This is a genomic window from Bradyrhizobium sp. INPA03-11B (genome assembly GCF_040446015.1).
GTDB lineage: Bacteria > Pseudomonadota > Alphaproteobacteria > Rhizobiales > Xanthobacteraceae > Bradyrhizobium > Bradyrhizobium macuxiense_A.
The window spans coordinates 1-47840 of the sequence record NZ_JASGSR010000062.1 but is presented as its reverse complement, the minus strand read 5'-3'; the positions used below and the strand labels follow the sequence as shown (position 1 = coordinate 47840).

Sequence of the window (47840 nt, the reverse complement as noted above, 5' to 3'; positions counted from 1 at the left end):
GAACTGGCTCAGCGGCGCGAACACCAACAGCAGGATCCGCAGCGATGCGCTCGCGTCCAGCCCGATCAGGAGGCCGCAAACCGGGATCAGCCCGATGCTGCCGATCCAATAAGCGAGCGAGGTCGCGACGAACCAGCGGCCATTCCTGAACAGCCGCCGCAGCGAGCCGCGGAAAATTCTGGCGTGCGGCCGGGCCAGTTCGTTGGTGTGGACCAGCAACAGGCTGGCGGCCGCCAACGCCGAGATCGCGATGCAGGCCATCGCCGCGGCAGCGCCGGTCAGCTTGAGGGCGATCATCAGCCCGGCCGAAGCGACCAGCGCCACGCAGTAGGTCAGCGAGGACGTCACCGCGCGCGGCAATCGCCCGTCGAGATAGCAGATGCGACGGAACATGCTTTGCAAACGAACGGCGGGGATCGCGAGCCCGGTTGCGATCACGAGCCCGCCTGCATCGCCACCGATCGCGACGATCACCGAACCCGCAATCACCGGCAGCAGGCCAAGCGCAGCGGAAACGGCGAGCGACGACAAATAGAGGCCGAGCCGCAGCTGCGGCCACAGCGATTTCGGAATGCGATGCGCGGTCGCCGGCAGGCCGTCGTCGAACAGGCCGCGCAGGAACACCGCCTCGATCAGGATCGAGAACGACCAGGCGATACTGAATTGGCCGAACGAATTGATATCGAGCACGTTGGCGAGCACGATCGTCAGCACGAAGGCGGAGCCGCTGAGCAGCGCTTGGTCGATCAGCCCGAGCGCGACATTGCCCCCGGCGCGGCGCAGGCGGCGGAGTGCTCCACCAACGGCGCCGACGACCCGGGTCTGGGCCGCCATTCGGTCGAGCCTTTCCGTCAACGCACTCACGCCTCACTCACACGCAATCTGGTGAACGCCCGCCGCGGCGCCACTTGCAGCCGGGCCTCCGGGCCGAAATAGCACCAGAACACCAGCACGCAGCCGAAATAATTATGCAGCAGCTGGCTCGAATCGTTGGCCGACGCGATCACGACAAACAGCAGCATCGCGAACGGCGCCAGCCAGTACATTCCTTTCCGCTCGAACGTGAAGACGATGGTGTTCCACAACGCGCGCGCCAGCAGCAGGATATAGAGCGCACCGCCGAGCAGGCCGAACTGGAGAAAGGCGTCGAGATAGGAATTCTCGAATGAGCCGAACTCGGTATTCCAGGGCGCCATGCTGGTCAGCTCGTTCGCCGGCGAGTTCGGCAGTTCGTTGAAGAACCCCGAGAAGCCGTAGCCGAGCCAGGGATGTTGCCAGAAGAAGTACGGCCAGACCGACCAGAGGAACGAGCGGCCTGTCAGGTTTCCGCTGCGGCCGACCAGCCCGTACAACTCGTCGCTCGGCACGGCGAACACGACGAGGGCAACGAAAGCGAGGCAAAGCCAGTAGATCGAAGCAGCGCCTCTGTGGCCGAGCACCACCAGCAGCAGTCCGAAGGTGACGGCGAGCGCCGTCAACATGCTGATCAGCGGTCCGGCGGCGCCGGCCGCGGCGAGCGCAAAGAGATGACATCCCATCAGCAGCAGCGACCAGCCGAACTGCTTGCGCGGCCCCGCCAGCATGCGCACGAAGCAGATCAGCACCATCAGGCCAAAGAATGCGCCGGCGAGATTCTTGTGGCCGAACACGCCGGCATAGGCCTGGGTCCCGAGCACGGTCGGCCGATGCAGCGGGTCGTAGTCCCATTGCGAGCCGATCACCGGAAACAGCAGGACGTGCACGATCAGGACCACGATCCCGATCCGGAACAAGGTGTCGACGAGGCGGTCGACCGGACAGCTGACCACGACCCATGCCGAGAACATCGTGGTGAGCAGATACATCGCGAACTTGACCGACGCGCCCGCGGGATCCGCACTCAGCGCCAGCGACACCAGCGCGAAGGCGATAAATGTCAGATAGAGATGCGATTGCAGCATCAGCAGGCCGAAGCGCTTCCGGTCGACCGCAATATGCAGCATCAGCAGGATATAGAGCAGCAGCCACGCGCCACGGAACAGCGTGGATTCGCCGGCCCGTTCCGCGAACGAGATGCCTTCGATGAAGTTGAACAGGAAATAGATGCAGCCGAGCACCATCACCAGATAGGCGTGCAGAAAGACGTCGGTTCGAAACCACCATCGGCCGATCATTGAACGGCCTCCTGCCGGGCGGGCGCCCTCGCGAGATGATCGACCGCCACCATGAAGCGCGCCGCGGCGTCAGCAAGCGCATCCCTTCGCACGCTGTGCCGGGCCTGCTGCGACATCGCCTCCCAACGCGTGGGATGCTCGAGCAGGCCGCGCGCCGCGTCGACCCACGCCTGCTCATCAAGCGTGCAAACATGGCCGTTCACATGGTCGCGCACCAACTCACCGCCCGCCCCGACATGCGGCGACACCAGGCACGGAACTCCACACTGCAAGGCTTCGTTGCACACCAATCCCCACGGTTCTAGCAACGAGGGCAGCAGCAGCAGCCGGGATTGAAGAAAGACTTCCGATATCGCCTGCCAAGGCACGTAGCTGTCGTGGCTGACATCGATGCCGGCGCCATCGAGCCGCGCCAGCATGCGCGCCTCGGCGGCGCCGGACCCGACCACGCGAACCCTCAGCCCAGGCAAGACCCGGCCGAGCGCGATGGTGATGGTCTCGAAGAAGATCGCGTTCTTGGCGTCGTCGTTGATGCGGGCGCACCAGAGCAGGTGAAATGGACGGTCGTGGAAGCCCGGGACGGTCTCCGGCGGATCCCATGCCGGCACCAGCGGCACCACGAACAGATCGTCGTCGCGAACACCCTCGCCACGGAAATACGCCCTGCCCTTGTCGCTGCAGCACACGACCGCCTCGCACTGGCGCAGCAGCCATGGCCGCGCCAGCCGATGGTAGGTCGTATTGGGCATCGTCTCGCGCCAGCCATCGATCGTCAGCGCGAGCGCCTTGCCGTTGGCGCGCGCCCACGCCGCGCCTGTTAGCATCGAGGGATAAAGCCCGTTGACGAACAGCAGGTCGGGCGCAAGCGCGTTCAAGGCGCGCCCGATCCCGATATTGAGATGGGTGTGACGCGACCGCGACAGCGGGATCGAGACACCGGGCACCGTGCGGGTCGTGTAACGCGGCGTGAACGTTCCCGCCCAGGAGCGATCGGCTTCCTGCGCGGTGCAAGACAGCACCGCGAGATCCAATCCACGATCGACCAGCTCGTTGTAGAGCCGGTTGGTGTAGGGGGTGATCATGTTGTTGAAGACGACCACGCGCGGCGCCATGGCTTATTGATCCCGTGGCGGCGCCGGCGCCTCGCTGCGCCGGCAGAGCGCCCCGCAATGATAGGTCGCAAGCCGGGTGGCGAACGCCGGGCTGACCGACAACAGCGACTTCCGCACAATGCTCTTTGCGAGCCCCTTCATCCGCGATGAATGAAATGCGTGCACCGGCAGGCTGTGGTCATAGGTGCCGAAGCCGGTGACATGGAGGCCGGCGGTCTCCAGCACCAGGCGGAATGTGTCGGGCGTGTAGAAATTGATGTGGCCGATGTCGAGCGTCGATTGCAACGCCCGGCGGTTGGTCCGCGCGTGCAGTTCGCACGGCACCTCGATGTAGATGAAAGCCCCCGCAACCCGGGCAAGCTCGCGCAGGAATGCGCGCGGTTCGGGCACGTGCTCCAGCACATGGCTGGCATAGACGAGGTCGAACGATCGGTCGGCGAACGGGATGGTTGCACCGTCATAGCTCGACCAGCGGAACGGCGCCGTTGCCGCGCCGTCGATCTCCAGGTTGGTCGCGGGATCGATGATGTCGATGCCGGTGAAGTCGCGGCCGATGCCGATCGCGGACAGCCGCGCCAGCACGGCGCCGGTGCCGCAGCCGACCTCGAGCACATTGCCGACGCTGGCGGCGGCGGCTCCGAGCAGGCCGGCGATATGATCGGCCTTGTCGACTGCGCAGACGCGGCGCCAGTCGCGCTCCTGCGCCGAATAGACGCCTTCATAATGCGCGTTGTGCTGTCCGACGCTGAATTCCATCGTCATGGTCTGGCCCTCGCCTCCGGCGGCATTCGGGCAAGCTCGTCGAGGCGGTCGTTCGATTTGCGCTCCAGATTGCGCCGTTCTGCCGGCGAGCGGCGGTCGAGGTCGTACCCGATGTCGGCCATGGTCTTGGTCAGGATGTCGACGTTCCGTTGCGGGACGGCTGCAAGGCCGGCCAGCAGCCTGTCCCGATGCATCCAGCCTGGCCCCTTCAGCAGATCGATCGCCTCGGTGTACAGTTCGGTCTTCACGAGGCGTGCGAACTCGGCGACCACCGCGTCCGACAGGTCGGGTGGCAGCGCATCGAGCATGGCGAGCGCCATGGCGCTGCGCTTGACGATGATCCAGCCCTCATTGGGTCCGAGCCGATACGACATCCGCAACAGGTCGAAATTGGCATCGCTCAAGCCCTGTCTTGTGTTGCGAAGCCAGAACAGCACGACCCAGAGATAGGGATCGGCCGGAGCGCAGCCGAGCGATTTGCGGACCGCCGCGTCGAGCTCTCCCATCCTTGCGTCCACCTGATCGCCCGATGCGAGTGCGTTCTCGGCGAGCCGCAGCAGGATCACCGCCGCGCTGCGAGCGATGGCCGGCATGCAATCCTTTTCCGCCGCAGCACGCGATAATAGCGGACCGAGGTCACCGAGCTCGGCGTCGCTGACCGGTACGTTGCGAAGGATCAGGTCGCTAGCGCCGTCCAGCCGGGTCTGGTCGACGAAGACCGGCAAGGTGACAGTGCCCCAGGCGACCGACGAGCACGCGACCGCAGCCAGGAAGCCGCGCGCAAGCCACGCGGCGGCGCGCCGCGGCATCTCGCCTCGCGTCTCACTCGGTGTAGCCATATCGTCCATAGTGCGAGTTGTAATAGTAATTCTTGCCGCCGTAGCCGCTGTAGCGGCTCATCGCGGCGATATCGGCCTTGTTGAGCACGACGCCGAGCAGGTTCTCGTTGACCGCCCGCGCACTGCGCAGCGCGCGCTCGACCACCTGCACCTGGGTCTTGCCCCACTCCACGATGAAGACGAAGGAATCGACGAAGTGCGCGGTGATGCGGACATCGACCACCGGCGTCAGCGGCGGGAAATCGACGATCACGTAATCATAATGGCCGCGGACCGCGTCGATGAAATCCTTCATCTGGTCGGAAGCCAGCACCTCGTGCGAATGCGCGATACGCGACCGGGTGGCGCCGGGCAGGAAGGCAAGGCCGGTCTCCGGATCGCGCCACAGCACGTCGTGCAAGGTCGCATTGTTCGACAGCACATCGAGGATCCCGCGCTCGGCGCTCGCGGCGACCTTGCGGCTGAGCGAGGGATTGCGCAGGTCGCAATCGACCAGCAGCACGCGCGCCCCGCTCTGGGCGACCAGTTGCGCGAACACGAAGGCCAGCGTCGACTTGCCCTCGTTGGGCAGTGCCGAGGTCAGGCCAAGGATCTTCGACGGCTTGGTGACGCTGAGGTCGGCATTGACCTTGATCGAGCGGATCGCTTCCGAGAAGCGCGAGAATGGCGCATCGATCGCCGCCCATAGCACCGGCTCGTCGCCACGCCGAATCGTGCGCGGCCCGACCGGCAGGTTGGGACGCCCGACCACCGGCGCCTTGAGCTGGCTTGGCGAGACGCGGGGAACGATCGCGACGCAATCGGCGTCGAGGATCGTCTCGACCATTTCAGCGGTGCGGAACACCCGGTCATAGAGATCGCGCAGCACGCCGAGCCCAAGCCCGGCGATCAGGCCACCGAGCGTCGAGAGCGCCAGCACGACCAGGGTCTGCGGATGGCTCTTGCTCAGCGGGCGCGAGGCACGGGTGATCACCCGCGCCTCGCTGACCGGGAACGACTGCTGCTGCACGTTTTCCATGTAGCGCTGCAGGAAATTGTCGTAGAGCGAGCGATAGGTCTGTGCCGAGCTCTCCAGCTCGCGCAGCGTGACCTGCGCCTGGTTGGTGGACTGCGATTGCGACACCGAATCGTTCACGGCGCGCTCGATCTCGTTCTGGCGCTGCACGGCGATCGCATAGTCGCTCTTGTAGCTCTCGGCGAGCCGCTTCAATTCGTCGATGATCGACGACTGGATCTCGCGCATCTGGTTGCGCAGATTGACCGCTGCCAGGTGATTGTAGCCATAGCGCGACGACCAGTCGGCCTCGCGGTTGGCCAGCTCGAGATATTGCGAGCGCAGCTTGGTGATGACCTGGTTGTTGAGGGTATCGGCGACCGTGGCATCGGGGACGCCGCCCTTCACGACAGCCTCGATGCGGTCGAGCTTGGCCTTGGCGTCGGTAACCTGCGACTTCACATGGACCAGCTGCGTATTGAGTTCGCCGAGCTGCTGCTCGTTGAGCAGCTTGCCGCTGGAGGTGACGATGTTGTTGGTCTTCTTGTAGTCGAGCACCGCGCGTTCGGCATTGGATGCTTGCGTGCGTAGCTCCTTGATGCGGTCCTGCAGCCAGGCGCTGGCGCGGCGCGTCGCCTGATACTTGGAATCGAGCTGATCGACGATATAGGCGTCGGCGACGGCGTTGGCGATCTGCGCCGCGCGCTCCGGATCGAGCGAGCGGAAGCTGACCTCGATCACATAGGTCATGCCGCGGCGGCGGACGTCGAGCTGCTTCTGGAAGGCGCGCACCGCACGCCGGGTCCGGTCGAATTCGTTGGGCGGCGCACTGCCGGCGAACAGGCCGGACACGAAATCCAGCACCGCTCCCGCCGCGCCGGCCCTGGAGCCGATGAATTCCGGATCCTCGTTGAGCTTGAGATCGCGGATCACCGCGAGCGCCACGTTCTCCGACTTCAGGATTTCGACCTGGCTCTCGACTGCGGAGGAATCCACCGGCACATCATTCGCCGGCGATTGCTGCTGGAAGGCCTGGAATTTGCGCGTGTCGATGATCATCGTGGCAAGCGCGGTATAGCTCGGCGCCGCCGTCATCAAATAGCAGATGCCGCCGAACAAACAGAGCCCGGCTGTCCCGAGGATCACCCAGTACTGCCGGAGCAGATAGGTGACGAAGGCGTCGAAGGTTTCCGCCAGCGACGGCAGTTCGGCCGGACGATTTCTCAGATCGACAGACGGCGGAATCTGGTTGCGCTGAAGCATCTCGTCCTATCGCCGCGCCGGCAGGCTGGTGCCTGCCCGCGCGCCCTCCAATGGCATCGGGTAGCGTCCCGCCGCCGACATCGAAGTGCATTGCTGCAGAGAGTTCTCCATTGGCGACGGAAGCCCGCTCAGGGAGTCACTGTTGAAATCAGCGTGGTGCCGGCGCCCGTGGTCGTCCCCGTCGTCGGGTTGCCCGAACTGCTGACCGACGAGGTGAAGCTGAATATGCCGGTGTTCACGCTGTTGCCGTCGATCGCCTCGAGCGCGCCGCCTCGGGCGCCGGTGGCGCCGATCGCGCTGGTCTGGCCGCCGGATGCGCCGGCGCTGCCCGCGCCGCCGGCACCGGTCGCGGCGGTGCCGCTATCACCTGACGCTGCGGCAAACGCCATCACGGTGTCGAGATCCTTGGTGTCGGCGATCGCCTGCTGGATGCGCGTCGCGTAGAGCTGGTTGCTGCGCACCACGATCCGCGCGGCCTGGGCGAGACCGGCGGCGATCGCCGTCTTCTGGTCCTTGCTCGCCTTGGCGAGCAACGCAATGAGCGGATCGAGCGATGTCGGATCGTTGAGGGCGAAGTCGCGCGCCCGCGAGGTCAATTCCACGCCCGCGTTCGGAAATTGGGTCAGCAACTGCTCCGGATTGGCCTTGAAATTCGTGACCGCCTGCGAGAGCTGGATCAGACCGCCCTGCGTTTCCGCCACGGCGGCGCCACCGGGCGCCGCCAGCGCCAACATGACCACCACCGCCAGGCGCGGGGCGGAAAAACCGCCGGATCGATTAAATGTGAACACTGCTATCTCCCTAACGAATACTAACAGTTCGTTAGCATAGTCGGAGTTATCGCGCCAATTAAAACCCCTGCCCGGTCGCGCGCCCGGGCTCGCCGGCGAAATCAGCGTTAACCGGCGGAGGCGATGTAACATCAGCGTCATCGCCGCCGCGGCCGGCGGCGCCGCTGGAACGGAACGATTGTGACAGGCCCGCCCCGAGCAAGGCCGCGATAACAACGGCGTAGCCGGTGATCTGGAGCGAAAAATCGATCATCGAATGCAGCGCGCCGGCCGCCGACGCGCAGAGCGCCACGAGCGGCACGATCACGTCGCGGCGGCGGGTCCGCACGCCATGCGCGAGCACGCCGAAGGCTGCGAGCAGCGCGATCATGACGGCGCCGGCCATTAACATTCCGCCGTCGGACGCCAGTTCGAGCCAGCTGTTGTGCGCCCGGTTCCAGGTCCCGCGCAACGAGATGTCGTCGGTGCGATAGGCCGGATAGACCCATTCGAAGGACCCGAAGCCGTCGCCCAGCCAGGGATGATCCCAGATCATCCGTAACGTCGCGCGATAGATCGAGAACCTCCCCTCATCCGACAAGCCGATCGCGCTGAAGCGCGCGCCGACGCCGCCGCCGAGCAGTTGCAACAGCGCCAGCGCGATCAGGCTGCCGACGCCGAGCGCCATGATCAGGCCGTAGCGGCGCGGCATCCGGTTGCGAAAGAAGATCGCGGCCGCTGCGACCGCGGCGAGCAGCGAGATCCCGACCCCGCCGCGCGATCCGGTCAGGAACATCGCGACGAGGCAAGTGAGCCAGCCGAGCGCATGGCCGGCGAGCCGGCGCCGTGCCGGCATATCGAGGCGCGCGAGCAGGGGTGGCAGGCTGGCCCGGCGCGACGGCCAATGCCGTTCGATCAGCTCGCAGCCGAACAGCAGCCAGATCAGCGCGCAGCAGCCATAGTAGACGCCCGCCGTGTTGCGGTTGACGAAGGGAGACGTCAGCCACTCCAGCTGCGCCTGCTTCTCGTGAAGCAGGTAGATCCGGGCGGGATCGATCGCAAAGGTGACGATACCGGTGACCGCGTAGACCAAGCCGGCCACCGCCACTGTATGTAGCAACCCGCGCGCCAATGTGCGGTTGGCGCCGAGCACGACGCCGATGGCAAAGCTCAGCAGGCAGACGATCCCGACACCGGCGGAATAGAACGGCAGATTGGTTGCGATCGACACTGCCGGCGGAAGGTCGGCGGGCAGCAATTTGCCGGCCTCGGCCCACAGTGCATTCGGCACCACACCGAGCCAGGGCCGCTGTGCCGATTGCTCGTGCAGCACCAGCATGGCGAGCGCCGTCAGCATCGCCGTCACCGCTAGAATTGCGAGCTGGCTACCGCGAAGGCGCATCGGCAACACGCCGAGCAGCGCGATGCCGAGCAGGACCGACCAGATCGCCGGCGCGACGCTGCCGACCGAGCCGAGCGGCAGCGGCGCCAAAGCGACGACGGTGCAGAACAGCCACGACGACCATCGCACCGGCCACGGCAATGCCGTCGCCCCGCTTGAGCCGGTGGGTAATCGTAAGCGTGTCATGAAGCCGGCCGCGCCGGCTCACGCCCCAGTATCAGGGCGCAAGCTTGATCGAATTACGAAGTAATGTTGCGTTGTAGGCGGCCACGATCGGATCGTTCACCGTTGCGGTCACGAGGCGGATCTGCTGCATGAGCTTGGCGTCCTCGACGGATGCCGCGTTCGACGCATAAAGCACGTCCTTGTTGCGCAACTGGAAGCGCGTGGCCAGGAAATAGCCGGCCGGATCGCGGAAATTGATGTTGTAGACGACCGGGATGATCGGCCCTGCATATTTGCTGACGTCGATGCCGAGCTTGGCCGCCACTTCCGGCAGCTCGCCGCGATAGACGAACACCGAGGCCGGATCGGCCGAGGAATCGTTCAGGCCACCCGCCTTCGCGACCGCTTCGGCGAGTGAGATGCGCCAGGCCTCGAAATTGAACTGGCCCTGCGCGCCCGACGCGCCGAAGGCGACGAAGGTCTGCGGCTCGCGGTAGACATAGATGGTGTCGCCCGGATGCGCGTAGATATTGCTCTTCGGCTCGTAAACCAGCTGGCCGAATGGCACGGTGGTGCGCTTGCCGTCACGCTCCAGCATCACCCAGGTATCGAAGCCTTGCCCCTTCGGCCCGCCGGCGCGCGTGATCGAGTCGAGCACGCGCTCGCCCGCGGCGTTGGCGGGGAAACGGTTCGGCGAATTGACCTCGCCGAGCACGGAGATCAGCGAGGTGCGCTGCTCGATCAGGGCGACCACGGCCTGCGGCTCGATCGCGCGGTTCTTCAGTGCATCGACGATCGAGCGTTGCACCTCGGTCGGCGTGCGGTTCTTGGCACGGATCGCGCCGGCATAGGGCACCGAGATGTTGCCGTCGGTATCGACGTTCTGGTTCGGCAGCGTGATGTAGTTGCCGGGGCGCACGCCGGCCTCGACCGGAATGAACAGACCACCGGCGGCGGCCTCGAAGATCGTGACGCTGACGACATCGCCGATGCCGAAATGGATATCCTTGGGCGGCGGGCCCTGAATGCCTCCGGCGAGCTGCGGCGCGAACGACGCCAGCACGTTCTCGACCTGCGGCGTGATCTTGACCATCGCATAGGGCAGGCTTTCCGGATCCATCTGCCCCGCGACGACATCAGAACTGGTCGGACCGTTGGTCGGCATGTAATGGCAACCGCTGACCGAAACGGCGGCCGCAAGCAATATCATTATCCGAATGAAATTCGCACGCGACATTGAAATACTCCGGCCGTGCCGTAACACGCCGACTATCACAATCACAAGGTTCCGCGATATGGTGCGATACAATTGATAAATAATGTTAGCAAGGTGAGGCAATTCGGCGACACGGGCGCACCGCCGTGCGGTAAACGGCCCGCGCGGCATCACTCCGGCTTTGATTTCGCGTGATGTTCCAGTTATCGATGAATGAGATGATTTGCGTTAAACGATTGAGGGTTCGATGGTTCGCATGAAGCCACTGGCGATCGCGTTGGGAACCGTCGCCTTGCTGTTCGGCATCGGCAATTCCGGGGTTTTTGCCGCGGAATTGAGCATTTCCCCGACCCCGCGCACCGTGCAGCGCGTCGGCGGCAACTGCCAGCGGCTGCAATATTGTCATGGCGATGTCTGCCAGTGGAGACGGGTCTGCTGGCACGGCTGCCCCGATCGCTACTCCTGCGCGCCGCTCTACGGAGCCTATGGCCCCTATGGCGGCCGCGACTACTGGGCCGCCTATAGCTACGGCGATCTGCGCCCGTTCTGAATGTTAATCGACTAACAAAGCCGCCGGCGTCTCGCATGCCTGCAAGCATGATGCCGGCGCGTTTGTGACGATCGACTTAACCCCGGCTTAGGACCCGGCCCGCTAGGATGCGGGCGCAGGGTTTGGTTATGTTATTTGTTTTCCTTGGCAATTTGATCGGCGGCGCCGTTCTCGGGAGCGCCGGCACTGTCTGGTGCTGGTGCCGGTTACGCTTGCGGAACTCACGCTGCTCGCCGTCGTCGGAGGCGCGCGCCCCGGGTGGTCCGAGACCGTGCTGTTCATGATCACCGCGATCGTATCGCTGCAAGGCGGATACCTCGCGAGCGCATTCGCGCCGCGGTTCTGGTCCCGCTCCTCGACGCCGCTGCTCGCCCTGCGCCGCCCACATTGATGCGGCACCACGCTGCCGCATCTGGCGCGCTCGATTTCCATTGACCTCGACGCGAGCGCGGGGCATCCCGCTGGCTTGCGTTCTCATCTTCCGCAGGAACCCTCCTCAGGACTTGTCCCTCTCGTGTGGAACGTCACGGCCCTCATCTGCATCCTGATCGGTGCGTCGATTCCGCTGGGTCTGTTCGACGCCTCGCTCGCCACCGGTCTCGTCGGCGCCGCAACGTCGCTTGGGCTGCTGGCAAGCCTGATGGTGATCCGTCCCGGTGAACTGTCGTTCCTGAAGTCGGTCGCCGGGCCTGCCGTTGCAGCGGCGCTGGTGCCCATGCTCTGGATCATCCTGCAGATGTTGCCACTGCCGTTCCTGGCGCATCCGGTGTGGAAATTCGCCGGCGAAACGCTGGGAACGCCGCTCAGCGGCAGCATCACGATCGACACCGGCGCAAGCCTCGGCGCGCTGCTGCTCTGGCTCTCACTCATCTCGGTCATGATATCAGCCGCGGCGATCGCGATCGATGCCCGCCGCGCCGACATGGTGGCCCGCAGCATTGCAGCGACGGCGGCCGTCACTGCCCTGATCTTGCTGCTGTACAGCGGTCCGATCAAAACCTGGCTTGGTGCTGTCGACGCAGCGCGCGATGAGACCGCAAACGGCTTCCTGGTCGTGGTTCTCGTCGGCGTTCCGCTCAGCCTGGCGCGCGCGCTCGACACCGGCGGACATGCCGATGGCCGCACGGCGGCGCAGCTGGCGCGGCTGCGCTGGCTGCTCGCCGCCGGCATGCTGCTCTGCGCCGCCAGCGCATGCTGGTACGGTCGGCGCGGCGCCGCGATCGCGATTGCTGCAGGCATCGCCCTCATCCTGATGACCTTCGCCGCGCGAAAGCTTCATCTGCACCGCTGGAGCAGCGCCGGCGCTGCCGCGACGATCGCCCTGATCGCGCTGGCGACTGCGATCGCCAACCGTCATCCCGATGTGGCGCTTGCCGCGGCCTTCGCCGACGTGCCGGCCGACCTCGTGCAATCGACCCACAATCTGCTCGCCGACCTGCCCGCGCTCGGCAGCGGCGCAGGCACCACCGCAATGCTGGCGTCGACCTACATGGACTGGCAAGGCGCAACCACGCGGCCTGTGGTGGCGACCAGTGCCGCCGCCTTGATCGCGCAGTTCGGTTCCGCCATGTTCTGGACTCTACTCGCGGTTACCATCGTGGGCATCGCGGCGTTCACGGTCGGTGCACGCAATCGCGGCCGTGACTGGTCCTATCCCGCGGCGGCCGCGGCCGTACTGCTGACGCTGGCGCTTGCCGCCTTCACCTTGCCGGAATTGCCGGCGCTGCCCGGAGTGATCGTGTTGGGAGCCGTGATCGGAACAGGACTGGCACAGCGGATCAGCCGTTCACGGTTGCAGGCGGGCTAAACGGCAGATGCGCAGCCTCCTCCGGCGTATTGTCGGCCAGACCGGCGACCTCGAACATGACGAGGGCGACGAGACCTGCATTTATGCCGTCGGCGACATCCACGGCCACGCCGATCTGTTGCAAGAGATTTGCGCGCGCATCGATGCCGATATCCGTCAATTCCAGCCGGCGCGGCCGATCCAGGTGTTCCTCGGCGACTACATCGATCGCGGACCGGACTCACGCGACGTGATCGCGATGCTCGATCAGCGCCGCCGCACCCGAAGCATGGTCTGCCTGCTCGGCAATCACGAGGCCTGCCTGCTGGAGTTTCTCGTCAATCCCGACATGCTCGCGCAGTGGCGCCAGTTTGGCGGCCTGCAAACGCTGATGTCCTATGGACTGACACCCTCGCCCAATCCCGACGCGGAGGAACGCAGGGCGCTCGCCCGGCAACTGGTTCGCCAGATGCCGCCGGCCCATCTTGCCTTCCTGCGCTCGCTGCCGATCTGTTACGTGCACAGCCGCTACTTCTTCGTGCATGCGGGCGTCAGGCCCGGCGTCGCGCTCAACCAGCAGCGCAAGGAAGACCTGCTCTGGATCCGCGACGACTTCCTGATGTCGGAGGATGATTTCGGCAAGGTCGTGGTCCACGGCCACACGCCGGTGCAAGAAGCCGAACTGCTGCGCAATCGCATCAATGTCGACACCGGCGCCTATGCGACCGGCCGCCTGACCTGCGTCAAGCTGGAGGGCGCGCGGCGAACCCTGCTGATGACCGGCAACCGGGCTGCACGCCATGGCTAGCACGATCGCTGACACGGTCCGGCGATACGCGCGGCAGCTGTCGCCGGCCTTCGCGCCGGCCGCAGCCGCGATCGGTGCCGCAACGCTGGCGTTGTCGGCCTGGTGGCTCGCGGCCGACGCATTGCGCTTCAAGCCTTCGCTCGCGGCCGGCCTCGGCGTGGTCAGAAGCGAGCTGTGGCTGCGTGACGGCTGGAGCGAATTGCAGGCCTCGCCCGAGACGGCCGAAGCCGCCTTCACGCGCGCGCTCCGGCTCTCGCCGATGGACGCCGGCGGCTGGTTCGGCCTCGCTTCGGCGACCGGGCGGTTCGACTGGCTGAACCCGACCGCATCGAAGGCGTTGAAGATGTCCTACTACACCGGCTTCAACCGCAGCGACCTGATCGCGCCGCGCCTGATCCTGCTGGCGCAGGTCGATACCACGCGCGATGTGGAGCTGGTCGATCTGCTGCAGCGGCAGATCCGCCTGATCCTGACCCGCGCGCCTGAGCTGAAGGGCGCGATCGGCCAAGCCTATCGTGTGGCGACGGACGCCAACCGGCGCATCATCGAGGCGGAATTCAAGGACGCCAACCAGAGCCTTCCGGAGTAAGGCGCGTCGGCACGCGGTCGGCCGTCGGATGCCAAGCCGTTACGACGTCCGGCCGTCAGACACCCTTGTGCCGCAGCACGGCGCCGACCGTGCGCAGCAGGATGCGCAGGTCGAGCACGAAGCTCCAGCTCTTGATGTAGATCAGGTCGTGCGCGACGCGCAGCTGCATGTCCTCGATCGCGGGCGTCGCACCGCGCAATCCCTGCACCTGGGCGAGACCGGTGATGCCCGGCTTGACGTGCTGACGCTGCGCGTAGCTCGCGATCAGTTTCGAATATTTGTCGTCATGGGCCAGCGCGTGCGGCCGTGGCCCGACCAGCGACATGTCGCCGCGCAGCACGTTCACCAGCTGCGGCAGTTCGTCGATGCTGCGGCGGCGCAGCGTTGCGCCGATCCCGGTCAGCCGTGAATCGTTCGGACGAGCCTGCACGATGACGTCGCCATCCTCGAGCACATGCATCGAGCGGAATTTGAGGATGGTGAATTGCTTGCCGTCGAACCCGTTGCGGCGCTGCCGGAACAGGACCGGGCCCCTGGAATCGAGCTTGATCGCAATCGCCGTTCCGAGCAGGAGCGGCGCGAACAGCACCAGCAGGCCGCTCGACGCCACGATGTCGAACAGCCGCTTGCCCGCACGCTCAACCGAGGTGAGCGGCGAGCGCTGCATCTCCAGCGTCGGTATCGGGCCGCTCGCCACCATCCGCAGCGCGAGGAATCGCTCCGCGGTCCGATCCGGCAGCAGCCGCACCGGCAGCGGCGACGCCCGCAGCTGATCACAGACGAACTGAATGCGCGGCTCCTGCTGCCAGGGCATGGCCAGGATGATCTCGTCGGCGCCGCACTCCCGTGCCGCACGAATGGCCGACGCGACGGCCGCGCGATCGCCTTCGTCGTCGGACTGGCCGGACAGCTGGATCCGCCGCACCTCGCTGAGGCCGAAATCGCGCAGCAGGCTCGATTGCCGCACCCGGGACAATTCGTCCGCCATCCCGACCACGACCGCGCGGCGGGTCGCCAGCATGCCGCGATCGATCGCGCGTTGCAGCGGCGCCTGCAGCAGCATCCGCCCGGCCACCAGCCCGAGGCCACCGATCAGGCCAAATGAGATCACCGATCCGCGCGAGACGCCGGAGCCGACCTTCAGGAGGAAGATGATCAGGGTCATCAGCAGGACGACCAGCAGCCATCCGCCGAGCAGGCTGCTCCAGCGCCGGTCGAGGCCGGCCAGCACCTGCGCATTGTAGAGGCCCTGCGACTTCGCCACGAACATGTGAAGGATGGCGGCGAGGACCCCGATCCCTAGAAAACCCTCGAAGCTGTTGCTATAAACCGTGTGGTAGTAGAACAGATGATAGGCCGCGCCGCCGATGATGCTGGAGAGCACGACGATGATCATCTCGAAGGCGATGGCAAACGCTTCGAGAGAGGCAAACGCGAACGAGAAGGCACCGAAGTTAACCGGCACCTTCGCTAATCGAGCGTCCGAAAGGTCGGTCATCGGGAATTAACATTCGTGTTAACAATTCTTATGTTTCATATCAGGCAGGTCGTGAGCTCGCAAGACCTGCCGGCAATATCAGGCAGAGAGCATCCATGAGTTCATCGAGTTCATCGGCTGGCGAAACCGAGGCCGCGCTGGTGGCCCTCCTCCACTTGATCCGCCTGATGGGCGCCGAGCTCGTCGCAGGCCAGCACCGCGACGACGTCGAGGTACTGGTCAAGGCGGTCGAAACAAAGCTGCGATCGGCCCGTTTTCCGGCCGAAATGCCGAATCAGGACATCGTCAAAGGTCTGGATCTTGCCGAGGCGAGGCTGCGTCCAATCCTCGAGGAGCTGCGCGCACGATCAGAGAAGGCGCATCTGAGCGACCAGCTGCTGCTGGCGCCCAGGCCTTCACGTATCCATTAACGGATCGGCTTTCGTCAGCTCTGGACTTCACCACGGCGGGATAAACCGCTCCCGCCGCCGGACCTGAGCGCAAGCTTCTCCTCGATCTTCATTTTCTCGAGCAGCAGATCGGTCACGATCCGGCGCAGCCGTTCATTTTCCAGCCGCAATTCGTCAATACGGTTATGGACGTGGGGGATCCCATCTCGATCATCGGTGCGAGCGGCGAGTTCGGTTACAGTACCATTCGCCGGGTGGCCGCGTGCGGCCTCTTGCTTACGCCAGCGGTGAAATGTCATCACGCTAACGCCCAGCACCTTGCACGCTTGGGCTTGTGACTGCCCCCGCGCCATGAGTTCCTCGGCCTGTTTGACCTTGGAACTGATCTCGTCAGTTGAATGACGCCTCATTGGTCATCTCATTGCCCCCTAGATTAGCAATCATCGCATGGCCTATAAGCTATGTAAATGCAACAGGAAATTCAAATTGAGGATTTCCCGGGGGTCTTTCGGGAGCCTCGAACTTGCCGTCGGTAACGCTGCATTTTGCGAAGAAATGCCGAAGCTGCAAGGTATTTACCGAAATATAATGAGCAATATTCTCGCGCCGGACCGACCTCACAGGAAAAGTTATACGACTTTCTGTGTATGAGAATTTGATCTGGATAACTGGCGCACCGTTTGCATTCCCGAATGAGAAGCAAATGAGAACATCCAATCCGTCCGTCGACAGATTGTGAGCGCACCATGCCTCTCCGCGATAGTTACGCCGCCGGCCGAGCGAGAGTTTCACAAAATTCTAACAAATTAATCCCGCAACCTTCGCGTCCGGCAGCTTGCGGGCGCGCTCGCGCAGCGGTAGTTACTAAGACGTTAGGCGTCATGAGAGTTTCAACATATTTGAGGATTATTTTCACGAGGCCTAACACTCATAGCTCGATCCGCGAATTATCAATTAAGCGCTTTGCCACCCGAGGCCATCAGGCGGAACCACGACCGCCGGATCATCTGCGAACTATTCTGTGCTGACGCTTGTCAGGGCCAGCCCCTGATCAACACTTTTTACGAGGATCGACACTATGGCGCGTCTCAAGGTCTTCGAGGGGAAGCAATCCGCGTCGAGCGAGGCGACCGACGCCCTGGAACGGCTCGTCGCGGAGAATTCCGAGCTGCGGCATACCGCCGTCGAACTGGTCCTGCAGACCTGGATCCTGCGCGAGAGCCTGTCCGATGTCGTGGCGCACAAACCGGTGCGGCAAGAGCACTGACCCAGACACGAACCTCAACGCAGACGTGTCGCGGAAGCCGACAGGCGGCCCGATCCATACCTCAATCTTAAATTGAGCTATCCGCGAGCATGGGCAAGCCACCACCCTCGCCGGGCCGGCGCGAAAGTGGTGGTGGCAATTGCGCGGTGAGAAATTCGCGGACGAACGTCAGCGATGAACCCGGCGCAGCGCAGCGCGCGGGGTGACCTGCTCACGCGATACACCGAACGAACGCGACGCAACCGGGCGCTCGTGAATTTCACGCAGCTCAGCGATATCCAACATCAGCGCAACGACCTCGTTGCGCAGCGATTGGTTGGTCGCGAGCAACGCCTCTTCGATCGGCTGATGCAAATGTTGGATCTTGTGCTGCTTCATGGCGCGCCCTCGCTCTGCGGTTAAGGGTATGAGCGATGTGATTGAAGTTTCGATGACAGAGTTAGATGGCGCACATGGAATGCGGTTAATGGGGCAGGTTTGCGACCAACGTTACACTGACCGAAATTTTTCCAATTTGGTTCCACAACCTGATCGCGAAAGGTTTAATCGATGGCCGTATTGTGTCGCTGCGATGGGATGTCGGCGGCGGCGATGCGACACGCGGCCAAACAGCGCAGCTGACGCCGACCGCGGGGCGCGACCAAGAGCATGAAATCATTTGACGATCATTGATCGCAGCAGTCGCGAGTGAAACCGGCGGAACACCTGCGGGCTATCATAATGTCGCCGCGTCAAAGGCCGGCGGCTTCAAGCGATGTTCCGCGCTCGAACCAGATATTCCACCAACGACGACATGCACACACTAAATCTGCTGCGCTCGACTAATCGGATTCGCGCAGCGCATAACAGGTTGGACCGAGCGGCATAGATGCAGCGACTGACGCCGCCATCTGCGCCGATCGCAAAATGTTTCGAACCGTTACTAACATCGAGGCGCCGCGGACATCGGCGCTCTGATCGGCCCTGACGACGAGATGGAAAGATTCAACGCTTCACGCTCGATCGTGCAAGAAATTCGCTTCGACCTCGGCCAAACACGACAATGCTATTCCAATTCAAAGTGGATGACGCCGACGCGTTTCGGCTTCAGTAGAAGGAGCAAACCGCTTCGCGCTTCGTCTCAAATGCGCTCGGCACGATCATCGCAGCGAACGGCCGTTCGTGCCATCAATCGCCATAAGCATCGCTAATTGGCGATGCGCGTCGTGATCCCGCGCTATTTCGATTTGGGAGGCGTGTCGTCGTCCATTTTGCCGCCATTGGCGACGCACTTGTTGAAATAGTCGCGCTGATCCTTCGCGCCGCCCCTCGCGCTGCCGGAAGCGGGATTGCCGGCTTGTCGCGGCGGAAATGCCCGCGCGACCAGAGCATCGCAGGCGCGCGCGACCTGGACGTCGATCGCGTGCGCGGGAGCGATTGCGCCTGACATGATCACGGCTGAAGCAACGGCAAAACCGTTGATAACTCTCATTGCCACACTCCGTTCCACGCCGCGCAAGTTTTTCTCGAGCCTGGATCTACGAGGAGCGCATTATTTCCGATCGACGTGGTGATAAGCCTGATACCAGTCGACAAATCTGGCAATGCCGTCCTCGATCCGCGTCTGCGGCCGGAATCCGATGTCGCGCTCCAGATCGGATACATCGGCCGATGTCTCAAGGACATCCCCAGGTTGCATCGGCAGCAACTGCTTTTCGGCCTGGCGGCCGAAGCCCTGCTCGAGCAACGCCACCACGTGCATCAGTTCTTCGGGCCTGCTGTTACCGATATTGTAGACGCGCCACGGCGCCTTACTCGACCCCGGATCGGGATGCGCTCCTGACCAGTTGACGTCGCCCTCGGGCGCGCGGCCGATCAGCCGCACCATCTCGACCACGTCATCGACATAGGTGAAGTCGCGCCGCATGTTGCCGTTGTTGAACAGCTGGATCGGCTTCCCCTTGGTGATCGCGTCCGCGAACGCATAAAGCGCCATGTCGGGCCGATACCAGGTCCCGTATACGGTGAAGAACCTCAGTCCTGTCGTCGGGATGCGATAGAGGGGGCTATAGGAATGGGCGAACAGTTCGTTGGCCTTTTTCGTCGCGGCATACAGGCTGACCGGATGATCGACATTGTCGTGGATCGAGAACGGCAGCTTGGTATTGGCGCCGTAGACCGACGATGAGGACGCAAACATCAGATGCTTGCACGCAGTGTGCCGGCAACCCTCGAGGATGTTGAGGAAGCCCTCCAGGTTGGAATCCACATAGGCATGCGGGTTCTGCAGCGAGTAGCGCACGCCGGCCTGGGCCGCGAGATGCACCACGACCTCGAAGCGATAGCGCTCGAACAGCGCCTTCATCCCGGCGCGGTCGGCCAGATCGAGCTCGAGGAAGGTGAAACCCCGGTGCTGCTTGAGCAGATCGAGCCGCGCGCGCTTGAGCGCCGGGTCGTAATACTGGTTCAGGTTGTCGATGCCGATGACTGGCTGCCCCGCCCGCAGCAAATGCTCCGCCAGATGAAAGCCGATGAAGCCGGCGCAGCCCGTGACGAGTAGATTGCCTGCGATCACCACGTTCCGCCTGTGCCTTTCGCCTTGCGCCGGACCAGGCCGCACACGCCGTCAGGCGCGGGCCGCAGCTTCTGCCTTCGCGTTCCGGCCGCGGGGCGCGTCAGATGCTGGCGGCCGCAGGTTTGTAGTCCGGAAAGCGGCTCAGTACCGCGGCCTTCATGAACTTGAAGTGCGCAATCTCGGTCGCCAGTTCCTTCAGCCGACGCTGGCCATTGGAGATCTCGGCGTCAAACAGGTCTTGATGATAATTGTCAAGCGCCTCGCGTTCCAGATATTCGTCGGTGCCGTTGCCCAGTGTTACCGCGGCGCGGGCCAGAACATCGTCGACGCGGCGGCCAAGGCCGGATTGCTCGCTTTCGGCCGCCTGCAACGCGGCCTCGATCGCGGCCATGATCGATCCGATCCGGGCGCGATCGGTCTCGGCATCGCGCTCGGCCGAGCGTGCCTTGAAACCTTCCTCGCCACGCCGCGACCGGACCAGGTCATGCGCGCGAGCCCGCAAAAACAGCTGAAACATCTGTCAGTATCCGGTTCGGGCCATTCAGGCAGTATCGCTCGAAAATCGCCCGGTCTTAGTTAAAAAAGGGTGAATCGCGCTCTTGCCCGGCCCTCAGGTCGGCCTTCCACTTGATCCAGGCCTTGTCGTGCTTGTGATAGAGCTCGAGCCACCGTCCCTCGACGGCCGACGGCATCGGCGCGGCGCCCGAGGCTTCCCGGCCTTGGGCTTCCCGGTCTCGGGCATCCCGGTCCCGGCCTTCTTCATCCAGCACCGGCAGGGAGGTGTCCAATCCCTCGAACTCCGACGTCTCTTCAAGCGTGAGACCGACCAGCACCCGCCGGCCACTGACGTCGACGACATACCGCCTCGGCGAATGTCCTCTGAGATCACTCATGCTGTGCAAGTTCCCTCGCGATCCGCGCAGGCCGACGGCGAGACAAGGCCGGCACGCGAACCCAACCCGGCTGCCGCAACGAAGACACGATGACCGATTGCATATCGCCCGCCAACCCCAACTCACCACACCGTCGCGCTACCTCTGTGGAGTTAGCCCCGCTAGAACGCGCGGCGCAGGTGGCCGAACGCGGAGACCGGCTGTTCCCGCCTCGACGATCGAGCGGCCGGCGGCGCCACATAGGGCGCATAGATCCGATATTGCGCGCGGCGCTTGTGCGACCGCCACGAGCGGGCGGCGAAGCCGGAGAGGAAGCCGGCGACGAACGCCGCGGCGAGAATGAGTACCGGAGAAAGCATAACAATCGTCCACGTTAGCCCCGATGTTATTAACATTCGAAGTTGTGACGACATCATGATTGGGCGCGCCGAAAGAATGTTCAGCCGCTGGAATTTTTGTGCAATCGAACGGCGCAACTATGGTCAGGCGCCAACACCGGTTGTCCTCGAGAGATCAACGTCTCAGGAGAACCACCACAGCATGAATTTCAGGAACATCGAGCTGAGGAGATAGATCCATCCCGCCATCGCCAGCACCGTCAGCCCGACGAAGACGCCTGAAACGCTTTTCTCCTTGAAGCGAGCCAACAACGAGTTTTTTTCTTCTTGCGGATAGAACATCTCAAGCTCAAGACGCATCTGATTCAAATCAGCTAGCAGCCAATTTCGATGATCTCGTGACGCGTCACCGCAGCGTGCATCACAGATCTCCTCAGTGCAAAATCTCGTGAAGGCGCGGGCCCTTCGCTAAAAAAATCCTTGCTCAATTTTCTGCGCGAGATGGTCTCCGGCGATTGCAGCAGCCCGCGCGCCGGAATTTGCGCTCGCATGTTGCGATGTGCGTTGCGGACGCGCGTGGCGCGTCAAGACGGTCGCGCAGCCTGACAGGTGCCACGCATCCACATGCTCAAGCGGCCGACGCGGAAGCGAACGTGATCGGCCGCACGCATCCGCGCACACGCATGGCACCCTTCTCCAACTGCAATGAAGACCTTGCACGCGGGAGGCGATCGTCAGCAGCACCTACACCCGGAAGAAGGCAAACCAGATGATGCCGAGGATCAGCACGGCGAGCCCGGTCGAGGCCGTCAGCAGCGCGAGAACCGAAGGCCCCGGCTCGGCCTGGCGCGCCTCGGTCGGGGTTTCGATGATCTGACCGTGTCGTTCCCTGGGCATCGCGACCTCTTTGCTTAAGCGCCTGTAATATCGGCGATTGCCGCTCCCCTCCGAAGGGCCAACGCGGGATCCGGAGTGATGTTCCGAACCGCTTGGCGGCGGTCCGGCAGCCGTTGCGGCCACCGCGTCAAACCGGCGCAGGCTGAAGCCACGGTTAACGCCGTTGCAAGATTCACGGGGCCGTGTTGTTTCAAACTGGGGTTCCCGGTGTTATCCTTGACCGTTCCGTCGGTTGCGTAATCGGAGTTTCCCTATGGCCCCTCGCGCCAACTGGAAGGGCTTTTTGCGCCTTTCGCTCGTGACTTGCCCGGTTGCCCTGTACCCGGCGACGTCGGATACCGAGAAGGTCTCCTTCAACCAGATCAACCGCAAGACCGGCCATCGCATCAAATACGCCAAGGTCGACGCGGAGACCGGCGAGGAAGTCTCAACCGACGACATCATGAAGGGCTACAAGGTCGACACCGACACCTATATCGAGGTCACCAAGGAAGAGCTCGACGACATCGCGCTGGATTCGACCCGCACCATCGAGATCGACGAATTCGTGCCGCGCAGCGAGATCGACAGCCGCTATCTGATCCGCCCCTATTATCTCGTGCCCGACGGCAAGGTCGGCCACGACGCCTTCGCGGTGATCCGCGAGACCATCCGCAGCATGGACAAGGTCGCGATCGGCCGCGTCGTGCTGACCAACCGCGAACACATCATCGCGCTCGAGCCGCTCGACAACGGGCTGATGGGCACGCTGTTGCGCTACCCCTACGAGGTGCGCAGCGAGAAGGAATATTTCGACGACATCCAGGATGTGAAGATCACCAAGGACATGCTCGATCTCGCCAAGCACATCGTCGAGCAGAAGTCCGCCGAGTTCGATCCGGAGGAGTTCGAGGACCGCTACGAGCAGGCGCTGATCGACCTGATCAACCAGAAGCGCAACGGCATCAAGATCGCCAAGCCCGCAGCGAAGGCCAGCGGCAACGTCATCAACCTGATGGACGCGCTGAAGAAGAGCCTCGCCAACGAGAAGCAGGCCGCTCCCGCCAAGGCTGAAGCAAAGGCAGCGAAGGGCAAGAAGCCGAAGAAGCGTATCGAAGGCCAGCGCGAGATGCTGCTGCCGATCTCGGGCAGCGGCAAGCGCGAGCCCAAGGAAGCCGTCAAGCCCGAGCCGAAGAAGGCCGAGAAGGCAACGCGCGCGCAAGGCACCGCGGCGCGCAAGAAGGCGGGTTGAGGGCGTAACGCCGCGATCGTCGGGTGATCCCGAGCCGATATGCCCTGGTCGACGCCGTTTGACGAACCTATCGTCAGGCGTCGCAGCGGCACGCTGGTGACACGACAGCAAGCCACCGGCTTCATCATGAGCTATCGGAGAACACCCCAGCGGAGGCGCGCTGGCAGATCGCGGTTGAGCATCTTATCAAGGTTGGAGAAACCGGCGGGGTTGGCTGATGTTCGCGCTCATCGCGATGCTTCGCGCACTGAATGGAGACGGTGGACATCGCTAGAACCTACCGTGTATTTTTCAACGACGTGCTCACCGCCTGGAAGGTGCCCCGCTCAGATTGGTTGCGGCCTCGGGTTCGCATGCGAGCAGATCGACGAAATCCAGAAATCGATCGCACGCACCCGCACCAACGCCGTCACGCCGTCGTCCTAGCCGCACAGATTTGCTCGCACGCTCGACCAGCGCCAATCCTGCGCCCTCGCCACCAGACGCGCCCGCACCGGATTCAGCGACACGTAGCGCAGCGCCGCTGCGAGATGTCGTTCGTGCATGGCGACGGCCCCGAACCGGCCCTGCCAGAAGTGACCCGATGCGCTCGCGTCTCCCTTAGATGTTTCTGGCATAGGTTCGATGCGCGCGCGCCTGCGCCCGGCGCTATCGGAGGGCGCCAGGATGAGGTGAACGTGGTTCGGCATCAGGCACTAGGCCCACACGTCGACTCCGGCAGCAGCGCAATTGGCGGCGAGCAGATCCGCGGAAGCTGGACTGCGTCGTCATCCGCGATATTCGCGATGCTCTTAGAATGGCTATCGAAATTGCTCTAACCCCAGCTTTCGAATGGTCTCGATTTCCCATTCCTCAAGCTGGCGATGGGCTTCCTGCGGCCTCTCGACGAGATCTGCCTTCAAGATCCTAGCTTGTGTTGCAATAGTTTGTTGCCAAGCAATGTTCGGATCAGCCTGAGCCAAAAGCTCGTCAATAGCGGCGATTGCTCGGCCATCCTGCCCCGCTCGTGCCAAGGCGAACGCAACGGCCTTCGGCGTGTGGAGGTTTCCAGGAAATGCCGCTGCTGTATTCGCAAACGCAAGCAGACTATCGACTTCTTTTAGAAAAGGTATCGCTTGCTCCTTCAAGGCGGCGCCCAACTCCACTACTACATTTGGCATGGACATCGTCCATCGATCTCCTCCCCCCTATGGCGAACACGACTTCCGAAGTTGAAAGATAGGTGTTCCGTCGGCACACATAGGAGCATAACAAACACGCTCACCGAGAAAGCCGACTTATCGAATGTCGAGCGTTCAAAGTAAACGGCACGCAAAATTTCTTCTATTGGCGACAAAAGAAGGAGGTTCCCGGAGACCGAAAAACCTGGAAGCTCCGCGACAAGGGCTTTTTCTAAGGCTGACAAGCTGTTTACCGTCATGGACGCACCTCAACGACGGGAACATTACTTCCGCCTGGCAGATGAGATTGAATTTGCTGAATTCTGGAAGGGCAAGCGTGGCACTACCTGTTTTCAGGTCATAAACCGCAGAAAAGCTACTACCCGGAATTTGGCACTCACCCATAACGCTCGGCAGGAAGCCCTGCCGGGTGCCGTGCGATAAGGTTGAGGCGGAATTCATAATCTCGCCGGAACGCGATCCGGAAGAATCCGGCGTGTCGGCGGCGCCTACTTGAATGCCGCACCGACGGCGCTGAATTGGCCGCTCACGCTGGTGCCGATGCCTTTGACGCCGGCGACGATGACGATGCTGATGCCGCCGGCAATGATGGCGTATTCGATCGCCGTAGCGCCGACATCGTCACGCAGAAATCTTGCAAGCAACGCGCGCATGAAAAGCTCCTGTCCGACGCCCGCGGCTTTTTCTCCCGCGCCGTAGTAATATTCCAGAAAAACTAGGCCACATTGGTTGACGGCCCATTGAAGGACAGGATGAACGATCGCTTAAGGGTTGCAGAGAAACTCGGTACCAGTTTTGCCTGTATCCTGACCTCGCCCCGCGAGGCAGCCGGCCACGATTGGGCGTAAACGCATATCTGGACTACCTGATCCGGCCCGCAGCTCGGCTTTACCGGCCAGCGGAATCCTGTTCCTTTATCGGACAGGACGACAACGAGGCCGGAGCGAACCGGCCGCATCCAAAGGGAGTGACCGTCATGAAGCTCGGCACCGCGATCGCGGAAATCATGAAGCGCGAGGGGATCGAGATCCTCACGGGCTACCCGGTCAACCATTTGATCGAATACGCTGCCGCCGCCGATATCCGCCCCGTGATGGTGCGCCAGGAGCGCATCGGCGTGCACATGGCGGACGCGATCTCCCGCGTCACCTCGGGCGAAAAGATCGGCGCATTCTGCATGCAGCACGGCCCGGGCGCCGAGAACGCGATGGGCGGCGTCGCGCAATGCTATGGCGAATCCGTGCCCGTGCTGGTGCTGCCGATGGGCTATGCGCGGCGGCTCGCCAACATCGATCCGAACTTCAATTCCAGCCAGGCGATGAAGGCGTTTTCCAAATCCTCGGAGCCGATCAATCTCGCCCCGGAGGTCTGTAACATTTTCCGCCGCGCGTTTACCAAGCTGAAGAACGGCCGCGGCGGGCCTGTGATCGTCGAGATCCCTGCCGACATGTGGAACGAGGAGGTGCCGGAGCCGCTGAACTACACGCCGGTGCTGCGCACCCGCTACGGCGCCGATCCCGTTCACATCAAGGAAGCCGCCGCCCTGCTCGTCAACGCCAAGCGCCCGGTGATCTATGCCGGCCAGGGCGTGCATTACGCGAAAGCCTGGCCACAGCTGAAACGCCTCGCCGAGCGGCTCGCGATCCCCGTCACGTCAAGCCTCGGCGGCAAGTCGTCATTCCCGGAGACGCATCCGCTGTCGCTCGGCTCCGGCGGCCTTGCGGTACCGCGCGCGGTGCCGAAATTCCTCACTGAGGCCGACGTGATCTTCGGCATCGGCTGCTCCTTCACCGAAACCTCGTTCGGCATCGCGATGCCGAAGGGGAAGACCATCATCCATTCGACGCTTGATCCGAACCACATCAACAAGGATGTCGAGGCCAAGGTCGGGCTGGTCGGCGACGCCGGCCTCGTGCTCGACGCGCTGCTGGAGGAGATCGGCAAGACCGTCACGTCCGACCGCAACGCGAGCGCGGTTGCCGAAGAGATCGCCGCGTCCCACAAGGAGTGGCTCGCCAAGTGGATGCCGAAGCTGACGCACAACGACGCGCCGCTCAATCCCTACCGCGTGCTGTGGGACCTGCAGCACACCGTCGACATTCACAACACCATCATCACCCACGACGCCGGCAGCCCGCGCGACCAGCTCTCGCCGTTCTGGAAGTCGGTCGAGCCGCTGTCCTATATCGGCTGGGGCAAGACCACGCAGCTCGGCTATGGTCTCGGCCTCGCGATGGGCGCTAAACTTGCAAAGCCCGACAAGCTCTGCATCAACGTCTGGGGCGACGCCGCGATCGGCTTCACGGGGATGGATTTCGAGACCGCGGTGCGCGAGCGGATTCCGATCATGTCGATCCTCCTGAACAATTTCTCGATGGCGATCGAATTGAAGGTGATGCCGATCTCGACCGAGAAATATCGCTCGACCGACATCTCCGGCGATTACGCCGCGATGGCCCGCGCCTTCGGCGGCTATGGCGAGCGGGTGACCAAGCCCGAGGACATCATCCCCGCGATCAAGCGCGGCATCCAGAAGACCAAGGAAGGCATGCCGGTACTGCTGGAGTTCATCACCAGCAAGGAGACCGAGGTGTCGCGGCCGGGGACGTGACGGCGCCTCACACGCCCTCACCCACTTGATTTGACCTCGCCTGCGCGGGCAAGCTTCCTCCGACGCAATGTCGGAGGGAGTGATGGCGCGCATCCTGGTACTGGGCGCCGGCTTTGCCGGACTGTGGGCCGCGCTCGGTGCAGCCCGCAAGCGCGACGAGATCGGCGCGCGGGCGGCTGACACGGAGATTCTCGTCGTCGATCGCAACGCCTATCACAACATCCGGGTGCGCAATTACGAGGTCGATCTCGGCGATGTCGCGCTGCCGCTCAAGGACCTGCTCGATCCGGTCGGCGTCAGGCACAGGGCGGCTGACGTCACGGCGATCGATCCGGCCAAGCGCGAGGTCGTGGTCAAGACGGGCCCTCGCGCGGAGACGTTGACTTACGACCGGCTGGTGCTGACGACCGGCAGCGAGCTGGTTCGCCCCGCCATTCCAGGCCTGACCGCGCATGGCTTCGACGTCGACACGTACCAGGCGGCGATGCGGCTCGACGCGCATCTGGCGGCACTCGGCAAAGAGCCGCCGTCGCCGGCACGTTCGACGGTTGCGGTCGTCGGCGCAGGGTTCACCGGGATCGAGGTCGCAGCCGAGATGCCGGCCAAGCTCGCAGGCGCCGGCATCACCGGCGATCATCGCGTCATCCTGATCGATCCCAATCGGGTGGTCGGCGCGACGTTTGGCGCGTATGGCCGCCCGGTCATCAACGAGGCGCTGGCCGCACTCGGCATCGAGACACGGCTGAACGTCAGGGTCAGCGCCGTCGGCGCCGACAGCATCACGTTAAGCTCGGGCGAAATCATTCCGGCCGCGACCGTGGTGTGGTGCGGCGGGATGCGCGCCAGCCCGCTCGCCGCAACGCTTCCGGCCGAGCGCGACAAGCTCGGCCGCCTCGTGGTGGATCATTGCATACGCGTCGAAGGTCTTCCCGGCGTTTTCGCCGCCGGCGACGTTGCCGCCTGCCTGATCGACGGCGAACATCCGACCGTGATGTCGTGCCAGTTCGCGCGGCCGATGGGCCGCTTTGCCGGGCACAATGTGGTCGCCGATCTATTCGGCGAGAAGTTGCTGCCGCTCAATATCGACTGGTATGTGACGGTGCTCGATCTCGGCGCCTGGGGCGCGCTCTACACCACCGGCTGGGACCGCGAGGTGCACACCACAGGCGCCGCCGCAAAGCTCACCAAGCAAACCATCAACCGGCAGCGCATCTATCCGCCGCGCAACGGCGATCGCGCCGCGCTGCTCGCGGCCGCCGCGCCGACGATCCAGGCTGCGCCGCCGACGCGGAAGTAAGGCGGTCTTCACGACCGTCATTGCGAGGAGCGAAGCGACGAAGCAATCCATCTATCCCCGTATGGAGGAATGGATTGCTTCGCTTCGCTCGCAATGACGATGCTGTTCGGACTCTGGCTTACTGCGACAGCTTCACGAAATCCGGAAACTTCAGCTTCCCTTCCGCGATCGCCTTCGGCCAGACCGTGATCTGCTTGCCGTTTTGCCACTGGAACACGAGGCCGGTGACGGCGCCCGGGCCGGACTTGATGCCGTGGGTGAACTCGTCGTTCTTGCCGTAGAACTGGATCTTGCCGATCGTGCCCTCGAAGTCGGTCTTCTCAAGCTCGGTGACCATCTTGTCAGGATCGGTCGAGCCGGCGCGCTGGATCGCCTCCGCGATGATGTAGACCTCGTCATAGGCGGTGTAGCCGGTATAGGCCGGCGGCGTGCCGAACTTGGCCTTGAAGGCGGCCGCGAACGGTTTTGTCTTCGGCGTCACCGCAACATCCGGCGTCGCCACCGCGAGCGAGGGCACGCCTTCGGCGGCGCCATTGGTATCGCCCCAGAAGGTCGGGCTCAGCGCCTGCGCGCTGATGCCGAACATCGGGATCGGCACCTGCTGGTTCTTCCACTGCACCGTCGGCTGCACGCCGACATGGGAGATGCCGGTGACGATCATGTCGGGCTTCGCGGCTTCCATCTTGTTGAAGATCGGCGTGAAGTCGGTGGTGTCGGGCGAGAAGCGGATGTGCTCGACCACCTTCAGGCCGGCCTTCGGCAGGCAGGCCTCATAGCCGACGTCAAGCGGCTTGGTCCAGGCCGCGTCCTCGCTCATGATCGCCACCGACTTGAACTTGAGCTGGTCGACCAGGAGCTCCTTGGCCGCGTCGCAGACCAACTGCGCCTGCGCGGCCGAGGTCAGGTAGCCGTGGAAGGTGTACTTGTTCTTCTCATAGTCGTTATGAACCGCCTTAGTGATCTCGTTCGAGGCGGCGCCGGGGGTGATCAGCGGCATCTTCAGCCGGGACGCCCACGGCTCCAGCGCCAGCACGACCTCGCTGATGTAGCTGGCGATCACGGCGGAAACCTTGTCCTCGCTCACCGCGCGCTGGAAGGCGCGCACCGAATCGGCCGACGAACTCTTGTTGTCGTAGGTGACGATCTCGATCTTGCGGCCCATCACGCCGCCCTTGGCGTTGATCTCGTCGGCCGCGATCTGCGCACCGCCCGGGGTTGCCGCACCCGCGATCGACTGCACCTCGGCGATGACACCGATCTTGATCGGATCCTTGGACTGCGCATAGGCCGGCGCCGCGAGGCACAGCGCGAGCGCAGTCGCCAGCAGGCTTCCGCGGATGGCGGTTGAATATCCTGACATGATCATCTCCCTTTGCTTTGTTATTTTTCAATCGTCGAACGTCAGAGAAAGTCCTTGCCGGCCTCCGCGGCGAACCGGCCCGGGTCGCCCTCCCAGACGATCCGCGCGTGCTCCAGCACGTAGACGCGGTCGGCATGTGGAAGCGCGAAGGTTACGTTCTGCTCGCCGAGCAGCACCGTGATCTTTGTGGTCTGGCGCAGCCTCTCCAGCGCCTTCGACAGGAGTTCGAGGATGACGGGCGCAAGGCCGAGCGTCGGCTCGTCCAGGATCAGGATCTGCGGCTGCATCATCAGCGCGCGCCCGATCGCCAGCATCTGCTGCTCGCCGCCGGACAGCGTCTGCGCCATCTGGCCCTGACGTTCCTTCAGGATCGGGAACAGCTCGAACAGCCAGGCGAGCTGCTTGGCCCGCGCCGCATCATCGAGATGCTGGCCGCCGAGATCGAGGTTCTCGCGCACCGTCATCTCGCCGAACAATTCGCGGGATTCCGGACACTGCACGAGGCCCGAGCGGGCGATCTTGGCAGGCCCGGTACCGCGCAACTTCTCGCCGCCGCGCAGGATCTCGCCGGTATAAGGCAGGAAGCCCGAGATGGTGTTGAACAGCGTGGTCTTGCCGGCGCCGTTCAGCCCTACGACGGAGACGAACTCGCCCTCATGGACGTGGATCGAGACGTTCTCCAGCGCCTGCGCCTTGCCGTAATGCACGCTGACATTCTCGACCTGGAGCAGCGGCACCTTGTCCTTGAACGAGGTCTCGGGCCTCGCATGGGTCTCGATCGCGCCGCCGAGATAGACCCGCCGCACGGTCTCGTTCTTCATCACGTCCTCGGCGCGGCCGGTCGTGATCTCCTCGCCGAGATACATCGCCAGCACGCGGTCGACCAGCGCCGCGACGCTCTTGACGTTGTGATCGACCAGCATCACCGCCCGCCCTTCGTCGCGGAAGCTGCGGATCAATTGCGAGAACATGCCGACCTCGGCGCTGGTGAGGCCCGCGAATGGCTCGTCGACCAGCACCACCTTCGGATCGCGCGCGATCGCCTTCGCCAGTTCCAGCCGGCGCAGATCGGCGAACGGCAATGTCGGCGGACGGCGGTCCATCACTGCCCCGAGGCCAACGCGCTCGGCGATCCATTTGGCGCGCTCGGTCAGCGCCTTGTCGGGAAACAGCATGAACAGGCTGTCGGGCAACAGCGCGACCATGATGTTTTCCAGCACGGTCTGCCGGTTCAGCGGCCGCGAGTGCTGGAACACCATGCCGAAGCCCTTGCGCGCGATCTTGTGCGCGGGCAGCCCGGCAACGTTCTCGCCTTCGAACAGCACCTCGCCCGCGGTCGGGCGCTCGATGCCCATCACGCTCTTCATCGCGGTCGACTTGCCGGAGCCGTTCGGCCCGATCAGGCCGAGGATCTCGCCCGGGCGCAGCTCGAAGTTCAGGTTCTTCACCGCGGTCAAGCCGCCGAACCGCTTGGTCAGGCCACGGACGGCGAGCGTCGGAGTTTTGGTCACAGTCTGGTCCATCAGGAGCGCGCCTCGCGTGACAGGGCCGCTCCGAGGAAACCGCCGGGAAAGAACAGGACGACGAGCAGCGCCACCGCCGAGACGATGAAGGTCGCAAGCTCGCCGGTCGGGCGCAGGAATTCGCCGGCAACGATCAGGAAGATCGCGCCGAGCGCGGCGCCCAGCACGGTACGCCGGCCGCCGAGCACGGCGGAGACGATCACGTTGACGCCGACCGCGACGTCGACCACGGTGCCGACCGAGGCGGTGCCGAAGTAGAACACCAAGAGCGCCCCCGACAATCCCGAGAAGAAGGCGCTGACGATGAACGCCGCGAGCTTGTGCTTGACGATGTTGAAGCCGAGCGCGCCGGCCTGAACCGGGTCCTGCCCGCTCGCCTGCAACACCAGGCCGACAGGCGATTGCGACAGTCCATAAAGGATCGCCGCGCTCACGGTCATGAAGCCGAGCGCGATCCAGTAATTGACGCCGGCGTTGATGCTGATGACATCGGGAATGGTGAGCCCGATCTCGCCGCCGGTGAGATCCGCGAACACCACGACGAAGTTTTGCAACATCAGCACCGCAACCAGCGTGGTGAGGCCGAAATACGGTCCCCTCACCCGCAGCGCCGGCAACGCCAGCACGAAGCCCGCGACCACAGAGGCCAGCGCGCCGAGCAGGATGCAGACATAGACCGGCCAGCCGTACTGGTTGTTGAGGATGCCGGCCGTGTAGGCGCCGGTGCCGATCAGGAAGGTCGGTCCGAAATTGACCTCGCCGGCGAAGCCGAACAAGAGGTCCCAGGCCATCGCGAACACGCCGAAATAGAACGCGACGGTGAGCAGCCCGAGGATGTAGCCCGAGACGTAGAACGGCAGCGTCGCGGCAACCACCACGCAAACCAGCGAAATGAAGAACAGGCGCGAGGAAAAGAAGTTGGCCATCTCAGCGCCTCCCGAGCAGGCCTTGAGGCCGGATATACATCACGAAGACAAGCAGCAGCAGCGCCGGGATGGTGCGGTAGGCCGGCGAGATCATGTAGGCGGTGATGGTCTCGAGATAGCCGACGACGAAGGCTGCGATCAACGAGCCCGAGACGCTGCCGAGACCGCCGAGCACCACGATCGAGAACGCGCTCGCGGTCAGCGGCCCGACGCTGTAGGAGCTGACCCCGAGGAACATGCCGAGCAGCACGCCGGCGATGCCGGCGAGGATGCCGTAGATGCCCCACACCACGATGTAGATCTGGGTGAGCTCGAGCCCGAGCAGCGTGACGCCGCGCGGGTTCATCGAAGCCGCCAGCACCGCCTTGCCGGTCCTGGTGCGGTTCACCAAGAGCCACAGCAGGCCGATCACGAGGCAGCACACCAGCGCAGTGAAGATGTTGTTGCGCGGCGTGCGGTTGCCGAAGATGTCGACGACACCCTCGACGATCGGCAGCACCGTCTTGGCGTTGTTGGTGAAGAAATAGGCGATCAGCTCCTGGATCATGATGCCCCACAGCAGGGTGCCGGTGAGGACGAAGATTTCCTTCTCCTCATTGGGGATCCGCGTCGAATTCTGGATCGGCTTCACGACCGCGAAATAGGTCGCGAACGACACGATCAACGCCACGCCGACACCGAACAGCGCGCCTGTGTAGATGTCGAGGTGCAGCACGCTGGCCGCGGCCCAGGCCGCGACCGCTGCGGCCACCATGATGGCACCGTGGGAAAGGTTGAGAACGCCGGAGACACCGAAGATCAGGGTGAAGCCGGTCGCGCCGAGCGCATAGAGCGCGCTGATGGCAAAGCCATCGATCAGGATTTGTAAGGCAAGCATCTCATATCGGCCGCGGCAGCAGGGCTGCCTGTTGTGGAGGACGCGGAACTGAATAGCGATGCTCCCGGGACCGGCCCGGGAGCATGATCGTCAGTCAGTTCGTGGTGAGCTTGATGAAGCTCGGGAACTTGAGATCGCTCTTGGCGACCTCCTTCGGCCAGACCGCGACCTGCTTGCCGCCCTGCCACTGCAGCATCAGTCCGGTGATCAGGCCCTTGCCGTACTTGATCGAATGGGTGAAGGGATCGTCCTTGCCGTAGAACTGGACGCGTCCGATGGTGCCTTCCCAATCGGTCTTCTCCAGCGCATCGACCATCTTGTCGGCCTCGACCGAGCCGGCGCGCTTCACCGCATCCGCGATGTAATAGACCTCGTCATAGGCGGTGTAGCCCGCATAGGACGGATAGTTGCCGTAGCGCTTCTTGAAGCCTTCCGCGAACGGCACCGACTTCGGCGTCACCGCGACGTTCGGGCCCGACACGCCCTGATACAGCACGCCTTCCGCCGCGTCGTTGGTGTCCTTGCCGAAGGTCTCGTTGGTGGCCTGCGAGGAAATGCCGAACATCGGGATCGGCACCTGCTGGTTCTTCCACTGCACCGTCGGCTGCACGCCGACATGCGAGATGCCGGTGATGATCACGTCCGGCTTGGCGGCTTCGACCTTGTTGAAGATCGGCGTGAAGTCGGTGGTGTCAGGCGAGAAGCGGATATGGTCGACGACCTTGAGCCCGATCTTCGGCAGGCACTCCTCGTAGCCGACGTCGAGCGGCTTGGTCCAGGCCGCGTCCTCGCTCATGATGACCGCGGTCTTCATGTGCTTCTGATCGACCAGGAGCTCCTTGGCGGCGTCGCAGACTGACAGCGCCAACGCCGCAGAGGTCAGATAGCCGTGGAAGGTGTACTTGTTCTTCTCGTAATCGGCGTGGACGCTCTTGCTGATCTCGTTGGAGGCTGCTCCAGGCGTGACGAACGGCGTCTTCAGGCGCGAAGCCCACGGCTCGAGCGCCAGCACCACCTCGCTGATGTAGCTCGATATGACGACGTTGACCTTGTCCTCGTTGACCGCGCGCTGGAACGCACGCACCGAATCCGCCGACGATGAGTGATTGTCGTAGGAGACGATTTCGATCTTGCGGCCGTCGATGCCGCCCTTGGCGTTGATCTCGTCGGCGGCCAGCTGCGCCGCCTGCGGGATCGAGGCACCGGCAATCGCCTGCGCTTCGGCAATCACGCCGATCTTGAGGGTGTCGGCGGCCTGCGCCCCGCCGGGCGCGAGCGCGACAAGGCCCAAAGCGGCTGCTCCGGCGAATTGCTGCATCGCATGAAATGGCAGTCGCGGTGTTCTTGTCACTCTGTTTCTCTCCTCTTGTTGTTTTTCGGCTGCTTCGAGCTCTTGGGGCCGGACTATAGCCGCGACAAAATGCGCAGCAAGTGAAACTGCGCGCAGATCGCCATGCGCGGACGGCAACTAAAGTAGTGGGTCGGCGCTGGCAGGCTGAATAAATATGAGGCAGCGCGGGGAATAAATGAGAGTCGTGGGCGACGATCTCTCCTCCCGTCATTCCTGGGTGCGCAATTCCGAAGCGGTGTCCTCATCCTCAGCTGTCATCGCCCGGCTTGACCGGGCGATCCAGTACGCCGCGGCTTCTCGGCTCAAGCACAACCGTCTCTGGAATACTGGATCACCCCCTTTAGCGGGTGATGACATCGCGTGGTTTGAGACGTTGAATCGAGAACCAATCCTCATCGTCGTCCCGGCGAAGGCCGGGACCCATAACCACCGATGCGAATTGCTAAGCGCTATTGGAACGACGAGTCCCACTGACAACATCCGCCGCGGCGTATGGGTCCCGGCGTTCGCCGGGACGACAGCGGTGAGCGTAGCGACCCGCCCTACTCCGCCATCTCAGCCGGCGGGCGCGTGGCAGGACCGGCGAGCGGGCGCTCTTCCATCGTGATCATGCAGATCGACGCGGTGGTCAGCAGCACGGCGGCGGCGCCGAACACGTAGCGGAACGCATGGATCATGTCGGCCATCGGGATCGCGCTGACCGTGCTGGCCGCGGCAGCGTGATGCTCGCCGGCGAGCGAGATGTCGGTGCCGAGCGTCATCAGCAGGATCGTGGTGAAGGCCGCGACCGTGAAGGAGGCCATCATGGCGCGGAAGAAGTTCATCGCGCCGGTCACGGTGCCGACCTGCGGCCGCGCGACGGCGTTCTGCAGCGACACCACGCTGATCGGGAAAGTGGTGCCGAGGCCGAGCGCGAACACGCTCATCAGCGTCAGCAAGCCCCACAGCGGCAGCGTCGTCACCGCCATGCCGACGGCACAGATCGCCGCCACCGAGGTGCCGACGATCGCGACGCGCTTGTAGTGCTTGGCCTTCGCCATGGTGCGTCCGGCAATCGCCGCACCAAAGGTCGAGATCGCCGCGAGCGGGATCAGCGCAAGGCCGGCTTCGCTGGCGGTGAGGTGATAGACCACCTCGTAATAGAGCGGCAGGTGCACGGTGAGGCCGACCATGGCGCCGAGCGCACAGCCGCCCGCCCCCATCGCGAACGGCACCACCGAGCCGCCGAGCAGCGACAGCGGCAAGAACGGCTCGTCGGCCCGGCCCGCGTGCCAGACGAAGGCGCCGGCGAGCGCAATCGAGGCGCCGATCATCGCGGTGATGGTCGGCGACAGCCAGGACAGACGGGTGCCGCCCCAGGTCAGCACCAGCATCAGCACGACGGCCGAGGCCATCAGCAGCACGCCGCCGAGCCAGTCGACCTTGCGCTTGCGGTGGAACACCGGGATCTTGCTCATCTTCGGCAGCAGCAGCGCCAGCGCGGCCGCCGCGAGCGGCAAATTGATCCAGAAGATCATCGACCAGTGCAGATGCTCGGCGAACACGCCGCCGACCACCGGGCCGAGAATGCCGCCGGCCATCCAGACGCTGGAGAAGTAGGCCTGATAGCGTCCACGCTCGCGCGGAGTGACGACGTCGGAGATCACGGTCTGGACCACCGGCATGATGCCGCCACCACCGAGCCCCTGCAGGCCGCGGGCAATGATCAGCATCGTCATGCTGGGCGCGATGGCGCACAGCACCGAGCCGACCACGAACAGGCTGAGCGAGGTGATGATCATGACGCGGCGGCCATAGATGTCGCTCAGCGTGCCGAACACCGGCGCCACCGCGGTCGAGGCAAGCAGATAGGCCGTGATCACCCAGGACAGGTTGGTGACGTCGTGAAACTGGCGTCCGATCGTCGGCAGCGCGGTCGCGACGATGGTCTGGTCGAGCGCGGCCAGAAACATCGTCAGCATCAGGCTGATGACGATGGTGCGAACTTCATCGGGATTGAGCGGTGCCGGCGGCGCCAGTGGCGGCGCGTCGCTGAGTTCGATCACCTCGCTCGGGAGATGAGACAGCTCTTCGGCAATGTCGTCAGGCAATGTGGATTGGTCGGCAGGAAAACGGCTCTGCCGTTCATACTTGTTCATTTGGGGCGTAATGCTGCTGCGCGGGCGCGTCCCGCGATGGAATCATTCTCTGCTTCGTAATTTATGCAGCAATTGCCTGCTGAGGCAGCCACCTCAGCGCATGGGTGCATCCCGCCGCGATGTTCTCGCGATGACGTGATCGCAGAGCAGCCGGCGGAGGCTCTCGCGACGTCGGCGTCACGTTCTGAAAATCTACTTGGAGGCCTTCGGCCGCTTCTTCAATTGTGCCCGTTTCGGCAGCAAGGCCGGCCAGCGCACGATGTGATCCTCGAGATCGGCGTCGTTGACATCGATCTCGGTGCCTTCCACCCGGCCGCGCACCGAGACCCCGGCCTCATGAACGGTGTTGGGATCGCCCGAGATCAGGGGATGCCACCAATAGAGATCGCGCCCCTCGGCCACGAGGCGGTAGCCGCAGCTCGGCGGCAGCCAGTTCAGGGTGCGGACGTTTTCGGGCGTGAGGCGGACGCAATCCGGAACCTGCTCGGAGCGGTTCGGGTAGTCCTTGCAGGCGCACAGGCCGGCATCGAGCAGCTTGCAGGAGATATGGGTGAAATAGATCTTCCCGGTGTCCTCGTCCTCGAGCTTCTCCAGGCAGCAGCGTGCGCAGCCGTCACACAGGCTCTCCCATTCGGCGTTGGACATCTCCTCCAACGTCTTGGTTTTCCAGAAGAATCCTTCCTGGCCCGACGGGCGCTTGGGCGGTGCGGTCATGCTGTCCCTGAAATGACTATAAAGCTCTTCTTGGGGCGCCAACGGCCCCTCCGCAAGGGGGTGGTATTGCGGGGTCGAAAAAGCCAGTGGGCAGCGTTAGGGCTTTCATTAAATTCGCAAGCCGCGCCATTGGTTTATGGCAGCCGCTCGGATAGAACGTGGAACGAGTCCCCAACGACGCAAAAGCGCCTTGGGATTGCCGCAACATCGAAGCAAGACGCTGGCCTGTGCCCGTTTCGGGCGCCCGCAGCGCTGTCGAACTGATCAAGGGTCCGGTCCTTTCAGATCATGCCGTCGCATTGGAAACAGAAGGTCCGGAACTTCTTCCTGGACCTCGATGCGCGTATCGACTCGACGCTGTTCTCGTCGGGCAAGGGCCTGCGCGAGCTCTACGAGCGCTATTCCACCTTCATGGACCGCTTCTATGTCGGCCGCTGGAAGCGCTGGGTGTTCATCGAGCCGCTGTCGGAAGCCGCGACCATCGGGCTCGGCGGCATGATCCTGATGCTGACGCTCGCGATCCCGGCTGTCCGCGAGACCGCCGACGAGGACTGGCTGAAGAAATCCGACCTCGCGGTGACCTTCCTCGACCGCTACGGCAACCCGATCGGCAGCCGCGGCATCAAGCATAACGACTCGATCCCGCTGGAAGACTTTCCGGACAATCTGATCAAGGCGACGCTCGCAACCGAGGACCGCCGCTTCTACGACCATTTCGGCATCGACGTGCCGGGCCTCGCTCGCGCGCTTGTCACCAACGCGCAGGCCGGCGGCGTCCGCCAGGGCGGTTCGTCGATCACCCAGCAGCTCGCCAAGAACCTGTTCCTGAACAACGAGCGCACCATCGAGCGCAAGGTGAAGGAAGCCTTCCTCGCGATCTGGCTCGAGACGCGGCTCACCAAGAACGAAATCCTCAAGCTCTATCTCGACCGCGCCTATATGGGCGGCGGCACCTTCGGCGTCGACGGCGCGGCGCATTTCTACTTCAACAAGTCGGTGCGCGACGTGAACCTCGCGGAAGCCGCGATGCTCGCCGGCCTGTTCAAGGCCCCGACCAAATACGCCCCGCATATCAACCTGCCCGCGGCGCGCGCCCGCGCCAACGTCGTGCTCGACAATTTGGTCGATGCCGGCTTCATGACCGAGGGCCAGGTGTTCGGCGCCCGCCGCAACCCGGCGGTCGCGGTCGACCGGCGCGACGAGAACTCGCCGAACTACTATCTCGACTACGCCTTCGACGAGATGCGCAAGCTGGTCGACACCTTCCCGAAATCCTACACCGAGCGCGTCTTCGTGGTCCGCACCGCGATCGACATGAACGTGCAGAAGGCGGCCGAGGAAGCGATCGAGAACCAGCTCCGGCAGTTCGGGCGTGATTATCACGCGACGCAGGCCGCGACCGTGGTGTCCGATCTCGACGGCGGCATCCGCGCCATGGTCGGCGGCCGCGACTACGGTGCGAGCCAGTTCAACCGCGCCACTGACGCCTATCGCCAGCCGGGCTCGTCGTTCAAGCCTTACGTCTACACCACGGCGCTGCTGAACGGCTTCACGCCCAACTCGAAGATCGTCGACGGCCCGGTCTGTATCGGCAATTGGTGCCCGCAGAACTATGGCCACTCCTATTCGGGTCAGGTGACGCTGACCCAGGCGATCACGCGTTCGATCAACGTGGTGCCGGTCAAGCTCTCGATCATGCTGGGCGGCAAGGAAGGCCCGAAGGCCGGCCGCGCCAAGATCGTTGAGGTGGCGCGCCGCTTCGGCCTCAAGGCGCCGCTGCCGGATACGCCGTCACTGCCGATCGGCTCCGACGAAGTCACGGTGCTGGAGCACGCGGTGGCCTATGCGACCTTCCCGAACCGCGGCAAGGCGGTGACGCCGCATTCGGTGCTCGAGGTGCGCACCGGCGCCGGCGATCTGGTGTGGCGCTGGGACCGCGACGGGCCGAAACCGCGGCAGGCCATTCCCCCGAACATCGCCGCCGACATGGCCGGCATGATGAGCCACGTGGTCAGCGAAGGCACCGCGCGCCGTGCCGCGCTCGACGGCATTCCGACCGCGGGCAAGACCGGCACCACCAATGCCTATCGCGACGCCTGGTTCGTCGGCTACACCGGCAACTTCACCTGCGCGGTGTGGTACGGCAATGACGACTATTCGCCGACCAACCGCATGACCGGCGGCTCGCTGCCGGCGCAGACCTGGCACGACATCATGGTCGCCGCGCATCAGGGCGTGGAAGTGCGCGAGCTCAACGGCGTCGGCATGGGCCAGAAACTGCCGCCGCAGCCGGCGCAGGCCAATGCCCAGGCCAACGCCGCGCCGCGCGTGCTGGAAACCAAGCCGGGCCCGCCGCCGGTGCTGACCAAGCGCGGCGCGGACATCCTGGTACGGGTCGAGAAGCTGCTCGACGACGCTGCCAGGACTGCTGAGAAGACCACCGGCAAGACCACGCTGAACGAGCCTGCGAAGACCGGCAAGGCGGAATCTTCGAGCGCGCTGGCGTTCCCCGAAAACTACGTTGCCGCGGCCGGGCCGGACGGCGCGACGGCACCTGCGCCACGCAAGAACTGACGTGCGGCTCCTCCTCACCACCCTGTTGGCACTCGTCATCGCCACCGCCGTCGGCCTCGGCCTGACCTACGCGACGGCAACGCGCGGCACCGATCTCGGCACGCTGAAGATCGGCGCCTGGACCGCGCGGCCGAAGAACGGCACCTCCGACGTCGACCCCTATTCGCGCGCCACCATCGCGCGCAGCGGCGAGCTGCCGATCGGCACCGGCGACGGCATCGCGTTCTCGGCAACCACTGACGACAAGAACAAGCCGCTCGACGGCCGCTGCGACATCGTCGTCAGCGGCGTGACGCCGGCGGCGCGGTTCTGGACGCTGACGCTGTTCGACCGCAAGGGCCACCTCGTCGCCAACTCGCTGCAGCGCTACGGCTTCACCAGCCAGGAGATCATGCGCGCCTCCGACGGCACATTCGAGATCCACATCGCCTCGCGCTCGCGTGCCGGCAACTGGTTGCCGACCGGCGGCATCGAGCGCTACGCGCTGATGCTGCGGCTCTACGACACGCCGGTCGGGGTCGCGACCCGCACCCAGCGCGACGCGCCGATGCCCTCGATCGCAACGACGGGCTGCCCATGATCCGCGTGCTGTTCACGATCCTCGCAGGCGTGCTGCTCGGCGGCGTGGTGCATCTCGTCAGCGTGCTGGCGCTGCCGCGCATCGCCTCGCAGGACGCCTATTCGCGGCTCACGCCGATGACCAAGCTCAACGAGGTGACGCAGCTGCCGCTGGCCGACCCGAGCCACTCGCCGATGCCGCTGATGGATCCGGCCTTCGCGGTCGCGATCTGCCGCTACGATCTCTCGACCGGGCCGCTCAAGCTCACCGTGCCGGTCAGCCAGGCCTATACGTCGGTGTCGTTCTACACCCGCAACGAAGTCGCCTATTACGCGATCAACGATCGATCCGCCGGCAAGAAGGTGATCGAGCTCGACCTGATGACGGAAGCGCAGCACAACGAGCTGCCGGAGGACGAGGAAGTCACCGCCGCCGACCGGCTGATCATCGATTCGCCGACCTCGACCGGCCTGATCCTGCTGAAGGCGCTGGCGCCGGAGCCCGGCCTGATGCCGCAGGCGCAGGCCTCGCTCGCGGCTTCATCCTGCAAGGTGCAGTCCGAGCCGGTCGCGGCCAAGCAGGAAGCGCCGCCGCCGCTGCCCGCGCCGGCCCCGCCGCCGGCGGCACGCAAGCGCTAGCCGGCGACCGTCAGTTTCGGGATGGCGCCGAGCAGCGCGACGACATCCCGCTGGCTGTGCGTTCCTGTCTTGGCAAACACCGCTTTGACCTGGTTGCGGATCGTTTCGCGGCTTAGCCCGTGAAGCGCCGCGATATCGCCGATCGTCTGTCCCTGCACGATGCCGCGGGCAACCCGCGCTTCGCTGGGGGAGAGATCGAAGAGTCCGCGAATGAGCGCTAGGCTCGGCGCCTGAGGTGCCGTAACCGGCGTCACGATCAGGATGCCCACCGCCCCATCAAAAAGATCGCGCGCTTCGCCGGGCATCGACACCAGATGAACAACCACGCGGTCCTGATTGTCGGCGCGGCACGCCGCAAAGGAACGCACGCCCTTCTCAAGCGGCGACCCCAGCTGGGACAAACCGGCACGCAGGAGGGTGTCGGCCGCGGCGTCCCTCATCGCGATGCGGTCCCCGGGGAGCCAGCGCAAGACGTCCGTCATGCCTTCGATCAAGGCGTTCGCCACCAGGACACGTCCGGATCGTTCAATCGCCAGCGCCGGCAGATCGACGAGCGCCAGAGCCTCGGTCGCCGCCTGCATCCGCGCCAGACGCCAGCGCGTCGCCAGCAGGCTCGCCCGCGCGAGATGGGGACGAAACCGGTCGAGAAAATCGAGATCCTGCCGCGAAAAGGCCGGCTCGCCTGCGAGTCTTTCCATATGAAACACGACGAGCTCGCCGGAGGGACTATGCACGGCCGTCGCGCAGGCGTGCTCGAAACCCCACTTCTTGTTCCACTCCGTCCGATACGGATCGCGTTCCCATTCCTCCAGCGTGAAGACGTCTTGTTCGCTGACGAAACCAGGGTGATCCCGTGCCAGCAGCCTCGGGGTCGTCTCGGTACGACTGGCCAGGCCCTCGCTGATGAAGGCCGAGAATGCCTCCTGGATCGATGGTGACATCACCACGCCATTCCAGACGCCGCTCCACCGATCGCTGCCCGAGCTGATCATCACCATGCCGTGGGCGCCGCCGGCATGCGCGATGTCTTCCAGAACGTCCGGCCACAGGTCTGGAACGACAGCAGCCTCATGGATCCGATCCACGATGCGCTCGAAGTCAATGTCCGTCATTGCCACCCCTATTAGCCCCAAGACAATCGACGTCAAACAAGCAGCCGGCGCAACTCCGCGCAAATACTGGCATTTCCATTGCCCGAATTTCAATTGGTAACGTGGATGCAACGACCTCGCCAGCATCGCCGGCAAACTCTACGACGAAGGTCAAATGCGGGCCGCGCGGTCAAATCAAAGAGCGAGCGCGTGTCGGCCGCAACGGCAGGTCTCGTAGTCGACGGGATCGTGGCTGTTGACGATCGTAACATCGGAGCCATGCGCCGCCTTCAGCTGACGCAAACGCTCCTGGTTCTGGATCCGCGTCGCGCGATCCATATCCGCTCGGCGCTGGAACAGGCCGAGCACCAGCGGGATCCGCGGCCTGGCATCGAGTTGCGCGTGATGGAAATAGGCATCACCGGCGTGCAGCAGCCATCTGTCCTTGTCGCGCACCGCGATGCCGCAATGGCCGAGCGTGTGGCCCGGCAGCGGGATCATCAGAATGTCCGCCTCGCGGTCACCAAGCGCGCGCACGCCCTTGAATCCGAACCAGTCCTCGCCATCAGCGCCATAGAACGCCCAGTCCGGCCCGTGCTTCCATTGCGCCGTGATGTAGCGTCCTTCCGGCGGCGTGACCTGATACGTCACCGCCATATCGTATTCCTTGCGATGGACATGCACCTTGGCTTTCGGAAAGTCCGGCACGCCGCCAGCGTGATCGCGATCGAGATGCGTCAGCAACAGATGGCGCACGTCATCAGGCGAGAAGCCCAGCGCCTTCACCTGACGGACGGCGGTCTCGGCCGGATCTAGTCGCGGCGTGGTCTGCCGCACCCATTTGCGCCCGAGCCGCGGCGGGTCGCCGATGTCGTCGAGCCCGATACCGGTGTCGACCAGCACGAGGCCGTGATTGCTCTCGACGAGCAGGCAATGACACACCATCCGCGCCCGCTGGAAGATGCTGCCAGTGCCGTTCACGAGTCGCTTTCCGATCGGGCACATCGTGCCGGTGTTGAGATGATGGATGCGCATGACAAATCCTCCGCTGACGCCGGCGTAGGCTTGCCACTCGCATTTCCATAGGTAAAATATTGTCTATCTATCTATACGATAGGACAGACCTATGGATATCCGCGAACTCCGTTATTTTGCCGCGGTCTACCGCGAGCGCAATCTGACCGCTGCGGCGAAGCGCTGCTTCATCTCGCAACCCTCGATCTCCGCGGCGATCACCAACCTCGAGGCCGAGCTCGGCACCACGCTGTTCATCCGGCACAAGAAGGGCATGGCGCCGACGGAATCTGCCGCGCAGTTTCACGGCATCGCCCGCAAGATCATCGACGAGGCGGACGCGGCGCGAAACCTGTTTCGCAAGCCGGCGACGAAGCAGGCGCTGACGCTCGGCCTGTTGCGGACGCTCGATCAGGCCCGGACCATCGCCCTGCTGAAGCCGCTGACCGGCAACGCCGATCTCGCACTTCGGCTGGTCGGCGCCAGCCAAAAGTCCGACGCGCGGATCGTCGCGAGAACGATGATCGTACCCGGCGAGCACTTCATCCCGCTCTGGAGCGAGCGCTACGTCGCGGCCCTGCCGCCGTCGCATCCCCTCACCCTCAAGGAGACGCTGCGAACCAGCGACTTCGCCGGCGTTCCGATGATCGATCGTTGCCATTGCGAGCAGCAGGAGTTTTTCAAGCGCACCGCGCCGCCGCGCAAGCCGGTGGCGATCGCGGAATCGGAGGAGTGGGCGATGGCGCTGGTTGCGGCCGGGGTCGGCGTCGCGATCGTCCCCGAAGGCGTGGCGCGCGGTAATCCGGATGTGGCGGTGCGTGCGATCGATGTCGACGTGACGCGCCAGGTCGGCCTCGCCTACCCCTCGGCCCATCCGCCCTCCGATGCTCTGAAGGAGTTCATTGCGAGCCTGCCGCGGCAGGCTAACAGCCGCCGCGCCAGGTCCGCAATCAAGAAGGTGAAACGGGCCTAGCCCTTCGTCACCACGGCCTGGCCCGTGACCGGCCCGGAGACCAGCGGCGCATTGGCGGTGAGCCGGGCGAGTTCGTTGATCTGGCGTTCGGCATCCGCGGCCATGCCGTCGGGCGCCTGGATCACCAGCCGCTCCAGCGCCCAGCGATAGGACGAGATCCGCCGCTCCAGGGCCTGCTGGACCCACTGCACGATCAGCGTGTTCTCTTCCATCCGCGCGACTGCATCGGCCCGCTCGCGCGGCGACACGTCGGCGATCATGTTGAGGCTGGCACTGCGCTTGCGGTCGAGCTCGATCACCTGGATCGCCGTCGCGAAGAACGGCTCGAACCGCGTGATGTCGTCGCGCACCTGGTCGATCAGCAGCGAATAGCGCGAGGCGAACGAGCGATGCGGCTCGTCGATCAGGTTGCGGCCATACGCGGTGCGGTCGAACACCGCCTTCTGCCGCCACGGCGAAGGCAGCGGCTGGTAATCGCCGAACACGCTCTTCCATGCCGGCCGCGACAGCGGCGGCTCGACGAACTGATAGGCGAGATCGCGCAGCTGGCGTTCGTGTTCGGTGAGCTGGAATTGCGAGGCGTTCTTGCCGATGCTGCCGGTCGCCTCGGCGCCCATCCAGCGATGCATGTCGTCGTTGCGGAAATCAGCGCGGGTGCGGCCGAAATCGCCGCCGCTACAGCCCGCGAGCGCTGAGCCCGCCACCAGCAGGATCAGCGCCGGGAGTGACCGCCGAACGACGATCCGCTGCACAGGCTCGGGCATTGCACGCTGTCCGCGATCAGGAGCGGCGTCGGCGCCGGCGGCCCTGCGCAGTGCCCTGCTCCGGTCCGCGACCACCGCCGGTCTCCTCCGTCGTTCGCTCGATCCGGACGACGGGAAGGATCAGCACGGTCCCCATGCCTTCGCCGGCAGCACCGGCCATGCTCGGCCGCCGTGCAGCCGCATCCGCCGGAAACTCAACGATGGTGCCCATGTTCCGTTCTCTCTGGCCCCGCACGGACATGATTTGCCCCGCGCACGCCGAGTTAAGAACGGGCATGGTTAACGACATCTTAAACTGCCGATACGGACGGTTACGGATATGGCGCTGTGCCTTAATGGACACGCGCAAATCCGAGCATTCGCCTTCACGGCTTGTTTTCCTTAACTGCGTCTTAAAACAGCCTGCGTAGGCTCGCTGCCACAGGGTTTTTCAAACCGAATCTTACTGGCAAGTCGCGTACGCCGAGATGAGCGCAGCTCCGCTATTTCCTGGTTTCGATGGGCTGATGACGCTCTCCCGTCGTGAGGGCGTCGACATCCGCCCCACGCTGCTGCGCGTCCTGACCGACCTCTATGTGCAAGCCAGCGCACACTCCGCCGATGAAGAGCGCCAGTTCGTCGAGCTGACGTCGCGCCTGATCGACGAGGTCGACGATGCGACCCGCGCCGCGGTCCGCGCGCGGCTTGCGATCTATCCGGCAACGCCAGCCCGGATCATGGACAAGCTCGGGCTGCGGCGCGCCGGACCGGACCAGCCGATGCCGGCTGCTGCGCCGATTGCCCCGTCCGCAGCGTCAACGCCGCAGGCGAGGATTCCGACCGAGGCCGAGCAGCGGATGGCGGCGAGCCTCGCGATGCGGCCGAACGATGCCGCCGAAATCTCCGACATGTTCTTTGCAGCCAGTGCCAAGGAACGCGCGCAGATCCTGCACAATCTGCAGGAGACGCCGCTGAAGGCCGCGGCACGGATTCCGGCCGCCCGCGCCGCGCGCGCGATCCATATCCTGGAGATGGCCGCGTTTGCCGAGGACCTCGACAACTTCACGCTCGAACTCGGCGAAGCACTGATCCTGCCGTCGCGGATCGCCGCCGACGTCGTCAACGATCCCGGCGGCGAGCCGCTCGCCTGCGCGATGCGGGCGCTCGACGTGTCGAGCGCCGCCTTCCAGCGCATCCTGATGTTCCTCAATCCGGAAGCCGGCTCGTCGGTCAACTATGTCTACCGGCTGTCGCGGCTCTACGATCGCCTGAGCGAGCGCTCGGCGCTGGTGATGCTGGCGGCCTGGCGCGGCTCGACCATGGCGGTGGCCCGCAACAAGTATCGCTCGTCGCTCTATGATGACGAGCGTCATCGCGTCCGCGCAGCGTCGCCGCAGACGCGATCCACGGTGCAACCGGGCAGCGCGCCCGCCATTCGCAACCAGAAATCCGGAAGCTAAGCCGCGACCATCGCCTTCTAGCTTTATTCCGGGCATGCGTGGACTCGCTGGCGCGGCAAGCTCGTCGTGCCGCCCTGCCACCCGCCCCGCCGATTAACTCAGGGTGGCGAACGCGGCCGGCGTGAACTCGGCGATCTCGCGACCTTGCCGTACTTTCTCAAGCCAGGCGGCATCCTGCAGCAACGCGCGTCCGACCGCGACCAGGTCGAACTCGCCGCGTTCCAGCCGCCTGAGCAGTCCATCCAGCGGCGTGGATTGGGCGGTCTCGCCCGCCAAGGATGCGTAGACGTCGCCAGACAGGCCGACAGCGCCAACGGTTATCGCGGTGACCCCCGTGAACTTCTTCGCCCAGCCGGCCAGATTCAGCTCCCGATCGATCTCAGGGAAAGCGGGCTGCCAGAACTTTGGCTGTGAGAGGTGGAAGGCATCCGCTCCAGCGTCGACAAGGACGGAAAGCCATTGTTCCAGCGCCTTCGGCGTCGCGGCCAGCCGTGCACCGAAGTCTTTCGGCTTCCATTGTGAAAGGCGGAGAATCACCGGGAAGCCCGAGGTCACCACCGACCGGATTGCGTTCAGAATCTCGACCACGAAGCGAGAACGCTCGACGAGCGTCGAGCCACCGTATTCGTCGTCGCGCAAGTTGAGATGGTCGTAGAAGAACTGATTGATGAGATAGCCGTGCGCCCCCATCACCTCTATGCCGTCGAAGCCGAGCCGCTCGGCATCCATTGCTGCCTTCGCGAACGCGTCGATGATGTCGGCCACGTCGGCCTCGCTCATCGGCTGGTTGATGCGCTCGCCTGTCACTGAAAGCCCCGAGGGACTTTCATAGGGCGCCGGCGGTGTCCAGTCCGGTACCGCGTTCGAGAGCTTATGCCCCACATGAACCAACTGCGGCGCGATGCGCCCGCCTGCTGCGTGAACCTCGTCCACCACCTTCTTCCAGCCGGCGAGCGCCGCCTCGCCGTGGAAGCGGGGCATATCGGGCTCGTTGAGCGCGGCCGGGCGGCCGACCCCTGTCGCCTCGGTGATGATGAGACCGACGCCGCTCTCTGCGCGGCGGCGATAATAGGCAGCGACCTCGGCGGTGGGTACGCCGCCCGGCGACATCGACCGCGTCATCGGAGCCATCACGACGCGGTTCGGCAGGTCGAGGGCGTTCAGGCGGTAGGATCTGAACAGGACGTCAAGACTGGACATGGGATGTTCCGGGGCGCGAGAGACAGTCGACCAGAGTGCATTGATGCAAGCCGTCGTCAGGCGTTTCGCTCGTTTGGTTATCAGGGACGCGCCGGCCGACTCACGCGGATGCGCTCACCGGCTCGGCCCTTGGC

At 64.2% G+C, this 47840-nt stretch carries 48 protein-coding genes and 1 pseudogene; 15 read left to right on the top strand and 34 right to left on the bottom strand.

From position 1 onward, the window contains the following. The 9 genes and pseudogenes from QMZ05_RS24475 to QMZ05_RS24435 form a co-directional block, all read right to left on the bottom strand. Positions 1-834 (bottom strand): annotated as a pseudogene (locus tag QMZ05_RS24475) (polysaccharide transporter); the annotation flags it as partial. A gap of 26 nt (positions 835-860) precedes the next feature. Beyond that, positions 861-2153, bottom strand: coding sequence for an O-antigen ligase family protein (locus QMZ05_RS24470; protein WP_353703064.1), 1293 nt, complete (start codon positions 2151-2153; stop codon positions 861-863). Next, positions 2150-3265: a glycosyltransferase family 4 protein gene (locus QMZ05_RS24465; RefSeq protein WP_353703063.1), complete on the bottom strand. Its 1116-nt coding sequence runs from the start codon at positions 3263-3265 to the stop codon at positions 2150-2152. The genes QMZ05_RS24470 and QMZ05_RS24465 overlap by 4 nt, the downstream gene beginning before the upstream one ends. 3 nt (positions 3266-3268) lie before the next feature. Beyond that, positions 3269-4027, bottom strand: a complete 759-nt coding sequence (locus tag QMZ05_RS24460) for a methyltransferase domain-containing protein (protein WP_353703062.1) — start codon at positions 4025-4027, stop codon at positions 3269-3271. Then, positions 4024-4866, bottom strand: a complete 843-nt coding sequence (locus QMZ05_RS24455) for a hypothetical protein (RefSeq protein ID WP_353703061.1) — start codon at positions 4864-4866, stop codon at positions 4024-4026. The genes QMZ05_RS24460 and QMZ05_RS24455 overlap by 4 nt, the downstream gene beginning before the upstream one ends. After that, entirely contained in the window at positions 4850-7123 is a 2274-nt protein-coding gene (locus QMZ05_RS24450) for a polysaccharide biosynthesis tyrosine autokinase (protein WP_353703060.1), read from the bottom strand. The genes QMZ05_RS24455 and QMZ05_RS24450 overlap by 17 nt, the downstream gene beginning before the upstream one ends. 128 nt (positions 7124-7251) lie before the next feature. Beyond that, complete coding sequence (locus QMZ05_RS24445) at positions 7252-7914, bottom strand: hypothetical protein (RefSeq protein ID WP_353703059.1); 663 nt, start codon at positions 7912-7914, stop codon at positions 7252-7254. 58 nt (positions 7915-7972) lie between these two features. Further along, the gene (locus QMZ05_RS24440) at positions 7973-9481 is read right to left on the bottom strand and encodes an O-antigen ligase family protein (protein WP_353703058.1); all 1509 of its coding nucleotides are present in this window, start codon (positions 9479-9481) and stop codon (positions 7973-7975) included. A gap of 31 nt (positions 9482-9512) precedes the next feature. Beyond that, a complete protein-coding gene (locus QMZ05_RS24435; protein ID WP_353703057.1) occupies positions 9513-10625 on the bottom strand; it encodes a polysaccharide biosynthesis/export family protein in 1113 nt (370 codons plus the stop codon). Between the two features lie 298 nt (positions 10626-10923). On the opposite strand from QMZ05_RS24435, the gene QMZ05_RS24430 reads away from it, so the two are divergent. The 5 genes from QMZ05_RS24430 to QMZ05_RS24410 all read left to right on the top strand — a co-directional run bounded on the left by QMZ05_RS24430 (position 10924) and on the right by QMZ05_RS24410 (position 14409). Continuing rightward, a complete protein-coding gene (locus QMZ05_RS24430; protein WP_353703056.1) occupies positions 10924-11226 on the top strand; it encodes a hypothetical protein in 303 nt (100 codons plus the stop codon). Positions 11227-11419: 193 nt separating this feature from the next. Continuing rightward, on the top strand, positions 11420-11617 hold the full coding sequence (locus QMZ05_RS24425; protein ID WP_353703055.1) for a hypothetical protein: 198 nt from the start codon (positions 11420-11422) through the stop codon (positions 11615-11617). Positions 11618-11740: 123 nt separating this feature from the next. Continuing rightward, complete coding sequence (locus QMZ05_RS24420; RefSeq protein WP_353703054.1) at positions 11741-13033, top strand: hypothetical protein; 1293 nt, start codon at positions 11741-11743, stop codon at positions 13031-13033. Between the two features lie 7 nt (positions 13034-13040). Then, a complete protein-coding gene (locus QMZ05_RS24415; protein ID WP_353703053.1) occupies positions 13041-13820 on the top strand; it encodes a metallophosphoesterase family protein in 780 nt (259 codons plus the stop codon). Next, entirely contained in the window at positions 13813-14409 is a 597-nt protein-coding gene (locus QMZ05_RS24410; RefSeq protein WP_353703052.1) for a hypothetical protein, read from the top strand. The genes QMZ05_RS24415 and QMZ05_RS24410 overlap by 8 nt, the downstream gene beginning before the upstream one ends. A gap of 55 nt (positions 14410-14464) precedes the next feature. Here the strand turns inward: QMZ05_RS24410 and QMZ05_RS24405 are convergent, their stop codons facing one another. Beyond that, positions 14465-15907, bottom strand: coding sequence for an undecaprenyl-phosphate glucose phosphotransferase (locus QMZ05_RS24405; RefSeq protein WP_353703051.1), 1443 nt, complete (start codon positions 15905-15907; stop codon positions 14465-14467). A 95-nt stretch (positions 15908-16002) separates the two neighbouring features. On the opposite strand from QMZ05_RS24405, the gene QMZ05_RS24400 reads away from it, so the two are divergent. Continuing rightward, on the top strand, positions 16003-16317 hold the full coding sequence (locus QMZ05_RS24400; RefSeq protein ID WP_353703050.1) for a hypothetical protein: 315 nt from the start codon (positions 16003-16005) through the stop codon (positions 16315-16317). Between the two features lie 14 nt (positions 16318-16331). Here QMZ05_RS24400 and QMZ05_RS24395 read toward each other — a convergent pair whose 3' ends face one another. Next, positions 16332-16706, bottom strand: coding sequence for a helix-turn-helix domain-containing protein (locus QMZ05_RS24395; RefSeq protein ID WP_353703049.1), 375 nt, complete (start codon positions 16704-16706; stop codon positions 16332-16334). A 668-nt stretch (positions 16707-17374) separates the two neighbouring features. Here QMZ05_RS24395 and QMZ05_RS24390 point away from each other — a divergent pair. Beyond that, the gene (locus QMZ05_RS24390) at positions 17375-17563 is read left to right on the top strand and encodes a hypothetical protein (RefSeq protein WP_353703048.1); all 189 of its coding nucleotides are present in this window, start codon (positions 17375-17377) and stop codon (positions 17561-17563) included. 168 nt (positions 17564-17731) lie between these two features. Here QMZ05_RS24390 and QMZ05_RS24385 read toward each other — a convergent pair whose 3' ends face one another. The 8 genes from QMZ05_RS24385 to QMZ05_RS24350 all read right to left on the bottom strand — a co-directional run bounded on the left by QMZ05_RS24385 (position 17732) and on the right by QMZ05_RS24350 (position 22245). Further along, positions 17732-17941, bottom strand: a complete 210-nt coding sequence (locus QMZ05_RS24385; RefSeq protein WP_353703047.1) for a hypothetical protein — start codon at positions 17939-17941, stop codon at positions 17732-17734. Between the two features lie 838 nt (positions 17942-18779). After that, on the bottom strand, positions 18780-19034 hold the full coding sequence (locus QMZ05_RS24380) for a hypothetical protein (protein ID WP_353703046.1): 255 nt from the start codon (positions 19032-19034) through the stop codon (positions 18780-18782). A gap of 60 nt (positions 19035-19094) precedes the next feature. Next, entirely contained in the window at positions 19095-20114 is a 1020-nt protein-coding gene (locus QMZ05_RS24375; RefSeq protein WP_353703065.1) for an NAD-dependent epimerase, read from the bottom strand. Positions 20115-20217: 103 nt separating this feature from the next. Next, on the bottom strand, positions 20218-20634 hold the full coding sequence (locus QMZ05_RS24370) for a hypothetical protein (protein ID WP_353703045.1): 417 nt from the start codon (positions 20632-20634) through the stop codon (positions 20218-20220). Positions 20635-20689: 55 nt separating this feature from the next. Next, positions 20690-21010: a hypothetical protein gene (locus QMZ05_RS24365; RefSeq protein ID WP_353703044.1), complete on the bottom strand. Its 321-nt coding sequence runs from the start codon at positions 21008-21010 to the stop codon at positions 20690-20692. 161 nt (positions 21011-21171) lie between these two features. Further along, positions 21172-21369, bottom strand: coding sequence for a hypothetical protein (locus tag QMZ05_RS24360; protein ID WP_353703043.1), 198 nt, complete (start codon positions 21367-21369; stop codon positions 21172-21174). 162 nt (positions 21370-21531) lie between these two features. Next, a complete protein-coding gene (locus QMZ05_RS24355) occupies positions 21532-21690 on the bottom strand; it encodes a hypothetical protein (protein ID WP_167351886.1) in 159 nt (52 codons plus the stop codon). Positions 21691-22092: 402 nt separating this feature from the next. Then, positions 22093-22245: a hypothetical protein gene (locus QMZ05_RS24350; RefSeq protein WP_167351887.1), complete on the bottom strand. Its 153-nt coding sequence runs from the start codon at positions 22243-22245 to the stop codon at positions 22093-22095. 253 nt (positions 22246-22498) lie between these two features. Here QMZ05_RS24350 and QMZ05_RS24345 point away from each other — a divergent pair, with 253 nt between their 5' ends. Further along, positions 22499-23476, top strand: a complete 978-nt coding sequence (locus QMZ05_RS24345; RefSeq protein WP_194455389.1) for a Ku protein — start codon at positions 22499-22501, stop codon at positions 23474-23476. 422 nt (positions 23477-23898) lie between these two features. Here QMZ05_RS24345 and QMZ05_RS24340 read toward each other — a convergent pair whose 3' ends face one another. From QMZ05_RS24340 to QMZ05_RS24330, 3 genes are all read right to left on the bottom strand, one after another. Next, positions 23899-24021 (bottom strand): hypothetical protein, encoded by a 123-nt coding sequence (locus tag QMZ05_RS24340; RefSeq protein WP_353703042.1) that lies wholly within the window; start codon positions 24019-24021, stop codon positions 23899-23901. Between the two features lie 255 nt (positions 24022-24276). Next, positions 24277-24642, bottom strand: coding sequence for a hypothetical protein (locus tag QMZ05_RS24335; protein ID WP_353703041.1), 366 nt, complete (start codon positions 24640-24642; stop codon positions 24277-24279). 503 nt (positions 24643-25145) lie between these two features. Beyond that, on the bottom strand, positions 25146-25310 hold the full coding sequence (locus tag QMZ05_RS24330; RefSeq protein WP_050424338.1) for a Flp family type IVb pilin: 165 nt from the start codon (positions 25308-25310) through the stop codon (positions 25146-25148). A 323-nt stretch (positions 25311-25633) separates the two neighbouring features. Here QMZ05_RS24330 and QMZ05_RS24325 point away from each other — a divergent pair, with 323 nt between their 5' ends. Then, positions 25634-27268, top strand: coding sequence for a thiamine pyrophosphate-requiring protein (locus QMZ05_RS24325; protein ID WP_353703040.1), 1635 nt, complete (start codon positions 25634-25636; stop codon positions 27266-27268). Between the two features lie 82 nt (positions 27269-27350). Continuing rightward, the gene (locus QMZ05_RS24320; protein WP_353703039.1) at positions 27351-28565 is read left to right on the top strand and encodes an FAD-dependent oxidoreductase; all 1215 of its coding nucleotides are present in this window, start codon (positions 27351-27353) and stop codon (positions 28563-28565) included. A 118-nt stretch (positions 28566-28683) separates the two neighbouring features. Here QMZ05_RS24320 and QMZ05_RS24315 read toward each other — a convergent pair whose 3' ends face one another. The 7 genes from QMZ05_RS24315 to QMZ05_RS24285 all read right to left on the bottom strand — a co-directional run bounded on the left by QMZ05_RS24315 (position 28684) and on the right by QMZ05_RS24285 (position 37454). Then, the gene (locus QMZ05_RS24315; protein WP_353703038.1) at positions 28684-29925 is read right to left on the bottom strand and encodes an ABC transporter substrate-binding protein; all 1242 of its coding nucleotides are present in this window, start codon (positions 29923-29925) and stop codon (positions 28684-28686) included. 41 nt (positions 29926-29966) lie between these two features. Further along, a complete protein-coding gene (locus QMZ05_RS24310) occupies positions 29967-31448 on the bottom strand; it encodes an ATP-binding cassette domain-containing protein (RefSeq protein ID WP_353703037.1) in 1482 nt (493 codons plus the stop codon). After that, entirely contained in the window at positions 31448-32374 is a 927-nt protein-coding gene (locus tag QMZ05_RS24305) for a branched-chain amino acid ABC transporter permease (RefSeq protein ID WP_353703036.1), read from the bottom strand. The genes QMZ05_RS24310 and QMZ05_RS24305 overlap by 1 nt, the downstream gene beginning before the upstream one ends. Position 32375: 1 nt before the next feature. Then, positions 32376-33251 (bottom strand): branched-chain amino acid ABC transporter permease, encoded by an 876-nt coding sequence (locus QMZ05_RS24300; protein ID WP_050424320.1) that lies wholly within the window; start codon positions 33249-33251, stop codon positions 32376-32378. A gap of 94 nt (positions 33252-33345) precedes the next feature. Then, entirely contained in the window at positions 33346-34569 is a 1224-nt protein-coding gene (locus tag QMZ05_RS24295; protein WP_050424321.1) for an ABC transporter substrate-binding protein, read from the bottom strand. A 575-nt stretch (positions 34570-35144) separates the two neighbouring features. Then, positions 35145-36740 (bottom strand): MDR family MFS transporter, encoded by a 1596-nt coding sequence (locus QMZ05_RS24290; RefSeq protein ID WP_353703035.1) that lies wholly within the window; start codon positions 36738-36740, stop codon positions 35145-35147. Positions 36741-36932: 192 nt separating this feature from the next. Further along, positions 36933-37454, bottom strand: coding sequence for a YcgN family cysteine cluster protein (locus QMZ05_RS24285; protein ID WP_353703034.1), 522 nt, complete (start codon positions 37452-37454; stop codon positions 36933-36935). A 288-nt stretch (positions 37455-37742) separates the two neighbouring features. On the opposite strand from QMZ05_RS24285, the gene QMZ05_RS24280 reads away from it, so the two are divergent. From QMZ05_RS24280 to QMZ05_RS24270, 3 genes are read left to right on the top strand one after another with little or no spacing between them, the layout of a single operon-like run. After that, a complete protein-coding gene (locus QMZ05_RS24280; RefSeq protein WP_353703033.1) occupies positions 37743-40028 on the top strand; it encodes a PBP1A family penicillin-binding protein in 2286 nt (761 codons plus the stop codon). Between the two features lies 1 nt (position 40029). Beyond that, positions 40030-40608, top strand: a complete 579-nt coding sequence (locus QMZ05_RS24275) for a DUF1214 domain-containing protein (protein WP_050424324.1) — start codon at positions 40030-40032, stop codon at positions 40606-40608. Continuing rightward, positions 40605-41225: a DUF1254 domain-containing protein gene (locus QMZ05_RS24270; protein ID WP_353703032.1), complete on the top strand. Its 621-nt coding sequence runs from the start codon at positions 40605-40607 to the stop codon at positions 41223-41225. The genes QMZ05_RS24275 and QMZ05_RS24270 overlap by 4 nt, the downstream gene beginning before the upstream one ends. Here the strand turns inward: QMZ05_RS24270 and QMZ05_RS24265 are convergent. Further along, on the bottom strand, positions 41222-42337 hold the full coding sequence (locus QMZ05_RS24265) for a helix-turn-helix transcriptional regulator (RefSeq protein WP_353703031.1): 1116 nt from the start codon (positions 42335-42337) through the stop codon (positions 41222-41224). The two genes, QMZ05_RS24270 and QMZ05_RS24265, sit on opposite strands and share 4 nt — an antisense overlap. Positions 42338-42511: 174 nt before the next feature. Beyond that, positions 42512-43351 (bottom strand): MBL fold metallo-hydrolase, encoded by an 840-nt coding sequence (locus QMZ05_RS24260; protein WP_353703030.1) that lies wholly within the window; start codon positions 43349-43351, stop codon positions 42512-42514. A 91-nt stretch (positions 43352-43442) separates the two neighbouring features. Between QMZ05_RS24260 and QMZ05_RS24255 the strand changes: the two genes are divergently transcribed. Next, positions 43443-44303 (top strand): LysR family transcriptional regulator, encoded by an 861-nt coding sequence (locus tag QMZ05_RS24255; protein WP_353703029.1) that lies wholly within the window; start codon positions 43443-43445, stop codon positions 44301-44303. On the opposite strand, the gene QMZ05_RS24250 is transcribed toward QMZ05_RS24255, so the two are convergent. Further along, entirely contained in the window at positions 44300-45067 is a 768-nt protein-coding gene (locus QMZ05_RS24250; RefSeq protein WP_353703028.1) for a hypothetical protein, read from the bottom strand. The two genes, QMZ05_RS24255 and QMZ05_RS24250, sit on opposite strands and share 4 nt — an antisense overlap. Before the next feature lie 16 nt (positions 45068-45083). After that, entirely contained in the window at positions 45084-45278 is a 195-nt protein-coding gene (locus QMZ05_RS24245; protein WP_024579523.1) for a hypothetical protein, read from the bottom strand. Between the two features lie 295 nt (positions 45279-45573). On the opposite strand from QMZ05_RS24245, the gene QMZ05_RS24240 reads away from it, so the two are divergent. Then, positions 45574-46506 (top strand): DUF2336 domain-containing protein, encoded by a 933-nt coding sequence (locus QMZ05_RS24240; protein ID WP_353703027.1) that lies wholly within the window; start codon positions 45574-45576, stop codon positions 46504-46506. 93 nt (positions 46507-46599) lie between these two features. Here the strand turns inward: QMZ05_RS24240 and QMZ05_RS24235 are convergent, their stop codons facing one another. Beyond that, on the bottom strand, positions 46600-47706 hold the full coding sequence (locus tag QMZ05_RS24235; RefSeq protein ID WP_353703026.1) for an NADH:flavin oxidoreductase: 1107 nt from the start codon (positions 47704-47706) through the stop codon (positions 46600-46602). Positions 47707-47840 lie beyond the last annotated feature (134 nt).

Coding starts and splice junctions, on each gene's coding strand:
- QMZ05_RS24470 (WP_353703064.1), bottom strand. CDS start 2,153: ATGATCGGCCGATGGTGGTTTCGAACCGACGTCTTTCTGCACGCCTAT.
- QMZ05_RS24465 (WP_353703063.1), bottom strand. CDS start 3,265: ATGGCGCCGCGCGTGGTCGTCTTCAACAACATGATCACCCCCTACACC.
- QMZ05_RS24460 (WP_353703062.1), bottom strand. CDS start 4,027: ATGACGATGGAATTCAGCGTCGGACAGCACAACGCGCATTATGAAGGC.
- QMZ05_RS24455 (WP_353703061.1), bottom strand. CDS start 4,866: ATGGCTACACCGAGTGAGACGCGAGGCGAGATGCCGCGGCGCGCCGCC.
- QMZ05_RS24450 (WP_353703060.1), bottom strand. CDS start 7,123: ATGCTTCAGCGCAACCAGATTCCGCCGTCTGTCGATCTGAGAAATCGT.
- QMZ05_RS24440 (WP_353703058.1), bottom strand. CDS start 9,481: ATGACACGCTTACGATTACCCACCGGCTCAAGCGGGGCGACGGCATTG.
- QMZ05_RS24435 (WP_353703057.1), bottom strand. CDS start 10,625: ATGCCGACCAACGGTCCGACCAGTTCTGATGTCGTCGCGGGGCAGATG.
- QMZ05_RS24430 (WP_353703056.1), top strand. CDS start 10,924: ATGGTTCGCATGAAGCCACTGGCGATCGCGTTGGGAACCGTCGCCTTG.
- QMZ05_RS24415 (WP_353703053.1), top strand. CDS start 13,041: ATGCGCAGCCTCCTCCGGCGTATTGTCGGCCAGACCGGCGACCTCGAA.
- QMZ05_RS24410 (WP_353703052.1), top strand. CDS start 13,813: ATGGCTAGCACGATCGCTGACACGGTCCGGCGATACGCGCGGCAGCTG.
- QMZ05_RS24405 (WP_353703051.1), bottom strand. CDS start 15,907: ATGACCGACCTTTCGGACGCTCGATTAGCGAAGGTGCCGGTTAACTTC.
- QMZ05_RS24400 (WP_353703050.1), top strand. CDS start 16,003: ATGAGTTCATCGAGTTCATCGGCTGGCGAAACCGAGGCCGCGCTGGTG.
- QMZ05_RS24395 (WP_353703049.1), bottom strand. CDS start 16,706: ATGAGGCGTCATTCAACTGACGAGATCAGTTCCAAGGTCAAACAGGCC.
- QMZ05_RS24390 (WP_353703048.1), top strand. CDS start 17,375: ATGGCGCGTCTCAAGGTCTTCGAGGGGAAGCAATCCGCGTCGAGCGAG.
- QMZ05_RS24385 (WP_353703047.1), bottom strand. CDS start 17,941: ATGAAGCAGCACAAGATCCAACATTTGCATCAGCCGATCGAAGAGGCG.
- QMZ05_RS24380 (WP_353703046.1), bottom strand. CDS start 19,034: ATGAGAGTTATCAACGGTTTTGCCGTTGCTTCAGCCGTGATCATGTCA.
- QMZ05_RS24370 (WP_353703045.1), bottom strand. CDS start 20,634: ATGTTTCAGCTGTTTTTGCGGGCTCGCGCGCATGACCTGGTCCGGTCG.
- QMZ05_RS24365 (WP_353703044.1), bottom strand. CDS start 21,010: ATGAGTGATCTCAGAGGACATTCGCCGAGGCGGTATGTCGTCGACGTC.
- QMZ05_RS24360 (WP_353703043.1), bottom strand. CDS start 21,369: ATGCTTTCTCCGGTACTCATTCTCGCCGCGGCGTTCGTCGCCGGCTTC.
- QMZ05_RS24355 (WP_167351886.1), bottom strand. CDS start 21,690: ATGTTCTATCCGCAAGAAGAAAAAAACTCGTTGTTGGCTCGCTTCAAG.
- QMZ05_RS24350 (WP_167351887.1), bottom strand. CDS start 22,245: ATGCCCAGGGAACGACACGGTCAGATCATCGAAACCCCGACCGAGGCG.
- QMZ05_RS24345 (WP_194455389.1), top strand. CDS start 22,499: ATGGCCCCTCGCGCCAACTGGAAGGGCTTTTTGCGCCTTTCGCTCGTG.
- QMZ05_RS24340 (WP_353703042.1), bottom strand. CDS start 24,021: ATGCACGAACGACATCTCGCAGCGGCGCTGCGCTACGTGTCGCTGAAT.
- QMZ05_RS24335 (WP_353703041.1), bottom strand. CDS start 24,642: ATGTCCATGCCAAATGTAGTAGTGGAGTTGGGCGCCGCCTTGAAGGAG.
- QMZ05_RS24330 (WP_050424338.1), bottom strand. CDS start 25,310: ATGCGCGCGTTGCTTGCAAGATTTCTGCGTGACGATGTCGGCGCTACG.
- QMZ05_RS24325 (WP_353703040.1), top strand. CDS start 25,634: ATGAAGCTCGGCACCGCGATCGCGGAAATCATGAAGCGCGAGGGGATC.
- QMZ05_RS24320 (WP_353703039.1), top strand. CDS start 27,351: ATGGCGCGCATCCTGGTACTGGGCGCCGGCTTTGCCGGACTGTGGGCC.
- QMZ05_RS24315 (WP_353703038.1), bottom strand. CDS start 29,925: ATGTCAGGATATTCAACCGCCATCCGCGGAAGCCTGCTGGCGACTGCG.
- QMZ05_RS24310 (WP_353703037.1), bottom strand. CDS start 31,448: ATGGACCAGACTGTGACCAAAACTCCGACGCTCGCCGTCCGTGGCCTG.
- QMZ05_RS24305 (WP_353703036.1), bottom strand. CDS start 32,374: ATGGCCAACTTCTTTTCCTCGCGCCTGTTCTTCATTTCGCTGGTTTGC.
- QMZ05_RS24300 (WP_050424320.1), bottom strand. CDS start 33,251: ATGCTTGCCTTACAAATCCTGATCGATGGCTTTGCCATCAGCGCGCTC.
- QMZ05_RS24295 (WP_050424321.1), bottom strand. CDS start 34,569: ATGCAGCAATTCGCCGGAGCAGCCGCTTTGGGCCTTGTCGCGCTCGCG.
- QMZ05_RS24290 (WP_353703035.1), bottom strand. CDS start 36,740: ATGAACAAGTATGAACGGCAGAGCCGTTTTCCTGCCGACCAATCCACA.
- QMZ05_RS24285 (WP_353703034.1), bottom strand. CDS start 37,454: ATGACCGCACCGCCCAAGCGCCCGTCGGGCCAGGAAGGATTCTTCTGG.
- QMZ05_RS24280 (WP_353703033.1), top strand. CDS start 37,743: ATGCCGTCGCATTGGAAACAGAAGGTCCGGAACTTCTTCCTGGACCTC.
- QMZ05_RS24270 (WP_353703032.1), top strand. CDS start 40,605: ATGATCCGCGTGCTGTTCACGATCCTCGCAGGCGTGCTGCTCGGCGGC.
- QMZ05_RS24265 (WP_353703031.1), bottom strand. CDS start 42,337: ATGACGGACATTGACTTCGAGCGCATCGTGGATCGGATCCATGAGGCT.
- QMZ05_RS24260 (WP_353703030.1), bottom strand. CDS start 43,351: ATGCGCATCCATCATCTCAACACCGGCACGATGTGCCCGATCGGAAAG.
- QMZ05_RS24255 (WP_353703029.1), top strand. CDS start 43,443: ATGGATATCCGCGAACTCCGTTATTTTGCCGCGGTCTACCGCGAGCGC.
- QMZ05_RS24250 (WP_353703028.1), bottom strand. CDS start 45,067: ATGCCCGAGCCTGTGCAGCGGATCGTCGTTCGGCGGTCACTCCCGGCG.
- QMZ05_RS24245 (WP_024579523.1), bottom strand. CDS start 45,278: ATGGGCACCATCGTTGAGTTTCCGGCGGATGCGGCTGCACGGCGGCCG.
- QMZ05_RS24240 (WP_353703027.1), top strand. CDS start 45,574: ATGACGCTCTCCCGTCGTGAGGGCGTCGACATCCGCCCCACGCTGCTG.
- QMZ05_RS24235 (WP_353703026.1), bottom strand. CDS start 47,706: ATGTCCAGTCTTGACGTCCTGTTCAGATCCTACCGCCTGAACGCCCTC.